56 protein-coding genes and 1 pseudogene (1 of these 57 running past the window's edge) are annotated in these 56834 nt (G+C 70.6%); 30 read left to right on the top strand and 27 right to left on the bottom strand.

Features of this window, described 5'->3' with window-relative positions:
- Nucleotides 1-120 precede the first annotated feature (120 nt).
- The 5 genes from galE to ABZ374_RS35450 form a co-directional block, all read right to left on the bottom strand.
- A complete protein-coding gene (galE, locus tag ABZ374_RS35430) occupies nucleotides 121-1089 on the bottom strand; it encodes a UDP-glucose 4-epimerase GalE (RefSeq protein ID WP_360319238.1) in 969 nt (322 codons plus the stop codon).
- Nucleotides 1090-1159: 70 nt separating this feature from the next.
- A complete protein-coding gene (locus ABZ374_RS35435; protein WP_360319240.1) occupies nucleotides 1160-1570 on the bottom strand; it encodes a GtrA family protein in 411 nt (136 codons plus the stop codon).
- Nucleotides 1570-2565 (bottom strand): glycosyltransferase family 2 protein, encoded by a 996-nt coding sequence (locus ABZ374_RS35440; protein WP_360319242.1) that lies wholly within the window; start codon nucleotides 2563-2565, stop codon nucleotides 1570-1572. The genes ABZ374_RS35435 and ABZ374_RS35440 overlap by 1 nt, the downstream gene beginning before the upstream one ends.
- Nucleotides 2566-2915: 350 nt before the next feature.
- Complete coding sequence (locus ABZ374_RS35445) at nucleotides 2916-4508, bottom strand: glycosyltransferase family 2 protein (protein ID WP_360319244.1); 1593 nt, start codon at nucleotides 4506-4508, stop codon at nucleotides 2916-2918.
- A gap of 196 nt (nucleotides 4509-4704) precedes the next feature.
- On the bottom strand, nucleotides 4705-6810 hold the full coding sequence (locus ABZ374_RS35450; protein WP_360319246.1) for a PIG-L family deacetylase: 2106 nt from the start codon (nucleotides 6808-6810) through the stop codon (nucleotides 4705-4707).
- 337 nt (nucleotides 6811-7147) lie between these two features.
- On the opposite strand from ABZ374_RS35450, the gene ABZ374_RS35455 reads away from it, so the two are divergent.
- Nucleotides 7148-8581: a DUF6056 family protein gene (locus ABZ374_RS35455; protein ID WP_360319248.1), complete on the top strand. Its 1434-nt coding sequence runs from the start codon at nucleotides 7148-7150 to the stop codon at nucleotides 8579-8581.
- Nucleotides 8582-8612: 31 nt separating this feature from the next.
- On the opposite strand, the gene ABZ374_RS35460 is transcribed toward ABZ374_RS35455, so the two are convergent.
- Together ABZ374_RS35460 and ABZ374_RS35465 are read right to left on the bottom strand one after the other, a co-directional pair.
- Complete coding sequence (locus ABZ374_RS35460) at nucleotides 8613-9767, bottom strand: glycosyltransferase (RefSeq protein ID WP_360319250.1); 1155 nt, start codon at nucleotides 9765-9767, stop codon at nucleotides 8613-8615.
- A complete protein-coding gene (locus tag ABZ374_RS35465; protein WP_360319252.1) occupies nucleotides 9764-12532 on the bottom strand; it encodes a CDP-glycerol glycerophosphotransferase family protein in 2769 nt (922 codons plus the stop codon). The genes ABZ374_RS35460 and ABZ374_RS35465 overlap by 4 nt, the downstream gene beginning before the upstream one ends.
- Before the next feature lie 560 nt (nucleotides 12533-13092).
- Here ABZ374_RS35465 and ABZ374_RS35470 point away from each other — a divergent pair.
- The 10 genes from ABZ374_RS35470 (at nucleotide 13093) to ABZ374_RS35515 (ending at nucleotide 22652) form a co-directional block, all read left to right on the top strand.
- Nucleotides 13093-14877: a DUF5941 domain-containing protein gene (locus tag ABZ374_RS35470; protein ID WP_360319352.1), complete on the top strand. Its 1785-nt coding sequence runs from the start codon at nucleotides 13093-13095 to the stop codon at nucleotides 14875-14877.
- Nucleotides 14874-15653 (top strand): phosphocholine cytidylyltransferase family protein, encoded by a 780-nt coding sequence (locus tag ABZ374_RS35475; protein WP_360319254.1) that lies wholly within the window; start codon nucleotides 14874-14876, stop codon nucleotides 15651-15653. Before ABZ374_RS35470 ends, ABZ374_RS35475 begins: the two co-directional genes overlap by 4 nt.
- Nucleotides 15641-16711 (top strand): iron-containing alcohol dehydrogenase family protein, encoded by a 1071-nt coding sequence (locus ABZ374_RS35480; RefSeq protein ID WP_360319256.1) that lies wholly within the window; start codon nucleotides 15641-15643, stop codon nucleotides 16709-16711. The genes ABZ374_RS35475 and ABZ374_RS35480 overlap by 13 nt, the downstream gene beginning before the upstream one ends.
- Nucleotides 16689-17471 (top strand): CDP-alcohol phosphatidyltransferase family protein, encoded by a 783-nt coding sequence (locus ABZ374_RS35485; protein ID WP_360319258.1) that lies wholly within the window; start codon nucleotides 16689-16691, stop codon nucleotides 17469-17471. The genes ABZ374_RS35480 and ABZ374_RS35485 overlap by 23 nt, the downstream gene beginning before the upstream one ends.
- A gap of 80 nt (nucleotides 17472-17551) precedes the next feature.
- Nucleotides 17552-18388 (top strand): glycosyltransferase family 2 protein, encoded by an 837-nt coding sequence (locus ABZ374_RS35490; RefSeq protein WP_360319354.1) that lies wholly within the window; start codon nucleotides 17552-17554, stop codon nucleotides 18386-18388.
- Between the two features lie 57 nt (nucleotides 18389-18445).
- Entirely contained in the window at nucleotides 18446-19366 is a 921-nt protein-coding gene (locus ABZ374_RS35495) for an ABC transporter permease (RefSeq protein WP_360319260.1), read from the top strand.
- A gap of 13 nt (nucleotides 19367-19379) precedes the next feature.
- Entirely contained in the window at nucleotides 19380-20225 is an 846-nt protein-coding gene (locus tag ABZ374_RS35500; protein WP_360319356.1) for an ABC transporter ATP-binding protein, read from the top strand.
- A gap of 84 nt (nucleotides 20226-20309) precedes the next feature.
- Nucleotides 20310-20945, top strand: coding sequence for a phosphatase PAP2 family protein (locus tag ABZ374_RS35505; protein WP_360319262.1), 636 nt, complete (start codon nucleotides 20310-20312; stop codon nucleotides 20943-20945).
- 28 nt (nucleotides 20946-20973) lie between these two features.
- Entirely contained in the window at nucleotides 20974-21693 is a 720-nt protein-coding gene (locus tag ABZ374_RS35510) for a GntR family transcriptional regulator (RefSeq protein WP_360319264.1), read from the top strand.
- Between the two features lie 89 nt (nucleotides 21694-21782).
- Entirely contained in the window at nucleotides 21783-22652 is an 870-nt protein-coding gene (locus ABZ374_RS35515; protein ID WP_360319266.1) for a hypothetical protein, read from the top strand.
- A gap of 320 nt (nucleotides 22653-22972) precedes the next feature.
- Here ABZ374_RS35515 and ABZ374_RS35520 read toward each other — a convergent pair whose 3' ends face one another.
- Nucleotides 22973-23359: a metal-sensitive transcriptional regulator gene (locus tag ABZ374_RS35520; RefSeq protein WP_360319268.1), complete on the bottom strand. Its 387-nt coding sequence runs from the start codon at nucleotides 23357-23359 to the stop codon at nucleotides 22973-22975.
- 395 nt (nucleotides 23360-23754) lie between these two features.
- On the opposite strand from ABZ374_RS35520, the gene ABZ374_RS35525 reads away from it, so the two are divergent.
- Together ABZ374_RS35525 and ABZ374_RS35530 are read left to right on the top strand one after the other, a co-directional pair.
- Nucleotides 23755-24375 (top strand): DUF47 family protein, encoded by a 621-nt coding sequence (locus tag ABZ374_RS35525; RefSeq protein ID WP_020552276.1) that lies wholly within the window; start codon nucleotides 23755-23757, stop codon nucleotides 24373-24375.
- Nucleotides 24376-24379: 4 nt separating this feature from the next.
- Nucleotides 24380-25375: an inorganic phosphate transporter gene (locus ABZ374_RS35530; protein WP_360319270.1), complete on the top strand. Its 996-nt coding sequence runs from the start codon at nucleotides 24380-24382 to the stop codon at nucleotides 25373-25375.
- 144 nt (nucleotides 25376-25519) lie between these two features.
- Here ABZ374_RS35530 and pstB read toward each other — a convergent pair whose 3' ends face one another.
- The 10 genes and pseudogenes from pstB to ABZ374_RS35580 all read right to left on the bottom strand — a co-directional run.
- A complete protein-coding gene (gene pstB / locus ABZ374_RS35535) occupies nucleotides 25520-26296 on the bottom strand; it encodes a phosphate ABC transporter ATP-binding protein PstB (RefSeq protein ID WP_360319358.1) in 777 nt (258 codons plus the stop codon).
- A 68-nt stretch (nucleotides 26297-26364) separates the two neighbouring features.
- Nucleotides 26365-27471, bottom strand: a complete 1107-nt coding sequence (gene pstA, locus ABZ374_RS35540; protein WP_360319272.1) for a phosphate ABC transporter permease PstA — start codon at nucleotides 27469-27471, stop codon at nucleotides 26365-26367.
- Nucleotides 27468-28463, bottom strand: coding sequence for a phosphate ABC transporter permease subunit PstC (gene pstC / locus ABZ374_RS35545; protein ID WP_360319274.1), 996 nt, complete (start codon nucleotides 28461-28463; stop codon nucleotides 27468-27470). The genes pstA and pstC overlap by 4 nt, the downstream gene beginning before the upstream one ends.
- A 37-nt stretch (nucleotides 28464-28500) precedes the next feature.
- Nucleotides 28501-29646 (bottom strand): phosphate ABC transporter substrate-binding protein PstS, encoded by a 1146-nt coding sequence (gene pstS / locus ABZ374_RS35550; RefSeq protein ID WP_360319276.1) that lies wholly within the window; start codon nucleotides 29644-29646, stop codon nucleotides 28501-28503.
- Nucleotides 29647-29934: 288 nt separating this feature from the next.
- Nucleotides 29935-30747, bottom strand: coding sequence for an NUDIX hydrolase (locus ABZ374_RS35555; protein WP_360319278.1), 813 nt, complete (start codon nucleotides 30745-30747; stop codon nucleotides 29935-29937).
- On the bottom strand, nucleotides 30740-31723 hold the full coding sequence (locus ABZ374_RS35560) for a CHAD domain-containing protein (RefSeq protein ID WP_360319280.1): 984 nt from the start codon (nucleotides 31721-31723) through the stop codon (nucleotides 30740-30742). Before ABZ374_RS35560 ends, ABZ374_RS35555 begins: the two co-directional genes overlap by 8 nt.
- A complete protein-coding gene (locus tag ABZ374_RS35565) occupies nucleotides 31710-33887 on the bottom strand; it encodes an RNA degradosome polyphosphate kinase (protein WP_360319282.1) in 2178 nt (725 codons plus the stop codon). The genes ABZ374_RS35560 and ABZ374_RS35565 overlap by 14 nt, the downstream gene beginning before the upstream one ends.
- Before the next feature lie 84 nt (nucleotides 33888-33971).
- Nucleotides 33972-34910: a mycothiol synthase gene (mshD, locus tag ABZ374_RS35570; RefSeq protein ID WP_360319284.1), complete on the bottom strand. Its 939-nt coding sequence runs from the start codon at nucleotides 34908-34910 to the stop codon at nucleotides 33972-33974.
- A 43-nt stretch (nucleotides 34911-34953) separates the two neighbouring features.
- A complete protein-coding gene (locus ABZ374_RS35575) occupies nucleotides 34954-35973 on the bottom strand; it encodes a LacI family DNA-binding transcriptional regulator (RefSeq protein ID WP_360319286.1) in 1020 nt (339 codons plus the stop codon).
- A 202-nt stretch (nucleotides 35974-36175) separates the two neighbouring features.
- Nucleotides 36176-36853 (bottom strand): annotated as a pseudogene (locus tag ABZ374_RS35580) (response regulator transcription factor); the annotation flags it as partial.
- A gap of 449 nt (nucleotides 36854-37302) precedes the next feature.
- On the opposite strand from ABZ374_RS35580, the gene ABZ374_RS35585 reads away from it, so the two are divergent.
- The 8 genes from ABZ374_RS35585 to ABZ374_RS35620 all read left to right on the top strand — a co-directional run bounded on the left by ABZ374_RS35585 (nucleotide 37303) and on the right by ABZ374_RS35620 (nucleotide 42916).
- Complete coding sequence (locus ABZ374_RS35585) at nucleotides 37303-37563, top strand: MoaD/ThiS family protein (RefSeq protein WP_360319288.1); 261 nt, start codon at nucleotides 37303-37305, stop codon at nucleotides 37561-37563.
- Nucleotides 37560-39152: a hypothetical protein gene (locus tag ABZ374_RS35590; protein WP_360319290.1), complete on the top strand. Its 1593-nt coding sequence runs from the start codon at nucleotides 37560-37562 to the stop codon at nucleotides 39150-39152. Before ABZ374_RS35585 ends, ABZ374_RS35590 begins: the two co-directional genes overlap by 4 nt.
- 116 nt (nucleotides 39153-39268) lie before the next feature.
- On the top strand, nucleotides 39269-39919 hold the full coding sequence (locus tag ABZ374_RS35595; protein WP_360319292.1) for a sigma-70 family RNA polymerase sigma factor: 651 nt from the start codon (nucleotides 39269-39271) through the stop codon (nucleotides 39917-39919).
- A complete protein-coding gene (locus ABZ374_RS35600; RefSeq protein WP_360319294.1) occupies nucleotides 39916-40761 on the top strand; it encodes a zf-HC2 domain-containing protein in 846 nt (281 codons plus the stop codon). Before ABZ374_RS35595 ends, ABZ374_RS35600 begins: the two co-directional genes overlap by 4 nt.
- A gap of 104 nt (nucleotides 40762-40865) precedes the next feature.
- Nucleotides 40866-40949: a putative leader peptide gene (locus ABZ374_RS35605; protein ID WP_360319360.1), complete on the top strand. Its 84-nt coding sequence runs from the start codon at nucleotides 40866-40868 to the stop codon at nucleotides 40947-40949.
- A 234-nt stretch (nucleotides 40950-41183) separates the two neighbouring features.
- Entirely contained in the window at nucleotides 41184-42023 is an 840-nt protein-coding gene (locus ABZ374_RS35610; protein WP_360319296.1) for a sulfurtransferase, read from the top strand.
- 42 nt (nucleotides 42024-42065) lie between these two features.
- Nucleotides 42066-42359 carry a DUF1416 domain-containing protein gene (locus ABZ374_RS35615; protein WP_020552259.1) on the top strand — a complete coding sequence of 98 codons (294 nt, stop codon included), beginning with the start codon at nucleotides 42066-42068 and terminating at the stop codon, nucleotides 42357-42359.
- 233 nt (nucleotides 42360-42592) lie between these two features.
- Complete coding sequence (locus ABZ374_RS35620; RefSeq protein ID WP_360319298.1) at nucleotides 42593-42916, top strand: multidrug efflux SMR transporter; 324 nt, start codon at nucleotides 42593-42595, stop codon at nucleotides 42914-42916.
- A gap of 24 nt (nucleotides 42917-42940) precedes the next feature.
- On the opposite strand, the gene ABZ374_RS35625 is transcribed toward ABZ374_RS35620, so the two are convergent.
- Nucleotides 42941-43303, bottom strand: coding sequence for a DsrE family protein (locus tag ABZ374_RS35625; protein ID WP_360319300.1), 363 nt, complete (start codon nucleotides 43301-43303; stop codon nucleotides 42941-42943).
- 242 nt (nucleotides 43304-43545) lie between these two features.
- Here ABZ374_RS35625 and ABZ374_RS35630 point away from each other — a divergent pair, with 242 nt between their 5' ends.
- From ABZ374_RS35630 to ABZ374_RS35640, 3 genes are all read left to right on the top strand, one after another.
- Entirely contained in the window at nucleotides 43546-44061 is a 516-nt protein-coding gene (locus ABZ374_RS35630; RefSeq protein ID WP_360319302.1) for an FABP family protein, read from the top strand.
- Between the two features lie 75 nt (nucleotides 44062-44136).
- Entirely contained in the window at nucleotides 44137-44562 is a 426-nt protein-coding gene (locus tag ABZ374_RS35635; RefSeq protein WP_360319304.1) for a Fur family transcriptional regulator, read from the top strand.
- Between the two features lie 45 nt (nucleotides 44563-44607).
- Nucleotides 44608-45558, top strand: coding sequence for a glycine cleavage T C-terminal barrel domain-containing protein (locus ABZ374_RS35640; protein ID WP_360319306.1), 951 nt, complete (start codon nucleotides 44608-44610; stop codon nucleotides 45556-45558).
- Nucleotides 45559-45613: 55 nt separating this feature from the next.
- Here the strand turns inward: ABZ374_RS35640 and ABZ374_RS35645 are convergent, their stop codons facing one another.
- Together ABZ374_RS35645 and dtd are read right to left on the bottom strand one after the other, a co-directional pair.
- On the bottom strand, nucleotides 45614-45802 hold the full coding sequence (locus tag ABZ374_RS35645; RefSeq protein ID WP_360319308.1) for a hypothetical protein: 189 nt from the start codon (nucleotides 45800-45802) through the stop codon (nucleotides 45614-45616).
- 125 nt (nucleotides 45803-45927) lie between these two features.
- Nucleotides 45928-46353, bottom strand: a complete 426-nt coding sequence (dtd, locus tag ABZ374_RS35650) for a D-aminoacyl-tRNA deacylase (protein ID WP_360319310.1) — start codon at nucleotides 46351-46353, stop codon at nucleotides 45928-45930.
- Between the two features lie 82 nt (nucleotides 46354-46435).
- On the opposite strand from dtd, the gene ABZ374_RS35655 reads away from it, so the two are divergent.
- The 4 genes from ABZ374_RS35655 to ABZ374_RS35670 all read left to right on the top strand — a co-directional run bounded on the left by ABZ374_RS35655 (nucleotide 46436) and on the right by ABZ374_RS35670 (nucleotide 48460).
- Nucleotides 46436-46957: an ABC transporter substrate-binding protein gene (locus ABZ374_RS35655; protein WP_360319312.1), complete on the top strand. Its 522-nt coding sequence runs from the start codon at nucleotides 46436-46438 to the stop codon at nucleotides 46955-46957.
- An 89-nt stretch (nucleotides 46958-47046) separates the two neighbouring features.
- Nucleotides 47047-47487, top strand: a complete 441-nt coding sequence (locus ABZ374_RS35660) for a helix-turn-helix transcriptional regulator (protein WP_360319314.1) — start codon at nucleotides 47047-47049, stop codon at nucleotides 47485-47487.
- A 12-nt stretch (nucleotides 47488-47499) separates the two neighbouring features.
- Nucleotides 47500-47997, top strand: coding sequence for a hypothetical protein (locus tag ABZ374_RS35665; protein ID WP_360319316.1), 498 nt, complete (start codon nucleotides 47500-47502; stop codon nucleotides 47995-47997).
- A 142-nt stretch (nucleotides 47998-48139) separates the two neighbouring features.
- Nucleotides 48140-48460 carry a DUF2516 family protein gene (locus tag ABZ374_RS35670; RefSeq protein WP_360319362.1) on the top strand — a complete coding sequence of 107 codons (321 nt, stop codon included), beginning with the start codon at nucleotides 48140-48142 and terminating at the stop codon, nucleotides 48458-48460.
- Nucleotides 48461-48475: 15 nt separating this feature from the next.
- Here ABZ374_RS35670 and ABZ374_RS35675 read toward each other — a convergent pair whose 3' ends face one another.
- The 4 genes from ABZ374_RS35675 to ABZ374_RS35690 form a co-directional block, all read right to left on the bottom strand.
- Nucleotides 48476-48919: a response regulator gene (locus ABZ374_RS35675; protein WP_360319318.1), complete on the bottom strand. Its 444-nt coding sequence runs from the start codon at nucleotides 48917-48919 to the stop codon at nucleotides 48476-48478.
- On the bottom strand, nucleotides 48916-50586 hold the full coding sequence (locus ABZ374_RS35680; protein ID WP_360319320.1) for an ATP-binding protein: 1671 nt from the start codon (nucleotides 50584-50586) through the stop codon (nucleotides 48916-48918). The genes ABZ374_RS35675 and ABZ374_RS35680 overlap by 4 nt, the downstream gene beginning before the upstream one ends.
- Entirely contained in the window at nucleotides 50583-51902 is a 1320-nt protein-coding gene (locus tag ABZ374_RS35685) for a SpoIIE family protein phosphatase (protein WP_360319322.1), read from the bottom strand. Before ABZ374_RS35685 ends, ABZ374_RS35680 begins: the two co-directional genes overlap by 4 nt.
- A gap of 132 nt (nucleotides 51903-52034) precedes the next feature.
- Nucleotides 52035-52499, bottom strand: coding sequence for a MarR family transcriptional regulator (locus ABZ374_RS35690; protein WP_360319324.1), 465 nt, complete (start codon nucleotides 52497-52499; stop codon nucleotides 52035-52037).
- 61 nt (nucleotides 52500-52560) lie between these two features.
- Here ABZ374_RS35690 and ABZ374_RS35695 point away from each other — a divergent pair, with 61 nt between their 5' ends.
- Complete coding sequence (locus ABZ374_RS35695) at nucleotides 52561-53076, top strand: O-acetyl-ADP-ribose deacetylase (protein ID WP_360319326.1); 516 nt, start codon at nucleotides 52561-52563, stop codon at nucleotides 53074-53076.
- A 61-nt stretch (nucleotides 53077-53137) separates the two neighbouring features.
- On the opposite strand, the gene ABZ374_RS35700 is transcribed toward ABZ374_RS35695, so the two are convergent.
- Nucleotides 53138-54505, bottom strand: a complete 1368-nt coding sequence (locus ABZ374_RS35700) for an NlpC/P60 family protein (protein WP_360319328.1) — start codon at nucleotides 54503-54505, stop codon at nucleotides 53138-53140.
- 288 nt (nucleotides 54506-54793) lie between these two features.
- Nucleotides 54794-55678 (bottom strand): class I SAM-dependent methyltransferase, encoded by an 885-nt coding sequence (locus ABZ374_RS35705; RefSeq protein WP_360319330.1) that lies wholly within the window; start codon nucleotides 55676-55678, stop codon nucleotides 54794-54796.
- A 231-nt stretch (nucleotides 55679-55909) separates the two neighbouring features.
- On the opposite strand from ABZ374_RS35705, the gene mshA reads away from it, so the two are divergent.
- Nucleotides 55910-56834, top strand: the 5' portion of a protein-coding gene (mshA, locus tag ABZ374_RS35710) for a D-inositol-3-phosphate glycosyltransferase (RefSeq protein WP_360319332.1). It continues 395 nt past the right edge of the window; the window shows 925 of its 1320 coding nt (coding positions 1-925); it begins with the start codon at nucleotides 55910-55912; the stop codon falls past the right edge of the window.

Here is a 56834-nt window from a genome sequence, read left to right on the forward strand (position 1 = left end):
CCGGGCCCCGGCACGGCATCACCACCGTCGTCTCCCAGCGCAGCGGCGAGACCGCGAGCGCGTTCACCACCCACCTCCCGGCGGCCGACGGCCCCGGCGCGACGCCACCCGTCCCGCGGCTCAGCCGCGGGGCGTCCGCCAACCGGCCCACGCGCTGCGCACCATGTCCGACGTGTCGTGCCGGGCCTTCCAGCCCAACTCGGTGGTGATCAGGTCGGCGCTCGCCACCACCCGGGCCGGGTCGCCCGCACGCCGCGGCCGGACCTCCGGAGCCAAGTCGCGCAAACCGGTGACCTCGCCGATGAGTTCCACCATCTCGCGCACCGACGTGCCCTCGCCGCGACCCACGTTCAGCACCAGGCGCGCGTCCGGATCGCTCGCGAGCCGACGGGTGGCGGCCACGTGCGCCTCGGCCAGGTCCACCACGTGGATGAAGTCGCGCACGCAGGTGCCGTCCGGGGTGTCGTAGTCGTCCCCGAAGATCATCGGCGCCTGATCCGCCGTCAACTTCTCCAGCACCATCGGCACCAGGTTGAACACGCCCTTGTCCGCGAGCTCCGGCGCGCCCGCGCCCGCGACGTTGAAGTAGCGCAACGAGGCGTACGAGATCTTGTGCGCGCGCGCCGTGGCCTTGATCATCCACTCGCCGACGAGCTTGCTCTCGCCGTACGGGTTGATCGGCACGCACGGGGTGTCCTCGTCGACGAGGTCGACGTCGGGCATGCCGTAGACGGCGGCGCTGGAGGAGAACACGATCCGGGTGACCTCGGCCTCGACCATGGCCGCCAGCAGGGTGCGCAGACCCTCGACGTTCTCCTCGTAGTAGTAGAGGGGGCGCGCGACCGATTCGGGCACCTGCTTGCGGCCCGCGATGTGCACCACACCGTCCACGGCGTGCGCCCGGAAGACCCCGTCGAGCAGTGCCCGATCCAGCACCGAGCCGACCACCAGTGGCACCTTCTCCGGGACCAACTCGCGGGTGCCCGAGGACAGGTCGTCGACCACGACCACGTCCTCGCCGACCGCGAGCAGCGCCCGCACGACATGTGTCCCGATGTATCCGGCACCGCCGGTGACAAGCCACTTCATGACTTCAGCGTAACCGCCGAGCCGTTCGCCCCGGCTCAGGCCGGGCCGGGGCGACGCGGGCCGGTCCGCTTCACGACACCGGCGTCGAGTCCGACTCGGTGACGCGGTGCTGCGGTTCGGTTCCGGGGATCATCACCTTGCGCGAGACCACGAACGTCACCGGGATCGCGGCGGCGGCGGCGACGAGCGGCGCGATCCGCTCGTCCATCGACGCCCACGACACCAGCGCGTAGACGCCCACCGTGGTGATCACGAAGTTCGTCACGTTGGTCAGCGGGAACAGCAGGAACTTCTTCCACGTGGGCCGCACCTTGTAGGTGAAGTACGTGTTCATGAAGAACGAGCCGATCATGCTCAGGATGAAGGCGGTGACGTGGGCCGCCAGATACGGCACCACATGACGCAACCCGAGGTAGAGCAGGTAGTAGGTGCCGGTGTTCACCACACCCACGAGCGCGAAGCGAATGGCCTGACGCAGCATCAGCGGCCGACCCCTCGGGGCGCGGCGTTCGCCGAGGTCTCCCGGATGGCGGCGGCCATCTGCGGCGCGGGCACCCGCGTCTCCGTGCTCTCGCGGACCAGGTAGTGCGGGCGGTTCTTGGTCTCGTAGTAGATACGGCCGATGTACTCGCCGATCAGACCGAGCATCGTCATCTGGAGCCCGCCCAGACCGGTCACCGCCGCGATGATGGTGATGTAACCGGGCGTCTGGATGCCCTGGAAGATCGCGATGCCGATCAGAATCATGGTGTACGCGAGCGACAGCGCGGACAACACGAGGCCGAAGTAGATGGCCACCCGCAACGGCCGGTTGTTGAACGAGATCAAACCGTCCAGGCCGTAATTGAGGAGCTTGCCGAAACTCCACTTGGTCTGTCCGAGTTCGCGGGTGACATTCTTGTATTCGAAGAGAACCGAGTCGTATCCGATCCACGAATACAGGCCCTTGGAAAACCTGTTGTATTCGCGCATCGACAGCAGCGCATTCAGTGCCTGCCGCGACAACAATCGGAAGTCGCCGACACCGTCGACGAGTTCGACGTCGACCCACTTGTTGACGAGCTTGTAGTACGAGCTGCTGAGGAAACTGCGGAACCGCTTGTCGCCCTCACGGCTGCGCCGCGCGATCACCTGATCGTGGCCCTTGAGGTGGAGATCCAGCATGCGCGGGATCAACTCCGGCGGATGCTGGAGGTCCGCGTCCATGATCACCACGGCGTCGCCGGTGGCCTGCTCCAGGCCGGCCAACATGGCGGCCTCCTTGCCGAAGTTGCGGCTGAAGGAGGTGTACTTGGCGGCCGGGTCCTTGGCCGCCAGCTCGCGCAGGATCCGCAGCGTTCCGTCGGAGCTGCCGTCGTCGACGTAGCAGATCTCGACGTCGGCCCCGATGTCCTTGAGCTCCGCGCGGATCGTCTCGTGGAAGGTGGACAGTACGGCTTCTTCGTTGAAGCACGGCACCACGAGAGACAAGAGCATCGACTTCACCGGTTTCTCGTCTGAAGACAGGACCAGGCCCAAGGCCACAGCCGCGTTGGCAGGCGTTCTGTCCGACCCGCGTCGCCGAAGAGGTTCCACAGACCTGGTCGAAGACGGTCGGCAGCCCGAGCGCCGATCATTCTTGCACGAAAAGCCTGTCCCGAATCACTGCGCCGACCCGGATCCACAGCCCGGAGAGCGACCGCGCGGGCCTCGGACGGGGCTCCTGGAAGGTTCGTTGGGAGGGACGCGGCCGGCTCCGCAGCGGTTCCACGGCCGGCCCCGGCGCCCGGCGTCGTCGACGACGGGTGCGACCGTCGACCCGGTCGCACCCGAGAGCACTCGACGGGTCAGGTCTTGGAGCCGGACCGGCGGCGGAATCGGGCGGTGGCCACGGCCGCCGCACCGCGCGGGCCGTCCGCGACCCGCACGCCGAGCGAGTGGTTGGCCGTGCGGTAGGGCTGCACGAGCAGCAGAGCCCGACGCAGGTCCGGGACCATGTGCCGGGTCAGCCCCGAGCCACCGGCGGCGCGAACTCGCACATGGGTGGCCGACCCGTCCCAAAAGCTCACCTGCGCCCAGATGTCCCACGTCGCGAACGCGCCGAGGCCGCGCAGCGCGCCGCCGTCCAGCACCGCGCGCCCGTGCAGGAACCCGTCCTCGGCGGTGGCGGTCACCGTCGCGGGCCGGGACCGATTGGTGGTGCCGAGTCGATCGCGCAGTTCGATCTCGACGTGCGCGATCCCGGAGGCGCTGATCCGGCCGTACAGATCGGCGATCCGCAGGTCCAGCGCGAGCCGGGCCCCGGTGACCGACACCGACGCCTCGACGTCGATCGGCAGCCCGGCGGTGGGCACCGAGCGGAAACCGCTGAGCGGGACCGCCGGGCGCTCGTCGTCCCAGGTCGGGGTCTCGGGACCGCCGAAGTACGGCGGCACCAGCCGCGGCGGATCCGCGGCCAGCTCGGCGAGCCGGGCGGCGGCGGTCGGCCGCTCCCGGGTGCGCACCACGTCGGCGGCCCAGCGCGCGGACGGCGTCGCGTCCACGAAGGCCCGCACGCCGAACGTGGACAGATGTTGCCGGGCGATCTCCCACCACTCGTTGCGGTACTCCTCCTCCTGCCGGTGCAGGTCACGCAGGTAGAGCGAGAGATCGTGCTCCAGGAATTTGCGCTCGGCCGCGTCCACCAGGTGCTCGTCACCGGTGTCGCGCATGATCTCTACGACATCGGCGTGCGCCCGGACCCGGTCCTGCCAGTTGCGGATGCGGTCGCGACGCAGCGAGATGGACGGCTTGGAGGTGCGGCGCCGCACGTTCCAGGTGTAGACGGGCGCGTCGATCACCGCGAAGCGACGGGCCGCCGCGTAGACCTTCGCGGTGAACGGGAAGTCCTCGTAGTGGGCCGCGCCGTCGGGGAACTGGATGTGATTCTCGGTCAGGAACGAGCGGCGGTAGAGCTTGTTCACCGCGAGCGTGTCCCACAACGATTCCGGGCGTTCGGCGATCGAGTACACGCCCGGCTTCGCGAACAGGTGCGGATGCCAGGCCACATCGCGTTCCTCGGGCAACTCGCGGCGCACGCACCGCCCGGCCACGAAGTCCACGTCGTTGTCGACCGCGGCCCGATACATCGCCTCGACCGCGCCGGGCGGGAGCACGTCGTCGCTGTCGAGGTAACAGATCCAGCCGGACTGCGCGAAGGCGGTGCCGTCGTTGCGCGGCTCGCCGCAACCACCGCTGTTGGTGGTACGCCGCACCACCCGGACCCGATCGCGCGGCCAGCGGGACAACACCTGGCCGGTCTCGTCCGTCGACGCGTCGTCCACCACCACGATCTCCGAGACCACATCACCCTGGGCCAGGGCCGACTCGATGGCGGCCGGCAGGTGAGTCGCGTCGTTGTACGTGATGACGACGACGCTCACCCCGTCAGTGCGAGTCATCTCTTCACCCATTCTCGTTGCGGCGGCGCCGACCGGTGCGGCGGCAATCAGCCTATGCTCCGGCACTTCGGCTTCGGGTACCCGATGGCGCCCACGGTGAAAAGCTCCGTCCACCGGCGATTCCACATGGGTGGTTCGCGGGTCGGTCGGTGTCGTGCGCACGGGCCTTTCCGTGCGCACGACACCGACCGCGCCGCTAGTTGCCGATCGGCAGCCAATTGCCGAACGGTGCGGCGGCGACGGGGTCCTGCTGCCTGGTGACCAGCATGCGCCCGTCCTGACCCAGGGCCAGCAATACGGTGCGACCGGTCGAGTCCGTCGCGGCCAGCGGGGTGTACGGAACGTAGCGACCGTCGTCGTTCCAGCGCAGCGGCAGCGCGTCCCGGTCCGGCGCGGCCACCGCGCTGCTCACCCCGCCGCCGTTGTTGCGCACGACCAGGGCCACCTTGCCGTCGGCGCGCGGTGTCACCGCGACCGTCCCGGTGCCGCCCGGCACACCGAGGTCGCGCGGCTCGGCCGCCCACCCGCCCTCGGGCGCGGTCTGGCGCAGCGCGATCACCGCCCCGTCGGGCGACCTGCGGACGTAGACGCCGATCCGGCCGTCGGCCTCGATCACCGCGGTCGGGGCGGAGGAGACCGCCGGACCCCGGAACCTCGGGTCGGCCACGAGCGCCGTGTTGGGCTTGGGCTGGGCCCAGCGCGCCATGCCGGCCCTGGTCGACGCGAAGACCTCGATCCGGCCGGCGCGGGTGGTCACGGTGGCCAGGCCGTCCTGGAGGTCGGCGCCGCCCAGGTTGGCCCACGGGCCCCAGGTGCCGTTGGCCAGTTCGGTGCTGCTGCTCAAACCGCGGCCGCCGTTGCGTACGAACACCGACATGCGGCCGTCCTGGTTCACCGCCACGGCGGGCACCCCGACGTTGCGGGCGAGCTGCGGGTCGGCCGCGTCCGGGTTGCCGATCACCGACCACGGGCCGAACTTGCCGCCCGGCTCGGTCTGCGTCGCGGTCACGATCTCACGCTTCTGGGTCGGCGCGGTGGGGCCGAAGGTGGTCCGCAGACCCACCAGCCGCAGCTTGCCGTCGGGTGTCTTGGCCACGCTCAGCGTGGGCGCCAGCCAGCCGCCGCCGACATAGGCCGGGCTGCCCCAGGTGCCGCTGCCCGCCTTCTTCTCGGTCCACTGGCTGACCTGCCCGTCCAGCACCGCGAACGCGGTCAGCCGGCCGTCCGGCAGGGTGCCCGCCCAGGTCGGCGTGACCGGGTAGCGCGCGTAGGTGGTCTGCGGCCACAGCGACTTCTCGGCGGTCGTGCCCACGTTCCGGTCCCCACACCCGAATTCGAGCGAACAGCGGTCGGGGTTGCCGCCGCCGTAGATGTCCAGGATCGACTTCTTGCGCTTGAACTCGTCGGCGGCCAGGTTGCTCGGCCAGAAGGCGTTGCCGTAGCCGCGGAAGCTGGTGACCACGATGCGGCGCGAGTTGCCCGGGCCCTGATAGTCGGCCAGGGACGCCTGGGCGAAGAGCGCCGCGGCGGTGTGGTCCGGGTGGTCCACGTAACCCTTGCCGGGTTCGGGCGAGTAGACGTGCGGCTCGGGATCCGGGTCCAGGGTGCGGACACTGGTCGGCGCGAACTGGGCGTACAGGTCGGTGAGCGTGCCGACCAGGGCGTCCTTCGTATAGGCGTAGGTGTTCTTGACCGGGCCGCCGGCCGGGATCAAGGTGGGCATGCTCGGGATCGAGCCCTCCCACAGTTGCCGCAGACCGACCTGCTTCTCCTTCGCGACATGCCCGCCGCCGTCGAGCATGTTCAGGAACACCAGGCGCACGCGCGGCTTGGCCACGAGCGTGTCCACCTCGGCGAGGCCGACCCGGGTCTTCAGGGTCGAGCGCTCCCACTTGGCGTTGCGGTTGCCGGCCGCCATCTCCGCGTACGCCTGGCGCAGGCCGTTCTGCCGGGCCGTCGCGTACTGCGAGCGGTCCAACGACTTCTGCTTCGAACCCGACGGCGCCCGCCAGCCGTCGGCCTCGCCGGCGGTCAGATAGATGGTCGTGGACGCGCTGCCGTGGTCTATCGACTTCTCGATCTCCGGGTTGATGAAGTACAGGTCGTCATCGGGATGGGCCACCACCTGCACGTACGCACCCGGGAAGTCCGGCGAGTAGACCTCGGGGAAGGGCGCGGCCGCAGCGTCCTTCGACGGGGTCGACGATCCGGGCGAACGGACCAGGAACACGATGCCGATCAGGACGGCCAGGGCTATCGGGACCAACGTCCATCCGCGGCTCAGACGACGTGGGAGAGACACGTACCGGCGCCTTCCAGTGGAGGTAGAGACCGCAGGCGGATCGGCGTGCGGAGCAGGTATGGCGATCGAGGCATGGTTATATGACCAGATTCGAAATCTGCGTTCGTGGTTCCACAGGGTCCGAAGGTCCAGCGCCTGGCGGCGATGGCTAGTCTGGCACGAGCCGAGCCGTGGCCCGCTTCGCCGCAGCCGGCGCAGCGGCCCCCGTCGAATCGGCCGGGCCCCCGGACCGCCCGTATCCTGGGCCCGCTCTCGATCATCGTAGTTCGCCTCGGAAGGGTCGCTGGTGCGCCGTCTCGGTCTATCCTCGTCGGGAACCCACGTCCCAACCGCCACGTTGATTCGGGCCGGGGCTCTGACGGGGGCGGCGGTCGCCGGGATCCTGTTGTCGGTCGGCGCGTTCCTGGGACTCTTCGTGCGGCCCAGCTCGGACGACTGGTGCGTCCTGTGGAAGGCCCGGGACATGGGCACCTGGGGCCTGATGGACGACTTCTGGAACACCCAGAACGGCCGCGTCTCCAACGCCTTCGTCTCCGGCCTGGTCTACGGCGACGGTCTCGCCGGCGTCAAGGTGCTGCCACTGCTGCTGTTGGTGTTCCTGGCAGCGGGTCTGTTCCTGCTCTACCGCACCCTGTGGGCGCGGCTCGGCTGGGAGGCGCCCGCGTCGGTGTACCTGCTGCTCGCGCTGATCACCACGTGCGCGGTCTTCCTGTCCATGCCGATCCCGTACCAGGCCCTGCTGTGGGCGCCGGCCACCATCTCGCACACCCTGCCGTTCGTGATCGGTGTCTGGAGCCTGTTCTGGTGCCTGACCGCCACGACGCCCAAGCGCCGGCAGGTGGCCGTGATCGGGATCGGGGTCGTCGGTCTGTTCATCGGCATGCTCAGTGAGCCGTTCACCGTCGTCTCGCTGGCCATGTGTGGTGTGGCCGCGCTGGTGGCACTGCCCGCCGCGATCCGCCGCAAGGAACGCTTCGCACTGCTGTGGAACGTGTCCGCCCTGGTCGGTCTCGTGGTCGGGCTGGGTCTGCTCTACACCTCCCCCGGGGCCAAGCTGCGCCGGGCCGCGACCGGCACGGGGGAGTCGGCGCTCGACCCGAAGGTGCTCAAGTCCGGGTATCACGAGTGGCTCAAGGTGCTGGACACGATCACCTCGACGTGGACGTATCTGGCCGTGGTCGCGATCGGCGTCCTGCTGGGCCTGGTGACGCGACGGCTGGTCGCGGACGGGCCCCTGCTGCCGGGGCCGACCTGGCTCAAGGCCGTGGTCCTGGTGCTGCCGGCGCCGATGTTCCTGGTGATCAGCTTCGGCGTCACCCTGTCGCTGCGCCTGGGCTACGGCCCCGGCGGGTGGTCCTACAGCCGTACGTGGCTCAACTTCCTCGGCCCCACCCTGGTCGTGCTCGGCCTGTGGGGCGTGTGCCTGGGCGTGGCGCTGCGGGCGTTGGCGGCCCGACGGGGCAACGCCGGACGCGCCGGCCTGGCGGTGATCGCCCTGGCGGCGGCGGTCTTCAGCGCCGTGTCCCTGGTCGAGTGGGCCGGGGTCATGCGGGACCTGACCAGGACCACGGTCACCCGGGCACAACAGTGGGACGCCGAGGACGCGCGCACTCGGGCCCAGGTGCGGGGCGGGGCGACGGTGGTGACCTACGATCCGCATCGGATCGGTGGCCTGGCCGAAGCCTTCATGGTGCCTCGGGCCAAGGACTGGGCCGCGGGATGCGTGGCCCGCTACTACCGGGTGGACGAGGTCGTGCGGCCCCGGAAGTGACTCCGGGACCGCACGAGCGGGCGTCGATCCGTCAGCGGTCGATCTCGTCGAAGAGGTCTTCCCAGCGGTCCAGCACCGCTTCCAGGGCATAGGGCCGCACGTGTTCGCGTGCGGCCTTGCCGTAGGTGCAGCGCAGTTCGGGATCCGCGATCAGCCGTTCGAGCGCCCTGGCCAGCGCCGGCATGTCCCCGGACGGGACGAGCACGCCGGTCACACCGTCGTCGACGAGTTCGCGGACACCGGCCGAGAGGTCGAAGCTGACCACCGGCACCCCGCACGCGGCGGCCTCGGCCAGCGCCATCGGGCGCCCCTCCTTCTCGCTGCTGAGGGCGACGATGTCGACCTCGCGCAGCGCCCGGCTCATGTCCGAGACCCGGCCGCGGAAGATCACCCGATCGGCGATGCCCAGCTCGACGGCGGTTTCCCGCAGGTAGTCCTCCTGCGGCCCGTCGCCCATCAGATGCAGTTCCCAGTCCTGGTGCGCATCACGGGTGGCCTCGGCGAAGGCCCACAGCAGCCGTTCCAGGCGCTTGATGCCCTCCAGCCGGCCGACCGCGGCCACCCGCCGGGTCCCCGCCGGTGCCACCGCGTCCGGGTAGAACGACAGCGGGTTCGGCATCACGCCCGCGTTGGGCAGCCGTAGCCGGGTGAACTCGTCGGCGTCGCCCTGGCTGAGGAACAGTGCCTTGCTCATCAGCGGGTAGTGCCGCAGGATCAGGTCCTTGTTCTCCGAGGTGCGGGCCTGGAGGAAGGACTCGTGGTACTGGCCGATGCCCTTGAGCTGCGGCCAGTGCAGCGGCAGGACCCAGTCCGCGGCCCACGGCGAGCCGAAGACGACGAAGCCCTCGGGCACGGCGTCGAAGCGTGCCTGGAGCTTGGCCCGGGCCTCGGTGCGCGCCGCCTTGTTGCGCCGGGCGCTCAGGTTCCGGGTCGGGCTGAGCCGCTCGGTCAGCGACTTGGCGTGCCAGGCCGCCGCCGGAGTGTCCGGATAGAGCGTGGTGTGCTCGTAGGTGGGCTCGTCGTGATAGCGGAAGGGCTCCGGGGCGGTACGGATGCCGACCACCTCGACGCGATGTCCGCGTCCGCCCAGACCCTGCGCCAGGGTGTGGATGACCCGCTGGGACCCTCCGAGCGAGTCGACGTCGATGCCCACGAAGAAGACGTGGCGTGTCCGGGTGGTCCTCACTGCTGTTCCTCACCGAAGAAGGCGTCCACGACGGTCCGACTGGCATGACCGGTCTCATAAGAACAGAACATCGTGTGGAATTTCTCGTAACGCTCCGCGTATTCCTCGACCACAGGGTCGAGATCACGCAATACGTCGACCAGCTCCGACGTCTCGCGGAGCATCGGGCCCGGAGCGATCTCCTCCAGGTCGTAGTACGTGCCCCGCTCGCCGTGCTTGTAGTTCTCGTAGTCGTCGACGAAGAGCAGGATCGGGCGGCGCAGGTTGGCGTAGTCGAACATCAGCGACGAGTAGTCGGTGAGGAGCGCGTCCGAGGCCAGCAGCAGGTCGTTGACATCCGGGAAATTGGAACCGTTGCGCACCACGTGCGCCAGTTCCGCCGGGACGGTGAATCGGTCGTAGTAGTGCGCGCGCACCACGATGATCCAGTCGTCGTCCAGGTTGTCGACCAGTTCGCGCAGGTCGACGCGGATGGAGGAGCCGGTGTTGCGTCCGCCGTCGCGGAAGGTGGGCGCGTACAGCAGCACCCGCGCGCCGTCCGGGACGCCGAGCCGGTTCCGGGCCTCCTGGGCCCGCTCCAACTGCTCCGGTTCCTCCCAGCGCACCAGCACGTCGTTCCGGGGGTATCCGGTGCGCAGCAGGTCGCCGGTGTACTTGTTGGCCGGCACGAAGGTGCGCTCGAACTCCTCGCTGGGCGAGACCAACAGGTCCCAGCGATCCACCATCGCCTGGTGCTTGGACTGCGCGTCGTCCGCCGCGTTGCGCAGCGAGGGGACGTCGAAGCCCATCGTCTTCATGGTCTGGCCGTGCCAGGTCTGCAGGTAGTGCGTCTCGGGCCGCTTGGCGTAGATCGACGGGAGATTGTGGCTGTCGACCCAGAACTGCGCGCGCGCCATCGTGTGCACGTACTGCCAGCTTCCGCGCCGCACGAGCTTGACGCCCTCGGGGAAGGTCGAGGTGTCGCCCGCGTACGACCACACCACGTCGACCGGGCGCCCCTGGCGCACCAGCTCCTCGTGGATGTAGCGCGGGTTGTCCAAGTAGCCCTTGCCCTCGACCGATTCGAAGAGCACGAGCCCTTTGCGCACGGGCAGCCGCGTCAGCGCCCGGTAGATCGTGGCCTTGTTCTCGTGGCTGTTGAGCTTCTTGCGCGCGGCCTTGACCTTGCGCTTGATCCGACGCTGGATCGGACCCAGCCGCTTGACCTCCTTGAAGGCCCCCGTCCGGTCCCAGGTGATCTGGAAGCGCCCCGCACCGGCCGGCTCGCACTCGATCCGGACCGAATGCCGCTCGATCCGGCGGTAGGTGATCCGGCGGGCGAGCGGCGTGAACCCGAGCTGCCCGAGCAGGATGTTCGTGTTCGTCAGGTCGCCCTGGCGAAGGGTGACGGTGGGGTGGCGCCGGCCCACGAAACCGTTGATGCCCAGCGGCACATCGGCCAGTTCGAGGGTGACCTCGCCGGCGAACTCGCCGGGACCGTCCGGGAGCAACCGGAACGGAGTGCGCATGATGCGCCCGGTGGTCCCGAGGTTCACCCGGGCTTCCACCGGTTCATCGCCCAGGAGCAGGCCCGGGTCGTAGGTGCGCAGGCGCAGGACGAGAGCCGTGCCCTCGGTGCGGAACGATTCGACCTCGTGCCGGAGAATCGCGGTCTCGAAGACCTGGTTCTCGTAGTGGCGTTCCGTCACGTCCAGGTTTTCCCGGGCCTCGGCCGTCTCCGGCACGACGCGACCCCAGTACGCGCGGTCGTCCGCCCGGGTCACATAGCGGGGGGCGACCTTGGGGCGACCCAGGATGCGGGCCTGCTCGACGGTCTCCTCCAGGCGCCCGGCCCGCAGCAGATACAGGCAGATCCGCTCGTCGGGCGGCAGCAGCGCGTACGCCTCGTCGTTGAGCGTGGCCAGGTAGGGCACCGTGGCCTCGGCGAACCCGGCCACCCACTCCTTGGGCCGATGCGGGAGGTCGCCCAGGTAGAGCCGGAAATCGTGGCGCAGGAACTTGTGGTCCTTGGCGGTCTTCAGCGCCCGGCTCTGCCCGGCCTGCACGAAGAACTCGTCCACCAGCCGGGCCACCGTCATCCGGTCGACGACGTTCTGCATCTTGTGTCGACTGCTGGAGATCGAGAGCTTCTCGTTCGCCGCGGCCAGGTACCAGCGATAGACGACCCAGGGGACCACGACGAAGCTCTTGGCGAGGGAGAACGCCTGCGCGGAGAAGAGCTGGTCCTCGTAGTGGATTCCCACCGGGAATCGAAGGCCGTGCTCTTCGATGAATTCCCGGCGATACATCTTGTTCGTGGAGAGGTGGTCGAAGAGCATCTCGGGCTTTTCCTGGAGCCCGTGCACCACCTCTTCCTCGAGGAAGAGATCGGGATACCAGAGGGCGGTCCGCCCGGTCGCCTCGAAGTAACGTTCGACATCGCCGGTCGCGAAATCCGCGCCGCTCTTCTCCAGGGTGAGCAGCAGGCTCTTGCACGCGTGCGGAGGCAGTTCGTCGTCGCTGTCCAAAAACATCACGTACGGCGCGCGGGAAACCTCGATGCCCCGGTTGCGCGGCGCGCTGCAGCCACCACTGTTGTGCTCCAGGCGGACGTAGCGCACGCGCGGGTCGGCCGCCTCGAGCTCCCGGGCCACATCCGGTGTCGTGTCCGTGGAGCAGTCGTCCGCAATGATCACCTCCAGGCTGTTCAACGTCTGCGCGAGCACGGAACGCACTGCGCGGGGCAGCCGTTCTGCGTCGTTGTAAACGATGACGACCACGCTCACGTCTGGCGTGGAGGGTGATGACATTGCGGCTGCCTCCGGGTTGTGCGAACGACTCGAGCTGTGCCTTGAGGGCGCTTCGTCGACCGACCGGTGCGGTGGTCGATCGTGACGAAGTGGGGGGAAGTACCTGAAAAATGTACGCACGAGTTGCCTGGATCCTAGCCAACGGGCGGATCACCGGGCGAATGTCGCCCACCGGCGGGTAGCGCTGCGCCTCGTGGTGGAGACGCGTCGAACTCGCATTCCGGTTCCATCGGCGCGGCCGCTTTTCCCGGGCCCGGCGCCGGGCCCGGCGGGCGAGCCTGCCAGGATGGAGCGGGGCGGATCGGACGGTATCGAGGCTCCCCGTGATCGGCTAGCCTGTCTCGTTGTTTCGACCGGGGCTGCGCCCCGTCGACCTCTTTGACATCAAAGTTGCTCCGGCGACCGCTCGTAAGGAGTGATGGCGCCTGTCCACGGCACTGGTCATCACGGCGTCAACATCGTTGCCCTCCCCGGCCGGAATCGATCCGGCCGCGCTGCTCGCCGAACTCGCCGCGCTGACCCGGGCGGTGCCCGACGTGCAGGTCGTGCCCGCGGCCGGGCTCGACCCGCGGATCGCGGCCGACACCGACCGCATCGCGCTGGTCGATCAGCGCTTCGTCGGGCATCGGCACGCACTGCGACTGGCGATCGCGGACACCCGCTTCCCGGCCACGCACGTGCCCGGCGTGCTCGTCGTCGAGGGCGACGCGCGGGCCGAGGCCGGCCGCGTGCTCGCCGAACTCGGCCGACTGCCCGCCGACATCAGCGTGCCGGACGCGATCGCCGAACGCATGATCGCGGACGGCCGCGTGTCGGTACGGGTCGTGCCGCTGGGCGACCTGGTCGCCGCCGTCCCGCACGGGCCCGTCGAACGCGAGCAGGCCCTGGCCGCGGTGGCGGCCGTGGACGAGGAACGCATCCGGCTGAACTCGGCGGTCAAGGCCCGCGACGGCTTCTTCACCACCTTCGCGGTGAGCACCTGGTCGCGCTACCTCGCGCGTTGGTGCGCCGGCCGGGGGCTGACGCCCAACCAGGTCACCGTCGCCTCGCTGTTCGTCGCGCTGGCCGCCGCGGCCGGTGCCGCCACCGGCACCCGCGCCGGCTACATCGGTGCCGCGCTCGGCCTGTACCTGTCCTTCGTGTTGGACTGCACCGACGGCCAACTCGCCCGCTACGCGGTGAGTTACTCGCGGATCGGCTCCTGGCTGGACGCCACCTTCGACCGGGCCAAGGAGTACGCGGTCTACGCGGGCCTGGCCATGGGCGCGGCCCGGCACGACGACGACGTGTGGACTCTCGCGCTGGTCGCCATGGTCGTGATGACCACCCGACACATCGTCGACTTCGCCTTCAACGAGACCCGGCGCGGCATCGGCGGCGGGGACGACGACAGCGCCGACGGCGGCGCCGGCGCCAAGCTCTCCGGCAAGTTGAACTCGGTCGGCTGGACCGTGTGGGCCCGGCGGATGATCATCCTGCCGATCGGCGAGCGCTGGGCGCTGATCGCCGTGCTCACCGCGACCACCACGCCGCGGATCACCTTCGTCGTGCTGATCGTCGGCTGCGTGCTGGCCGCCTGCTACACCTCGCTGGGCCGGATCCTGCGCTCGCTGCCGCGCCGCGCCGCGTTCGTCCCGCAGGTGGGCGAACACCTCGCCGCGCTCGCCGACAGCGGCCCGCTCGCCGAGGCGGTGGCCCGACTGCGACTGCGCGTGCCCGCCCCCGCCGCCGCGCTGCTGGGTACCGCGGCACTGCTCGCCGTCCTGCTCGCGGGCGGTGCGGGCGAGTGGTGGGGCCTGGCCGGTGCCGGGGTGTACGCCCTGTGCGCCGGGGTGGCGATCGGCCGACCGCTGGTGCGTCGGCTCGACTGGGTGGTGCCGCCGGTGTTCCGCGCCGCGGAGTACGCCGCGATCACCATCCTCGCTGCCAAGGTGGCGCCCACCGCGGTGGGCGCGGCATTCGGCCTGGTCGCGGCCACGGCCTACCATCACTACGACACGGTGTACCGCCTGCGTGGCGGCTACGGGGCCCCGCCCCGGGCACTGGTGTGGCTGGTCCTGGGTCACGAGGGGCGTGTGCTCCTGGTGACCGTGCTGGCCGCGCTGGGCTCGGGGACCCTGCGCACCGGCCTGATCGTGACGGCCGTCGTGCTCGCGGCGATCGTGCTCACCGAGAGCGTCACGTTCTGGGTGCGCGGTGCGCGCCCGGACATCGAGGACGCCACTCCGGTGGGACCGGCTCCCACGGCCCCGACGCCGTCGTACCGCCCCCTGGAGGCCGCCGCCGCGGCTGCCTCCGATCGAACTGGAGACCTCTCATGATCGGCCTCGTTCTCGCCGCCGGCGCCGGCCGCCGGCTGCGCCCGCATACCGACACGCTGCCCAAGGCCCTGGTGCCGGTGGGCGCGCCCGGTGCGCCGGACAGCGAACGGTCGATCCTGGAGGTCACGCTGTCGCACTACGCCTCGGTCGGACTGACCGAGGCCGCGATCGTGGTCGGCTACTGCGGCGACGCGATCCGCGACCGGCAGAGCGTGCTGGAGAGCCGGTACGGCCTGAAGCTGCACATGGTCGACAACGACAAGGCCGAGGAGTGGAACAACGCCTACTCCCTGTGGTGCGCGCGGGACTACCTCGCGGACGGCGTGCTGCTGGCCAACGGCGACACGCTGCACCCGGTCTCGGTGCAGGAGACGATGCTCGCCGCGCGCGACACCTCCGGGTCCGGCGCCAAGGGCATCATCCTGGCCCTGGACACCGCCAAGCCGCTCGCCGACGAGGAAATGAAGGTCACCCTCGGCGAGGACGGCCGGATGCGCCGGATCACCAAGCTGATGGACCCGGCCGAAGCGGCCGGCGAGTACATCGGCGTCACGCTGATCGAGGGCCACGCGGCGCCCGCGCTGATCGAGTCGCTCCAGGCGACCTTCGAGCGCGACCCGCAGCTCTACTACGAGGACGGCTACCAGGAGCTGGTGAACCGGGGCGGCCGGGTCGACGTGCAGCCGATCAGCGCGCCGGACACCCGGGTGCCGTGGACCGAGATCGACACCACCGAGGACCTCACGGTCGCGCGGGAGATCGCGTGCCGGTACTGACCCGACTGGTTCCCACCCCGCTCACCGTCGACATCCGCGCGGGCGCGGTCGACGACCTGGCGGCCATCCTGGCCGACCGCCGGGTCTCGACCTCCGGCCGGATAGCGGTGGTGGTCAGCGAGGGCTCCGGCACGCGACTGCGCGAACGCTTCGCGCCGCAACTGCCGGGCGCCGAGTGGTACAGCGTCGCCGGCGGCACCCTGACCGCCGCCGTCGACCTGGCCGACCGGATGCGCGGCGGGGCCTACGACGCGGTGGTCGGCCTCGGCGGCGGCCGGGTCCTGGACGCGACCAAGTACGCCGCCGCGCGCGTGGGCCTGCCCATGGTCGCGGTCGCCACCAACCTCGCCCACGACGGCATCGCGTCGCCGGTGAGCATCCTGGACAACGACGCCGGCCGCGGCTCCTACGGCGTGCCCACCCCGATCGCGCTGGTGGTGGACCTGGACCTGGTCCGCGCCGCACCGCAGCGCTTCGTGCGCTCGGGCATCGGCGAGTCGTTGTCCAACCTGTGCGCGGTCGCCGACTGGGAGCTCTCCCAGCGCGAGACCGGCGAGCCGGTGGACGGCCTGGCGGTCGCGCTGGCCCGCACCTCCGGCGACTCGATACTGCACCGCCCGGGCGGGATCGAGGACGACGACTTTCTCGTGGCCCTGGCCGAGGGCCTCGTACTCTCCGGCATCGCGATGTCCGTGGCCGGCACCACACGTCCCTGCAGTGGGGCCTGCCACGAGATCTCGCACGCGATCGACCTGCTCTACGGCGAGCGCGACGGTCACGACGGGCTGCACGGCGAACAGGTCGGCCTGGGTGCCGCGTTCGCCACGTACCTGCGCGGCGACGTCGAGCTGACCAAGCTCTTGACGAGCACTCTCGATCGGCACAAGCTGCCGGTCGTGCCGGAGCATCTCGGCTTGACCATCGACGAATTCGTGGCGGCGGTGAGTCACGCGCCCCAGACCCGTCCGGGACGCTTCACCATCCTCGAACATCTCGACCTCGACAATGACGCCATCCGGGATTCGGTGACCGAATATGTCCACACCTACGGCGGCTGAGCTTCGCTCGGTCGTACACCCCGAGGGCCTGCTGGACCGGCGCAGTGGCGAACACTGGGCCGGGCGCATCTACATGCGGCAGATCTCCCTCCAGGTCACCCGACGCATCGTCGGGACCCGGGTGACGCCCAACGGGCTCACCTACATGATGATCCTCGCGGGCATCGCCGCGGGCGCCGCGCTGATCCTGCCCGGGATCGCCGGCCCGCTCGCGGCGCTGATCCTGGTGCAGCTCTACCTCCTGCTCGACTGCGTCGACGGCGAGGTGGCCCGCTGGCGCCGGCAGACCTCGGTCACCGGTGTCTACCTCGACCGGGTCGGCCACTACCTCTCCGAGGCGGCGCTGCTCTCCGGCGCCGGCCTGCACGCCGCCGGCGTCCTGGACGGCGGTGGCTTCAACGGCTACGCGACGCTGGGCGTGGTCGCCGCGCTGGGCGCGATCCTGATCAAGTCGGAGACCGACCTGGTCGACGGCGCCCGGGCCAAGAGCGGCCTGCCGCCCGTGCAGGACGCGGCCGCCGTGCCGCGTTCCTCGGGGGCCGCCTCGGCCCGCAAGCTGGTCGCCTCGCTCAAGTTCCACCGCCTGGTCGGCGCCGTCGAGGCGTCGATCTTCCTGCTTCTGGCGGGTCTGCTCGACCTGGTGCTCGACGACGGCGGCCTGCTGTACAGCAGGATCGCGGTCGGCGCGCTCGCCGCCATCGCGCTCCTGCAGACCGTGCTGCACCTGATCAGCGTGCTCATGTCGAGCAGGCTCCGGTGACCGCCGCGGCTGCCCAGGGGCAGCGCACCGGCGACGGCACCGCGGCGGATCGCATCACGCTCGGCGCGGTCGTGCTGACCATGGGCGACCGCCCGGTCGAGCTGGACCGGCTGCTGCGCTCGGTCGCCGACCAGGTCGGCGACCCGATGGCGGTGGTCGTGGTGGCCAACGGCGGCCCGCTGCCGGAGCTGCCCGAGGGCACGGTGGGCATCCCGCTGCCGAAGAACGTCGGCATCCCCGCCGGCCGCAACGTGGGCACCGCGGGGCTGCCGGCCGGCACCGACGTGGTGCTCTTCCTCGACGACGACGGCCGCCTCGGCGGCACCGACGCCGGTCGGTTGTTGCGCGAGGCGTTCGCGGCGAACCCGCGCCTGGGCATCGTCAGCTTCCGGATCGTGGACCCGGAGAGCGGCGAGACCCAGCGCCGGCACGTGCCCCGGATCCGGGTCGGCGATCCGCTGCGCTCGGGGCCGGTGACCACCTTCCTCGGCGGCGCCAGCGCGGTGCGCGCGGCCGTGCTGGAGGAGGTCGGCGGACTGCCCGACGACTTCTTCTACGCACACGAGGAGACCGACCTCGCGTGGCGCGCGCTCGACGCCGACTGGGAGATCGAGTACCGCGCGGACATCGTGCTGGAGCACCCCAAGACCAGCCCGGCGCGGCACGCGGCGTTCTTCCGGATGAACGCGCGCAACCGGGTCTACCTGGCCCGCCGCAACCTGCCGTGGCCGATCGTGCCCGCCTACCTGGGCACCTGGGTCGTGCTCACCGCCGCCCGCCGGCCGTCCAAGGAGAACGCCCAGGCCTGGCTGGCCGGCTTCCGCGAGGGCTGGAAGACCCCGAGCGGCCCGCGCAAGCCGATGGCCTGGCGGACCGTCTGGCGAATGACCAGGCTCGGCCGTCCGCCCGTCATCTGACAGGCTGGAATTCTCGTACCGTTTCGATTTCGATCCGACGCAGACGAAAGTGTCAACGTGGCCAACAGCGCGCAGGCCGACACCCTGAGCCCACAGGGGACATCGGCGCCCCCCGGTTCGTCCGAACCTCTGGCGGATCTCGCCGCCCGCTACAAGCTGACGGTCAGCGGCGCCCGACCGGGGCTGTTCTCGTACACGAAGCAGCTCTGGGCCCGGCGCCACTTCGTGGTCGCCTTCGCCAACGCCAAGACCCGGGCGACCTACAGCACCGCCAAGCTCGGCCAGGTGTGGCAGGTGCTCACCCCGCTGCTGAACGCGGCCGTGTACTACCTGATCTTCGGCTACCTGGTGAAAACCAAGGGCGGCATCGAAAACTACGTCGCCTTCCTGGTGACCGGCGTCTTCGTGTTCACGTTCACGCAGAGCGCGGTCCTCGCCGGCAGCCGGGCGATCAGCGACCAACTCAACCTGATCCGCGCGCTGCACTTCCCGCGCGCGTGCCTGCCGATCTCGTTCACCATCGTGCAGCTCCAGCAGCTCTTGTTCTCCATGGTCGTGCTGTGCGCGATCGTGCTGGGCACCGGTGAGCCGCTCAGCCTGAAGTGGCTGCTGATAGTGCCCGCGTTGCTGCTGCAGTTCGTCTTCAACGTCGGCCTGAGCCTGGTGCTGGCCCGCATCGGCGCCGTGATGGTGGACATCAAGCAGTTGCTGCCGTTCATCCTGCGCACCTGGCTGTACGTCAGCGGCGTCTTCTACAGCCTGGACAACTACACCAAGGACGCACCGTCCTGGGTGGCCCGGGTGCTGGAGGCCAACCCCGGCGCGGTCTACATCGAGCTGGTGCGTGACGCGCTGATCGACAGCCACACCGACATCCCCCTGCACACCTGGGGCTACGCGGTCGGCTGGGCGATCCTGATGGGCTTCGGCGGTTACGTGTACTTCTGGAAGGCGGAAGAGAGGTACGGCCGTGGCTGAGCAGCCGGCAATCATGAGTTGGAGCGAGGTCACCGAACAGTCCGAGGTCGAGGTGCCCGAACAGAGCCAACCGCAGGAACCGAAGCAGGCCCCCGAGCCGGCGGAGATCCCGCCCACCGTCGTGGTCGACGACGTGCACCTGATCTACCGGGTGCACGGGGCCTCCTCGGGCAAGGGCAGCGCGACCTCCGCGCTGTCCCGGCTGGCGCTGCGCAAGAAGGCCACCGGCGTCACCGAGGTGCACGCGGTGCGCGGCGTCAGCTTCGTCGCGTACAAGGGCCAGGCGATCGGCCTGATCGGCCGCAACGGCTCCGGCAAGAGCACGCTGCTCAAGTGCATCGCCGGCCTGCTGCCGCCGACCACGGGCAAGATCTACAGCGACGGCCAGCCGTCGTTGCTCGGCGTCAACGCGGCGATGATGAACGACCTCACCGGTGAGCGGAACATCATCCTGGGTTGCCTGGCGATGGGCATGACCCAGCAGGAGGCCGAGGCCAACTACGACGAGATCGCCACGTTCTCCGGCCTCAACGCCTACAACGGCAAGGACTTCACCAAGCTGCCGATGCGCACCTACTCGTCCGGCATGGCGGCCCGCCTGCGGTTCTCCATCGCCGCCGCGCGGACGCACGACGTGCTGATGATCGACGAGGCGCTGGCCACCGGCGACCGCGAGTTCCAGCTCAAGAGCGAGGCCCGGATCCGCGAGCTGCGCAAGGAGGCCGGCACGGTCTTCCTGGTCAGCCACAGCATGAAGTCGATCCGGGACACCTGCGACCGGGTGATCTGGCTCGACCAGGGCGTGATCAAGATGGACGGGCCGATGGAGCAGGTCGTCAACGCCTACGAGGGCAAGTAGCGACATCGCGCCACCCGCACGTCCGCACCACCAGTACGACCAGCACCACCCGCACCACAATGCACCACGCGAAGGGGTTCACCGGTGTCCTTGCAGGTCCTGGCGGAGAGTACCGACGACAACCTCGACATCGAGATCCTGCGGGACGTCAACGGACTCACCGAACACACCTCATGGGCACACGGGGGCATGGAGTTCATGGGCGAGTACGGCATGTTCGCCGTACTCGCCGTACTCGCCCTGCTCGCGTGGTGGCGGGCCCGCTCCCGCCCCGACCACACCGCGGCCATGGCCGGCCTCGTCTGGGCCCCGCTCGCGGCCCTGGTGGCGGAGCTGGCGAACGCGCCGCTGCGCGAGTGGGTGAACCGGCCGCGTCCGTTCCTGAGCCACGACGGGCTGCACGTGCTCGTCGCAGGCAAGACCGACCCGTCCTTCGCCTCCGACCACGCGCTGACCACGATGGCGTTGGCGGTCGGGATCCTGGTGGTGGACCGCCGGATCGGGATCCTGGCGGTGCTCGCCTCGGTGTTCACCGGTTTCTCCCGGCTGTACGTGGGCGTGCACTATCCGACCGACGTGCTCGCCGGGTTCGCGCTCGGCGCGCTGGTCGCGCTGGTCGGGTCGATGTTCATGGGTCGGGTCCTGGAACCGGTGGTGCGGCTGGTCGAACGCGGGCCGCTGCGTCCGCTGGTGGCGGCCGAGCCGCGCCCGGCCGGATGACGGCGACGCGGCCGAGGGGGCGGACACGATGGGCACGGACACCGAGGACGGCCGCGACGCCGGACGCCTGGGCGAGCGACTGAGCCTGCGCGAACAGGTCGCGCGCGCGATCCGGGCCGCCCTGCTGGCGGGCCGGATGCAGCCCGGAGTGGTCTACTCCGCGCCCGCCCTGGCCACCCGATTCGGGGTGTCCGCGACGCCGGTTCGCGAGGCGCTGCTCGATCTGGCCAAGGACGGCCTGGTCGAGCCGGTACGCAACAAGGGATTTCGGGTTCGCGGCCTGTCCGCCGCCGACCTGGACGACATCCACGACCTGCGCGAGCTCCTGGAGATACCGATCGTCGGGCGGCTCGCCGAGGACGGTTGCGTCGCCGCGCTGCCCGCCCTGCGGGCGTTGGTCGACGAACTCGCCGACGCGGTCGCCCGGGTCGACGCGCCGGCCTACGTGGAGGCCGAGGATCGTTTCCACGCCCACCTGCTCGGCCTGGCGGGCAACGCGCGCCTGGTCCGGATGGCCGCCGAACTACGGGCCCAGGCACGGTTGTACGGCCCACGTCCGTTGGCCGATCCGGCCGACCGGAACCTGATCGCCGCCGAGCATCACCGGTTGCTCGACCTGATCGAGGCCGGCGATCGGGCCGGCGCCGAGGCGTCGACCCGGCGGCACCTGGCCCGCTCGCGCCGCCCGGCCCCCGACCTGCCGCCCGCGGCGGCACCGGCCGACCCGCCGTCCCCCGAACGGCCGTAACCCGGGCTCGCCTCGCTCGTTGTCCCGTCGAGCCGCCGCCGCGTGGCCGGCCGTCACGCGAGGATTCCGAGCATCCGGGAGAACCCCACATGTTGGTCCGCACCGCGCTCACGGGTGCCTGCTGCGCCCTCCTCCTGGCCGGGGCCACCGGTTGTCAGGGTGACGACGTGCAACCTCAGGGAGCGCAGGCCAAGGGCAGTGCCGGGCCCGCGAACGGCCCGTCCGAGGCGGTCCTGGCGGTCCGCAAGGCGGCCGATGTCACGACCGGCGCGAAGAGTTCGCGCACCCGCACCACGATGACGATGCAAAACGCCGACCGGGTGGTCAAACTCACCGGGCAGGGCATGTTCGACTACGTCCGGCACATCGGTTCGCTCACGGTCGACGCGCCCAAGGACTCCGGCATCGTCGGACCGCTCCAGGAGATCCTCACCCCGGACGCGCTCTACATGAAGAACGGGTCGCCGGGTGTGCCCAAGGACAAGTGGGTGCGGTTGGCGATCGACGGGCTGGCCGACGGCAACCTGGTCAGCGGCGGTGCCACCGACCCCGGGACGTCCTTCGAGATACTGCGCGGGGTCAACGACGACGTGGTGCTCGTGGGCAGCGAGAAGCTCGGCGCGGACACGGTACGGCACTATCGGGGCACGCTGGACATCCGCAAGGCGCACGACCTGACCGCGCCGGAGGTGCGCGGCCCGCTGGCCGCCGCGCTCAAGACCTTCGACGGCGCGCCGATCCCGTTCGACGCCTACCTCGACGACGCCGGCCGACTGCGCAGGGTCGAGGAGTCGTTCGCGTTCGTGATGGGCCCGGACCAGGCCAAGACGGCGACCGCGAAGGTGCTCTCGGCGGCGGAACTGTACGACTTCGGCGTCGTGGTCGACGTCAAGCCGCCCGAGGCCAAGGATCTCTACGTCGCGCCGAACCCGTCCGGCACCCCGGCGGGGCGCGGCTGAGTCACTCCCGCGGCGTCGTTCCGGGCGGTCCCCAAATGACCCAGGCGTGCCATGTCGGCGCTGCGGAGCCGCCCCTACGCTGGATGGGCCGAGGCCCGTCCGGGGTGCGCACGAGGAGGTGATGTGGGTGTCACGGTTCTCCGATCGCCGTGTACACGACCACGTCGTCCTCGACGAGATCGAGCTCTACAGTGACCTGATGATCGCGGCGTCGGCCAGCGAGGGCCCGCTCACGCAGGCCCAGATCGACGCCGTGCTCGGACTCGTCGGCGGCTGGGGGACAGGGGCCCACACCCGGGCCGGCCCCCGTCGCCGCGGCCTCAGGAGCGCACCAGGCGTGCGATCGCCTGGGACGCCTCCTTGACCTTTTCCTCCGCTTCCGGGCCACCCTTTTCCACCGCGTTGGCGACACAGTGCCCGAGATGTTCCTCCAGCAGGCTGAGCGCGAACGATTGCAGCGCCTTGGTCGCCGCCGAGACCTGCGTAAGGATGTCGATGCAGTATTCGTCCTCGGAGACCATCCGCTGCAGCCCGCGGATCTGCCCCTCGACCCGGCGCAGCCGCTTCAGGTGCTCGTCCTTGCGCCCGCTGTAGCCGTGTCCGTGCCCCGACGCCTCGTGCGTCGCGGTTGCCGTCGCGTCCGGAGTCTGCGAGTCCTGTTCCACCGTCGTCTCCCGTATCTCTGCGGCCGTTCCCCACGTGTCCATGGCTCGATCGGGCGACCGTCCATTACCCGAATTTACCCCCGGGGGGTATATCCGGCAAGCATTCCGATCATGCGCCGGCGGCGTCGGTCACCCCGATCCGCTCCTTCGCGGACAACCGCCGGCCATCCGCCGGATCCGTCCATGTGATGTGGGCGACATGGATCGAGCGTAGGCCGCACTGTCACCCGAATGCCGCCCTGGCCCATACTCTGGCCGTGTGACGGGCGTCCTAGGCGGCGGAACGGGTGCTTCCGCATGCCCGTTCGTCGCTGTGAGCGCGCGTCTCATTACCGCCGGGTACGGTCGCGGTCCGCGTCGACTCCCCGGTTTGCATGCCGGACCGCCGGAGCGCCTAGCATCGACGCCGACCACTTTCATTATCCCGGAGACCTCCAGTGCGATTGCGTCTGACCCCCAGGGAGACGAGCTTCTACGACATGTTCGCCGCAGCGGCGAGCAACCTGGTCACCGCATCCAAGCTCCTGACGGAGTTGCTCGGCGCAGAGGTCTCCGCTCGTCCGGAGATCGCCGAACGGATGCGCGCGGCCGAGCATGCGGGTGACGACACCACGCATGCGATCATGCGCCAGCTCAACGCCTCGTTCATCACCCCGTTCGACCGCGAGGACATCTACGCCCTCGCGTCGCAACTGGACGATGTCATGGACTACATGGAAGAGGCCGTCGACCTGGTCGTGCTGTATCAGCTCGACGAACTCCCGCCGCAGGTCGCGGACCAGATCGAGGTGCTGGTCCGGGCCTCGGAACTGACCGCCGAGGCGATGCCCCGGCTGCGCACGATGAAGGACCTGACCGAGTACTGGATCGAGATCAACCGACTCGAGAACCAGGCCGACCAGATCCACCGCAAGCTCTTGGCCCACCTGTTCAGTGGTGCCTACGACGCGCTGACCGTGCTCAAGCTCAAGGGCATCGTCGACGTGCTCGAAGAGGCCGCCGACGGGTTCGAGCACGTGGCGAACACGGTCGAGACGATCGCCGTCAAGGAGTCCTGACCCAGTGGAACTCACTGGTCTGATCATCGTCATCGGCGTCGCGCTCTTCTTCACCTACACCAACGGCTTCCACGACTCGGCCAACGCGATCGCGACCTCGGTGTCCACCCGGGCGCTGACCCCGCGGGCGGCGCTGGCCATGGCCGCGGTGATGAACCTCGCGGGCGCCTTCCTCGGCGAAGGTGTCGCGAAGACCGTCAGCGAAGGGCTGATCTCCACCCCCGAAGGCCATCAAGGTCTGGTCATCCTGTTCGCGGCGCTGGTCGGCGCGATCTTCTGGAATCTGCTGACCTGGTACTTCGGACTGCCCTCGTCCTCGTCGCACGCGCTGTTCGGTGGCCTCGTCGGCGCCGCGCTCGCGGGTTCCAGCACCGTCTACTGGGACGGTGTGATCGAAAAAGTCGTCATCCCGATGTTCCTGTCGCCGGTGGTCGGCCTGGTCGCCGGCTACCTGGTGATGGTCGGGATCATCTGGCTGTTCCGTAAGTCCAACCCGCACAAGGCCAAGCGCGGATTCCGCCTGGCGCAGACCGTCTCGGCGGCCGGCATGGCGCTCGGGCACGGCATCCAGGACGCCCAGAAGACCATGGGCATCGTGGTGATGGCGCTGGTGATCAGCGGTCATCACGAGGGCGACGGCATTCCGGTGTGGGTCAAGCTCGCGTGCGCGACGGCCCTGTCGCTGGGCACGTATGCGGGTGGGTGGCGGATCATGCGCACGCTCGGCCGCAAGATCATCGAGCTGGACCCGCCGCAGGGCTTCGCGGCCGAGACCACGGCCGCCTCGATCCTGTACACCACGGCCTACGTCTTCAAGGCGCCGATCTCGACCACGCACATCATCACCTCGGCGATCATGGGCGTGGGCGCGACCAAGCGGGTCAAGGCGGTGCGCTGGGGTGTCGCCAAGAACATCCTGATCGGTTGGTTCACCACGATGCCGGCCGCCGGTCTGGTCGCGGCGGGCACCTACGGGATCACCCATCTGATCGTGGGCTGATCCGCGGACCGCACCCCGCGTACGTAATGCAGGACGTACGGGGCACCCGGTTCGTAACCGACATATCGCACGAGAGGGCCCACACCTGTCCCGGTGTGGGCCCTCTCGTATGTCCATCCCGACCGTCCGTCGACGCTTCGACCGTCAGCCGAACCGGCCGGCGATGTAGTCCGCCGTCGATTCCTCGGTGGGCGCCGAGAAGATCGTCTCGGTGTCGCCGATCTCCACCAGCCGACCGGGCTGGCCCGGACCGGCGAGGTTGAAGAACGCGGTCTTGTCCGAGACGCGCGCGGCCTGCTGCATGTTGTGGGTCACGATGACGATCGTGTACCGCTCCTTGAGCAGCGCGATCAGGTCCTCGATCGCGAGCGTGGAGATCGGGTCGAGCGCCGAGCACGGCTCGTCCATCAGCAGCACCTGCGGCTCGACCGCGATCGCCCGTGCGATGCACAGTCGTTGCTGCTGGCCGCCGGACAGGCCCGCGCCGGGCTTGTTCAGCCGGTCCTTGACCTCGGTCCACAGGTTCGCGCCGCGCAGCGAGCGCTCGACGATCGCGTCCAGGTCGCCCTTGCGCTTGATCCCGGCGAGCTTGAGCCCGGCCGCGACGTTGTCGTAGATCGACATGGTCGGGAACGGGTTGGGCCGCTGGAAGACCATGCCGACCGTGCGGCGGACCGCGACCGGGTCGATCTCGTTGCCGTACAGGTCCTGCCCGTCCAGCGAGACCGAGCCGTCCACCGAGGCGCCCGGGATCAGCTCGTGCATGCGGTTCAGCGTGCGGATGAAGGTGGACTTGCCACAGCCGGAAGGACCGATGAAGGCCGTGACCGAACGCGGCTCCATGGTCATCGAGATGTCCTCGACGGCCTTGTGCGAGCCGTAGTAGGCGTTGAGTCCCGAAACTTCGATGCGCTTGGTCATTCCTGCCTCTGGATCGGTGCGGATGTCGGTGCCGCGGTCGGCCGTTCGGGTCGTCGTCGTGGCCTTCATCAGCCCGCCTTCGGTGCCTTCCAGCGGGCGATCAGCCGCGCCGCCAGGTTGAGGATCATGACGATGACGATCAGCGTGAGCGCCGCGGCCCAGGCCCGCTCCTCGGCGAACTGATTGCCCGCGTGGTTCTGGTCGAACACGTACAGCGGCAACGCCGACTGCCAGCCGGAGAACGGGTCGGTGTTGATCGACTGGGTGAGTCCGACGAGCAGCAGCAGCGGGGCGGTCTCGCCGATCACGCGGGCGATGGAGAGCATCACGCCGGTGACGATGCCGCCGAACGCGGTGGGCAGCACCACCTTGAGCACGGTACGCCACTTCGGGATGCCCAGCGCCAGGCTGGCCTCGCGCAGCTCGTTCGGGACCAGCTTGAGCATCTCCTCGGCGGAGCGCACCACGGTGGGCAACATCAGGATCATCAGCGCGAGCGACCCGGCGAAGCCGGAGGCCTCGAAGCCGAGCATCATGATCCAGAAGGCGTAGATGAACAGACCCGCGACGATCGACGGCAGGCCCGTCATCACGTCGACGAAGAAGGTCACCGTCTTGGCCAGGCGACCGCGGCCGTACTCGACCAGGTAGATCGCGGTGAGCAGACCGATCGGGACCGCGATCAGGGCGGCCAGGCCGACCTGCTCCAGGGTGCCGATGATCGCGTGGTAGACGCCGCCGGTGTCGTCCCGGGCGCCCACGCCGCGCATCGAGTGGGAGAGGAAGTACGGGGTGAGCTTGTCCGCGCCGCGCTGGATCGTGTAGCCGAGCAGCGAGATCAGCGGCAGCACGGCGAGCACGAACGTGGTGGTGATCAGGCTGGTGGCGAACCGGTCCCGGGCCCGGCGGCTGTCCTCGAAACGCCACGAGACGGCGGACAGCGTCAGGATGAAGACGAGCCCGCCGAGGAAGACCGCGAGGGCCCAGTTGTCCAAGGTCAGCTTGAACACGATCGTCAGCAGCACACCGCCGCCGGCGATCGCCCACGGCACCTGACGCGGCAGGGTGCGTCGGGTCAGCGACGCCGCCCGCGGATCCGGCAGACCCGCGCGCCCGGTCTCGACCGCGTCCGTACCGATGCCCGGGCGCTTGTCGCCCGTGTCCAGGACGGTCATGAGTTCGCTCCAGAGAACGCCTTGCGCCGGTTGATGACGACGCGCGCGGCGCCGTTGACGAGCAGCGTCATGATGAACAGGACCAGGCCCGAGGCGATCAGCGCGCCGCGGCCGATCTCGCCGGACTCGCCGAACTGGTTCGCGATGTTCGCCGCGATCGTGTTGTTGCCCGGGTCCAGGATGTGGATCGAGACGTCGAAGCTGGGCGAGAGCACCATCGCGACCGCGATGGTCTCGCCGACCGCGCGGCCCAGGCCGAGCATCGACGCGCTGATCATGCCGGGCTTGCCGTAGGGCAGCACCGCCATCCGGATCATTTCCCAGCGGGTCGCGCCGAGCGCGAGCGCGGCCTCCTCGTGGGCGCGGGGCACCTGGAGGAAGACCTCACGGGTGACCGCCGCGATGATCGGCAGGATCATGATGGCCAGCACGATGCCGACGGTGAACAACGTGCGGGCGGTGACGCCCGCCTGCTCCTTGTCGAACAGCGGGATCCAACCGAGGTAGTCGGACAACCACGAGTGCAGGCCGAGCAGTTTGGGGGCCAGGAAGATGTAGCCCCACAGGCCGTAGACCACGCTGGGCACCGCGGCCAGCAGGTCGACGATGTAGCCGAGTGTCTGGGCGATCCGCCGGGGGGCGTAGTGCGTGATGAACAGCGCCACCCCCACCGCGACCGGCACCGCGATGAGCATCGCGATGGTGGCGCTGACAACCGTGCCGAACACCAGGGTGACGACACCGAAGGCGGGCTTCGCCGCGTTCGGGTCCCAACCCTGGTCGGTCAGGAAGCTGCCCTGGTTCTTCGACAGTGCGTCCGTCGCCTTGACCACGAGGAAGATCGCGATCGCGGCCATGATGGCAAGCAGGCTGATGCCGGCGCCGCGGGCGGCACCGGAGAAGATCCGGTCGCCTGGTCGGACCTTGGTGCGCTTGGCCGCGGGGGCCTTGCGTTCGGGGTCCGCCGGTGCGGTGGGAGTGGTCGTGGACATCTCTCTCCGTACGAGTCGGTCGCTCAGCGGGCTCGGACTAGGACAGACCGGCCACGGCGGCGCGGACCTTGTCCGCGACCGTCGTCGGGAGCGGCGCGTAGCCGATGCCCGCGAGGACCTTCTGGCCTTCGGCGCTGGAGGTGTAGTTGAGGAAGGACTTCAGCAGCGGGAGCTTGTCCGCGGCGGTGCCCTTCTCGCAGACGATCTCGTAGGTGACCAGGATGATCGGGTAGGCACCCTCGGCCTTGGTCGCGTAGTCGACCGACAGCTTCAGGTCGTTGCCGGTGCCGACGATCTTGGCGGCCTCGACGGCCTTGCCCGCGGCCTCGGGGGTGAGCTTGACCGGTGCCGCCGCGCCCGTGTTGATCTGCGCGATGCCCAGGCCGGAGTTCTCCGCGTAGGACTGCTCCATGTAGCTGATGCCGCCCTGCGTCGACTTCACGATGGAGGCGACACCCTCGCTGCCCTTGGCACCCTGACCGCCCGGGGCCTTCCAGTCCTGGGCCGCGTCGAAGGTCCAGTCGGCACCGGCCGCGGCCTTGAGGTACTTGGTGAAGTTCTCGGTGGTGCCCGAGGCCTCGGAGCGGTGCACGGTCTGGATCGCGGTGCCGGGGAGCTGCGCGTTCGGGTTCAGCGCCTTGATCTCGGCGGCGTCCCACTTGGTGATCTTGCCGGCGAAGATGCCCGCGATCGTCTTCGCGTCCAGGACCAGGTCCTTGACGCCGGAGACGTTGTACGCGATCGCGATCGGACCGGTCACCATCGGCAGGTTGATCGCCTGGCCGGGGGCGCACGCGGCGCCGGCCTTGGCGACCTCTTCCGGCTTGAGCGCCGAGTCGGAGCCGGCGAAGGTGACCTGCTTGTCGAAGAACGACTGACGGCCGGTGCCCGAGCCCGAGGACGCGTAGTCGATCGAGGCACCGGAGCACTTGGCCTGGTACGCCTTGATCCACTCGTCCATCGCGTTCTTCTGGGCGCTGGAGCCGGCGGCGGCGAGCTTGCCGGTACCGCAGTCACCCTTGGGCGCCTCGGCGCCGGGGGCGGACGCGGCCTTCGTCGACGACTTCTTGTCGTCACCCGAGCTGTTGTCGTCGGAGCCACACGCGGCCAGCGTGAGCGCGCCGGCGAGTGCCAGGCCGGTGAAGCCGATACCGCGACGGACACTGCGGGGCCGAATGGTCACGGCGCTCCCTTTCGATCGAACTCAACTCGTGGTGCGACGACCCGAACGGTCGCCGTCATGGACGAAGTTAGGCCGTGAGAATGAAGCGATCCGCCGCGCAAAGTGAACCGAGGGTGAACTCGAACGGTCGAGTCAGATAAGCCGACCGCTGGATGAATTGTCCGTTCATGTGGCCATTTACTACCCGTGAACTGGGGCTTTGTCGGGACAGCCGAATCTTGTTCACGCGATGTTCAGACGGGTGCAGTGTGACGTTGGGTAAACCGTGATCACGGCTTGACCAAGTGCTCAGCTTCCCGTCGGGTAGGGAGCGTAACGGCCCATGGCCACGACTCGACCCGCCCACGCGTGCAATATCGCGAACTCCCCGGGCAACAACGGCTCGGCGGCCAGCCGGGTGCCGGCCACCCCGGGGGCGACGCCGGGCAGGTCCGGAACAGGTGCGCAGAGCAGCGTCGGCCGCCCGCCGCGCAGCGCTCGGGCGACCGAATACGCACCCGCCCGCACCCGCGCCCCCACCGCCGCCACATAGGGCGCGACCGTCGCGGCGGCGGCCGGCTCCGCGCAGCCGTACACCTCCACCGGTCCGAACGCGGCCAGCATCGGCACCAATTGCCGGGCGAACGCGGGGCCCGCGCGCAACACCAGGACCGGCACCGTCGCGGGCGGCGGCCCGGTGCGAAACGCGTCGGTCAGCGACGCGGTGTAGTCCGGCGTCCCGGCCAGCGTCGCGGCCTCCGCCGGCGGACCCCACCACATGCGATCCACCTCGGCATTGGCCACGAAGTCGCCCGCGACCGCCTCGGCGACCCAGTAGCGGTTGATCTTGAGTCGACGGCGCGAGTGCATCGGATAGCTGCGCACGCCCAACTCGCGCCCCAGGATGGCCCGATACCCGGTCTCCTCGGCGATCTCGCGGACCGCGGCCACCACCGAGGGCTCGCCCGGCTCCAGCTTGCCCTTGGGGAAGGACCAGTCGTCGTAGCGCGGCCGATGCACCAACCCGACCTGTACCGCGTCTCCCATCCGACGCCACAACACCGCGCCGGCGGCGAGTACCGGGTCGTGTTCGGCGGGCGCGGCTCCGGGTGGGTCATCCATCGAGCCACGCCCGCACTTCCGGGGAGCCCGCCTTGGGCCACACCCGCGTGAACGCGTACCGCCGTTCCGTGGCCACCCGCCGCTCGTACGCGTGCAACTCGCCCAGCACGAAGGCGGCGGGCCCGCCGATCCGGGGAGCGGCGGCGAGTTCGGCCACCGCGTCGGCGGCGATGGTGGCGTCCTGGTGCACCCCGAGCACCTCGGTCACCGCCTTGAGCCGCCGGGCCAGCCGCGCGGCCGGCGGGCCGAACGCGGGCACGCACATGTCGGCGGCGTAGCGGGCCCGCTTGGCCAGGATCCGCACCCGGTGCCAGGACTCGTCGTCGGTGCCCGCGTACGGGGTGAACCCGACCCGGTCGGCCGGATGGGGCACGCCCGCCGCCGCCAGCGGCAGCGCGTCGGCAGCCCGGTCCAGCTTGCGCAGCGTCCGGCCGACCAGCGCGGGCAGGACCTCGGCGCCCGATGCCCCGGCCCGCTCGGTGAAGGTCAGCCCCAGAGCCGGCTCCACCAGGTCCGCGGAAAGCGTGGTGAACAGCCCCGAACCGAGCGCGGACAGCGCCCGGGCCCGCCCCGTGCCCAGATCGCCACGCAGCCGGCGGGTGACGATCGCCCGGGCCCGGGCCGAGCCGGGACGCTCCGGCAGCGTGTCCAGGTCGGCCAGCAGGCGCTCCAGCAGCACCTCGGCGTCCCGCTCGCCCGCGAGGGCGTCCGCCGCCTCGCGCAACCGGGCGCGCAGGCGGGTAGCCGGCTCCGGCTCCAGGAGCGGACCGCACGTGGCCAACGCGCTGCGGATCCGCCGGGCGGCCACCCGCGCGTTGTGCGCGGCCTCCTCCTCGCCCGCGTCGAGCCGGGGCAGTTCGTCGATGAACGCGCCGGCCTCGCCGACCAGATGGGCGAGCAGGATCGCGCCCGCCGAGGTGTCCTCGGCCGCCGCGCGCTGCCGAGGAATGGTGGTCGCCTGCTTACTCCGGGCCACGTCTGCGCCTCCGGGTCTCGATGAGGTGCTCCTGCACGTCACGAAGCCGGCTGCCGTCGGCCGCGGTCGCGTGCCTGGTCCAGGTGCCGTCCCGGTCCAGATGCCAGGACGCGGTCTCCGCGCTCATCCCCAGGTCCATGAAGGACGTCATCTCGTCGCGGTGTCGATCGCCGCGCAGCCGCACCGCCGCCTCGACCCTGCGGTCCAGGTTGCGGTGCATCAGGTCGGCACTGCCGATCCACACCTCCGGTTCGCCGGCGCCGGCGAACACCCACACCCTGGAGTGTTCCAAAAATCGCCCGAGAATGCTGCGCACTCGGATGGTTTCGGACAGACCGGGGACGCCCGGGCGCAGCGCGCAGATGCCCCGGATCCACAAATCGATCGGTACGCCGGCCTGCGAGGCGCGGTAGAGCGCGTCGATCACCAGCTCGTCGACCAGCGAGTTCGACTTGAGCCGGACGTATGCTGGCAGCCCCTGCTCGTGGTTGGTCACCTCGCGCTCGATCCGCTCGACCAGCCCGTTGCGCAACGAGTGCGGGGCTACCAGCAGGCGTCGAAACGATTGCGCGCGCGAGTAGCCGGAGAGCCGGTTGAACAGGTTCGACATGTCCTCGCCGACCTGCGGGTCGGCGGTCAGCAGGCCCAGGTCCTCGTAGAGCCGGGCGGTCTTCGGGTTGTAGTTGCCGGTGCCGATGTGGCAGTAGCGGCGCAGCGCGTCCCCCTCCTGGCGGACCACCAGGCTCAGCTTGGAGTGTGTCTTGAGTCCCACCACGCCGTGCACGACATGGCAACCGGCCTGCTCCAGCTTGCGTGCCCAGGTGATGTTGGCGTGTTCGTCGAAGCGGGCCTTGAGCTCGACCAGGACCAGCACCTGCTTGCCGGACTCGGCCGCGTCCACCAGGGCGTCCACGATCGGCGAGTCGCCCGAGGTGCGGTACAGGGTCTGCTTGATCGCGAGCACGTCGGGGTCGGCCGCGGCCTGCTCCAGGAACGCCTGGACCGAGGTGGCGAACGAGTCGTAGGGGTGGTGCACCAGGATGTCGCGCTTGCGCATCGCGGCGAACACATCGGCGGCCTGCGCGGTCTCCACCTCGGCCAGGTCGCGATGGGTGCCGGCGACGAAGCGGCGGAACTTGAGCTCGGGCTTGTCCAGGTCGGCGATCGCGTGCAGACCGGTCAGGTCGAGCGGACCGGGCAGCGGGTAGACCTCCTTCTCGCCCACGCCCAGCTCGCGCACCAACAGGTCGAGCACGTGCGGGTCGATGGTCTCCTCGACCTCCAGCCGGACCGGCGGGCCGAACCGGCGGCGCATCAGCTCCCGCTCCAGTGCCTGGAGCAGGTTCTCCGCGTCGTCCTCCTCGACCTCCAGGTCCTCGTTGCGGGTGACCCGGAAGGCGTGGTGGCCGAGCACGTCCATGCCCGGGAACAGATCACCGAGGAATTCCGCGATCACCTCCTCCAGCGGCACGAAGCGGGCCGGCGAGGTCTCCACGAAGCGCGGCAGCAGCGGGGGCACCTTGACCCGGGCGAAGTGCTCGTTGCCCGAGCGCGGGTTGCGCACGATCACGGCCAGGTTCAGCGACAGGCCGGAGATGTACGGGAACGGATGTGCCGGGTCCACCGCCAGCGGGGTGAGCACCGGGAAGACCCGCTCGCGAAAGAGCGCGTACAACGACTGCCGCTCGCCGTCGGTCAGGTCGTCGAAGCGCAGCAGTTGGATGTCGGCCTCGCCGAGCGCGGGCAGCACGTCGTGGTGGAAGCACGTGGAGTGCCGGGCCATCAGCGCGCGACTGCGCGACCAGATGTTCTCCAGCACCTCGCGCGGCTGCAACCCGCTGGCCGCGCGCACCGCGAGGCCGGTGGCGATCCGGCGCTTGAGACCGGCCACCCGGACCATGAAGAACTCGTCCAGGTTGGACGCGAAGATGGCCAGGTAGCGGGCCCGCTCCAGCAGCGGGGTGTTCGGGTCCTCGGCGAGTTCGAGCACCCGTTCGTTGAACGCCAGCCAGCTTCCCTCCCGGTCCAGGAACCGGTCCGGCGGCAACTCGACCTCCGCGTGCGGCGAGGTCGCGGCGACCGCGGCCGTGCCGCCGGCCTTCACGGGCGGCACCGCCACGGTCAGGTGGCGGGAGGATCGAGCGGCGGGAGTCTCGGCGTTCATCAGACCATTGTCTTTTCGCGGCGGTCTATGTGCACCTGCGTGGCCCCGACCCGAAACAGATGTTCGCCAGGTTTCACACCGTGTTCAGCGCCGGTACATCACGTCGACAGTGTGTACGCGAAAGCCCAAACGGGTGTACACCTTGACGGCCGCCTCGTTGTCCGCGTCCACATACAGCAGTGTTTCGGCGAGCGGACGGCCCTCGACGGTGCGCTCGGCCAGGTGCCGCAGCCCCACCGCGGTCAGCAGCGCGCCGAGCCCGCGACCCTGCGCGGCCGGGTCGACCCCGACCACGTACACCTCGCCCAGCGGGCCCGAGTCCGCGGTCGCGGGGTGGGTCTTGGTCCAGTGGAAGCCGAGCAACTCGCCGGTGCCGGTGTCCTCGGCGAGGAAGAAACCGGCCGGGTCGAACCACGGTTCGGCGAACCGGCGGCCCAGGTCGTCCGCCGTCCACGCGCCCTGCTCGGGGTGGTGCGCGAAGGCCTTGGCGTTGAGCGCGAGCCAGGCCGCGTCGTCCACGCCCGGGCGGAAGGTGCGCAGCCGCACGCCGGTCGGCAGGTCCGGGGCGGGGACCGGGGTGCCCGCGCGGCGCATCTGCCACAACTCGCGGAACGCGGTGAAGCCCAGCGCCGCGGCCAGCCGCTCGGCCGCGGGCAGCTTGCCGTGCGCCCACACCCGCAACCGGCCGTCCGCGTCGATTCGGGCCGCCTCGGCCGCCAGCGCCTCCAGCAGCGCCCGGCCCAGGCCCGCGCCGCGCGCGTGCGGCGCGACGAACAGTTCGGCCGACGGGCCGTCCACCGGGTCCGAGCCGTCCAGGTGCGCGAAGCCGACGATCGTGCCGCCGTCGCGGGCGAGCACCTCGCGCGCGGCCGGCGCGCCGTGCCGCAGCTCCAGTCGGGACTGCTCGGACAGCGGCGAGGCGCCGTCGACGCCGGCCGCGGCCTCCGCGAGGGCCGACACGGCCGAGGCGTCTTCCGCCGAGGCCCGATTCACCGTCTCGATCGACACATCCGCGAGGTCCATGGCCCCACGGTACTGAGCGACGTCGCGGGCCGTCGCGCCGCCGTCAGCCGCAGCCGCAGCTACGGCGGACCACCAGCGTGGAGGGGAAGGTACGCACCCGGGGGTCGCCCGCGGCGGCCGGTTCGCGCTCCAACGCCAGCTCCACCGCGGCGCGGGCCATGCCCGGCCGGTCGGAGGTCACCGTGGTCAGCGGCGGATCGGCGATCGCCGCCTCGGCGATGTCGTCGAAGCCGACCACGGCGAGGTCGTCCGGCACCCGCACACCCGCCTCGCGGGCCGCGTGCAGGACACCCATCGCCTGGTCGTCGGTCGAGCAGAACAGCGCCCGGGGCCGATCCGGGCCGGTCAGCAGCGCCAGCGCGACCTGATAGGCGCCGAACCGGCCGAAGGGGGCCTCGTGCAGCAGACCCTCGGTGGGCAAGCCGCGCTCGGTCATCGCCCGCCGCCAGCCGGTGACGTGGTCGGTCACCGGGTCGCCCGAGTCCGGCGTGCTGGGCGGACCGCCCAGGCAGTCCACCCGGGTGAAGCCGTGGGTGTCGAGCAGGTGGCGGACCGCGGTGTAGGCGCCCTCGACGTCGTCCAGGATGACCGCGTCACCGCCGAGTGCATCGGGCTGACGGTGCATCAGTACCACCCGCACGTCCCGGGTGGCGATCTCGCGCGCGGCGCGCTCCGAGGGGCCCTGGCTGACCAGTACGAGCCCGGACACCTGCATGCCGAGGAACGCGCGCACGTAGTGCAGTTCGCGGTCGTCCTCGTAGTCGGAGTTGCCGATCAACACCAGCCGACCCTGCTCGAACGCCGCCTGTTCGACGGTGTGCGCGAGTTCGGCGAAGAAGGCCTGCCGGGCGTCGGGCAGCACCAGGCCGATCAGGTTGGTGCGCCGGCTGGCCATCGCCTGGGCCACGCTGTCGGGCCGGTAACCCAGCTTGTCTATCGCGGCGAGCACACGCTCGCGCGTGGCCGGCGCGACCGGGCGCGGGCCGTTGTTGACGACGTAGGAGACCACCGCGGTGGAGGTCCCCGCGAGGCGGGCGACGTCGTCGCGGGTCACTTTGGGCACGCGGTCATTGTAGGGACGGGGACCGGCGCCACTCACGGGAGTTCACAACCTGGACGCGGGACGGGATGCTCCTCCGCGTTCTTCCGGATAAGTCTGCTTTGTGCCGTACTGCACCGGAACCGACGCCCCGTCGGCCCCGCCGACCGGGCCGGCGCCGAGCGACGAATCACGTACGTTCGGCGAGCGCGGGCTCGCCGACGCCGCGATCGGGCACCACGAACCGATAGCCGACGTTGCGCACCGTACCGATCAACGACTCGTGCTCGGGCCCGAGTTTCGCCCGCAGTCGGCGCACGTGCACATCGACCGTGCGGGTGCCGCCGAAGTAGTCGTAACCCCATACCTCCTGCAACAACTGGGCCCGGGTGAACACCCGGCCCGGGTGCTGCGCGAGGTACTTGATCAGTTCGAACTCCTTGAAGGTCAGGTCCAGCACCCGCCCGCGCAGCTTCGCGCTGTAGGTGGCCTCGTCGATGCTCAGGTCGCCGTTGCGGATCTCGGTGGGTTCGTCCTCGCCCCCCTGCGCCGCCTGGAGCCGGCCGATCGCCAGCCGCAGTCGGGCCTCGACCTCGGCGGGCCCGGCGGTGTCCAGCAGCACGTCGTCCACGCCCCAGTCCGCGGTCAGCGCGGCCAGCCCACCCTCGGTGGCCACCAGTACCAGCGGGGCCCCGACCCCGGTGGTCCGCAACACCCGACACAGACTGCGCACCTGGGGGAGGTCACGCCGACCGTCGACCAGGATGACGTCCGCGGCCGGCGCGTCGACCAGCGCGGACGCCTCGGCCGGGGCCACGCGTACCTGGTGCAGCAGCAGACCGAGCGCGGGCAGCACCTCGGCCGACGGCTGGAGCGCGTTCGTGAGCAGCAGCAGTGCACTCAACGGGACACCTCCCAAAAGCAGGCACAAAACACGAAAGGACCCGGGGCATCGTCGCCCGGATCCTTCATTGGTCGCCGGCTCGTCCGATTCCGTAACCCGTCGGGAACCACTTCTGGGGTCCGTGGGGTGTGCCCGTCATCGGAGGTGAACCTGCGGGGCCAGGATAGCGAACATGTCTCGTAGGAACCGACCTACCCGGGAATCTTCCCGCACTGCGGACACCCGCGACCCCACCTTTCACCGGAATGCCACACCCCACTCGACCCGCGGATCGGCGCGCGACAAGCCCGGGGACCCGATTTCCGGCACTCGCGGGTTCACCGGTTCGTGGCGCGGGCGGAGCGCGGCGTGGGTGTCGTTGCGAAGGCGTCATCATGGATGCTGCACAACTTCGGGGCCGTCGGCGTCGGAGGTTGCGACGCGGACACGGACACACGGGAGGGCGCGCGATGGCGGTCGGCACCATGCGGTACTGGGCCGCGGCGAAGGAAGCCGCAGGCACGGCCGAGGAGCCGTACGACGCGGCCACCCTCGCCGAGGCGCTGCGACGCGCCCGTGAGCGGCACGGCGAGTCGGTCCGCTTCGGCGCGGTCGTTGCGAACTGCTCGTTCGTCGTGGACGGCGACCCGGTCGGGCGGCGCGACCACACGGCGATCACCCTGACCGAGGGCGGCACCGTCGAGGTCCTGCCCCCCTTCGCCGGCGGATGAGCGGCCGGCGCGGGCGCCCGACCGGCGACCGATACGAGGAACCGGGCGGCTACGACCCCGCCGCGCACCCCGGCGAGCCCGCGTTCGACCCGGGCCTGCCGGGCCCGGGCCACGGCGGCGAGCAGGCGTTCGCGGCGCCCGGCGAGTACTACGGCCAGTCGTACGGCACACCCGCCCCCGAGGCGTACGACGGGCAGCTCGGCGGCTACGTCGAGCCCGGGCAGTACGCGCAGCCGGGCGAGCACGGCTCGTACGGCTATCCGGCGGCCTACCCGGCGCAAGGCTCTCCGCACGAGGGCTACCCCCGGGACGGCCACCCACAGGACGGCTACACACAGGACGGCTACACACAGGACGGTTACGGCGGGCAGTCCTATCCGCACGAGGGCTATCCGCAGGACTCCTACGCGCAGGCCCCGCAGGAGTACGCCGAACCCGTCTCGAGCACGCCCCCCGGCGGGTACGGCTATCCGGACGCCACCGCGATGTCGCCCGCGCTCGTCGAGCCCGGGCCGGACGGTTACGGCTCGGCCTACCCGGACCACGCGGACCAGGGCGGTGCGACGAGTGTGCTGCCGGCCATCGTCGAGCCGATTCCCGGGACCGGGCCGGATTCGTACGGCGGGTATCGAGCCGAGGACGACCACCTGCGCGACGAGGCGGTCGAGCACACCGCGTTCGACCACGAGCGCGACCATCCCGACTTCGACCCCGACTTCGATCCCGACCACCCGATCGACGCGCCCGCCGGGTACGACGCTCCCGCCGCCTCCGGGCGCCGCCTCGCGCGGGTGCCGGCCCAGCGCACCGGCGAGGCGCCCGCGCGCTCGGCCCGGACGCCGATCTGGGATCCGCCGGGCCTGTTGCCCGGACTGTGCACGGTCGGCCTGGCCGGCGTCCTGGCGGTGACCGCGATCGCCGGCAAGCCGGCCCTCGCGCTGGGCGTCGTGTTCCTACAGGTGATCACCGCCGCCGGGTGGTTCCGGCTCAACGGCATGTGGCCCGCGCGGCAGGGCATCGCGCTGGTGCTGCTCGCCGCCCTGGCCACCGACGTCGCGGTCTACGCCAAGGGTGAGCAGGGCCTGGCGAGCGTGCCCGCCGTGCTCGCCGGGACGTTGCTGGTGATGCTCGCGCTCCAGGCGCGCGGCGGCGCCCGGCCGGGCGAGTTGTTGCCCGCACTCACGGTGACCACGTCCGCCGCGTTGATCACCGCGTTCGACGTCGCCTACCTGGTCGCGGGCGAACTGCACGGCGGGCCGATCGACGCGGGCACGGCCGTGGTGGCCGCGGTGTTCGCCGCCGGTGTCGCCACACTGGTGCGGGCGATGCCACTGCCGCCGGCCGTCGCACCGATCCCGTCCTGGCTGCTCGGCACCGGGGCCGGCGCGATCGTGGCGATCAAGCTCGGCGGCGACACGCAGTACGCCGTACTGCTCGGTGCCGCGGCCGCGGCGCTCGGGCTGCTCGGCCGGCGGGTCGCCGGCTACGACCATCCGTCCAGGTTCGTTCACTTCACCGCCGGAGTGTCCCTGCCCCTCGCACTCGCCGCTCCGGCCGCGTATTTGCTGGGCAGGGTCATGATCGGCTGATTATCCGTACGGCGGCGGCTCCGCCACGGGAGGATGCGGCCATGCCGTGGATACACCGCCGGTCCCGTCCCGGGAGCCGGGATGAACCGCCGGACCCGCCCACCCGTGCAGAGGGTGTGCAACAACGTTCGGAACTGCTCGGCGTCCAGGCCCAGGCGGATCCGGCGGCGGCCCGGGCCTTCCTGGCCCGGCCCCCCGCCGGGGACGAGCGGCCCGCCGCCGATCCACTGCACTCCGCCTCGCGAATATCGACCGCCGACGAAGCGGTCATCCGCACGCTCTACCTCGAGCACGGCGGCCCGCTGCTGGGTTTCGCGTTGCGCCTGACCGGCGGCGACCGGGCCTGGGCCGAGGACGTGGTCCAGGAGACGCTGCTGCGGGCCTGGCGGCACCCCGAGGCGCTGGACCCCACCAGGGGCTCGGTGCGGGGCTGGTTGTGCACCGTGGCCCGCAACGTGGTGATCGACGTCGGCCGCGCCCGACGGGCCCGACCGCCCGAGACCGGCGACGCGGTGCTGGCGACGGTGGCGGACGAGGGCGCCGAGGCCGAGTTCGACCGGGCCGTGCTCGCGTGGGACGTCGCCGACGCGATGGCCGCGCTGAGCCCCGAGCATCGTGCCGTGCTGCTGGAGACCTACTACCGGGGCAGTTCGGTGGCCGACGCGGCCAAGACGCTGGGCGTGCCCGAGGGCACGGTCAAATCGCGGACGTACTACGCGCTGCGAGCGCTGCGCGTGGCTCTGGAGGAAAGGGGGTTGGTCCCGTGACGGACACCGGGGACGAGAACGCGACGGCGAACGGCACCGCTCCCGACGCGCGGCCCGCGGGCCCGCCCGCCCGGCTGGGCTGTGCGGTGGCCCGCCTGGACCTCGGCGCGTTCGTGGTCGGCGCCCTCGCCGAGAACGAGGCCGCCCGGGTCCGCCAACACGTGGCCACCTGCCCGCGCTGCCGGGCCGAATACGAGGAACTCGCGGGCCTGCCCGCCCTGCTCGCCCGACTGACCGAGGCCGAGGCGCAGGCCAGCGGCGTGGCCGCGAACGGCGCCGCACCCGCACACGTGTTGTCCGCCGCGGCCCGGCAGGCGGATCGGCGCCGCCGGTCGCGCCATCTGGTGGCCGCCGCGGCGGCCGTGCTGATGGTGCTCGCCGGGTTCACCGGTTGGGCCCTCGGCGACACCTCGGACACCGGCGACCCGGTGGCCGCACCGCCGACCGCGTCCCCGGGTCGCCCGTCCGGGACGGCCGGCCCGGCCGGCACCGCGACGCCGCCGGGACAACCGCCCGGACAGCCGGGCGGCCGGATCGCCCGCGGCGGCGACCCGCGCTCGGGCATGGGCGCCGAGCTGCGCTACGCCGCGACCGCGTGGGGCAGCAGTGTGGATCTGTCCCTGTCCGGCATCCGGCCGGGGACCCGCTGCCAGTTGGACGTCTACGGCACCCGGGGCCGAGTGGAGACCGCGTCCTCGTGGGTGGTCCCGACCGGCGACTACGGACCCGGCGACCCGATTCGGGGCGCGACCAGCATCCCGGTCGGCGAGATCACCCGGTTCGCCGTCAAAACCGTCGGCGACGGCGAGCAACTGCTGGAGATTCCACCCGCGCAACCCTGACAAATCGGCATTAATTGTCCGCCCATCTCAATGGGCGGACAATTTTGTCTCACATCCTGAGCCATGCATGACACGAGTGGCCTACCGTCCCTACGATCGATGGTGTGAAGCGACAGGCGGACGACCTCACCAAGCGGCGCGCAGTGGACCTGTGCCGCACGCAGACCTGCCTGTGTTGCGCTGACTGACTTGCCGACAGTCGTCGATCGGCGATCCGCCCGAGGCGGATCGCGACCGGCCGTCGGACCCGGGGCCCGAACCGCGTGACGACGCGGTGGAACGGGCACTCGGCCCTCGCGTAGCAACCACGGACACACCCCACCCCCGCCTGCCGCGGCGCCGCGGCACGCCCGGGTGTACCCCGAGACCGCGTACCGCCACATCCGCGGCAATCCCGCGCACTCTGCACCGGAGGTATCCCCATGAGCCGCTCCGACGTTCTGGTAGACGCCGACTGGGTCCAGGCCCGCCTGGACGACCCGAAGGTCGTCCTCGTCGAGGTCGACGAGGACACCAGCGCCTACGTCAAGAACCACATCCGCGGCGCGGTGCGCATCGACTGGCGCGACGACCTGCAGGACCCGGTCAAGCGCGACTTCGTCGACGAGGCCGGCTTCTCCGCGCTGCTGTCCGCCAAGGGCATCTCCAACGACGACACCGTCGTGCTCTACGGCGGCAACAACAACTGGTTCGCGTCCTACGCCTACTGGTACTTCAAGCTCTACGGCCACGGCGACGTCAAGCTGCTCGACGGCGGTCGCAAGAAGTGGGAGCTCGACTCGCGCGAGCTGGTCGTCGAGGTGCCCGAGCGCGCCGCGACGAACTACGTGGCCAAGGAGCAGGACACCTCGATCCGCGCCTGGCGCGACGACGTGCTCGCCGCGATCGGTTCGCTGAACCTGGTCGACGTGCGTTCGCCCGACGAGTTCTCCGGCAAGCTGCTCGCCCCGGCGCACCTGCCGCAGGAGCAGTCGCAGAAGGCCGGCCACGTGCCGACCGCGAAGAACATCCCGTGGTCGAAGGCCGCCAACGACGACGGCACCTTCAAGACCAACGAGGAACTCACCGCGCTGTACGAGGGCGAGGGCGTGGACCTGGCGAAGGACACCATCGCCTACTGCCGGATCGGCGAGCGCTCCGCGCACACCTGGTTCGTCCTGCACGAGCTGCTGGAGCAGGGCAACGTCCGCAACTACGACGGCTCGTGGACCGAGTACGGCGCGCTGGTCGGCGTGCCGATCGAGCTCGGCGACGGCAAGTGAGCGTCGGCTACCCCACCTACCCGACTTCAGGGAGCAAGAACGATGTGCGGTGCGAAGGCCGGCGGCCCGGATCTGGCAGGAGTTGACGTGGCGAAGGAAACCATCATCCAGGGGGCGGTGACCAAGGGCGGGCAGCCGATCAACGGCTACGTGCGCCTGCTCGACGCGGGCGGCGACTTCACCGCCGAGGTGCCCACGTCCGCGACCGGCCAGTTCCGGTTCTTCGCGGCGCCGGGCAACTGGACCGTGCGGGCACTCGTGCCCGGCGCGACCGTGGACCGCAGCGTCGTGGTGTCCGAGAAGGGCACCGTCGCCGAGGTCGAGATCGCGGTCTGACCCCGACCGGGCGGGACTCCTTCGGACGTACACCCATGGATCCCGTGGCCGATCGGCGGAAAAACGGCTCCACCCCTCCCCACGTGCTCGGGGGAGGGGTGGAGTCCGTTCGGGGTGTGTGCCCGGGGTCGCAAGGGCAGAAAGGTTTCCGTATCTTCGGTGGATCTGCCGGGGGGCAGAACCTTCGGAGTGCGGGGACACCGACGGCAACGCGCGACGCCGGGAGGCAACACGTGGCATGGGTGATCGTGATCATCGCGGGAGTCCTGGAGACCGGCTTCGCCATCATGCTCAAACAAAGCCACGGATTCACCCGGTTGTGGCCCACGATCGGCTTCGCGGTCTGTGCGCTGGGCAGCTTCGGGCTGCTCACCTACGCGCTCAAGTCGCTGGAGGTCGGCCCCGCGTACGCGGTGTGGACCGGAATCGGCGCGGCGGGCACCGCGCTCGTGGGCATCTGGCTCCTGAACGAGGGCTCCTCGCCGCTCAAGCTGATCTCGATCGGCCTGGTCCTGCTCGGCGTGATCGGCCTGAACATCTCCGGGATTAGCCACTGACCCCCGGTCCGCCCCGGCGAACGCTCAGTAGACCAGCGCCTGGGCGCCGTCCGCGAGCGCTTCCTGGACGAACACCTGGGCACCGGCGATCCGGATCCCGGGCAGTACGTCGTCGCCGGTGATCTCCCGGCGTGCCGCGCACTGCGTGCACAGAGTCACCCGCCCGCCCGCGATCAGCGCGTCGAGCAGATCCGGCAGCGGCGCGGCATGCGGCAGTTCGAACTCGGCGGCGCGCCCGGGCAGCGCGAACCAGGACGACTCGCCGGTGAGCCACAGCGATACGTCCACGCCCGACGCGAGCGCCACCGACGCCACCGTGAACGCCTGGGAGCAACGCTCCGGCGCGTCCTGACCTGCGGTGACCTTGACCACGAGAGATCGCTTCACGGCCCGCAGCCTATACACTGAGGCCGTTTGGCACCCGGCCAGGTCGACCTGGCCCACCGCGTACGAAGCATGAGGAGCACCCGGGCGATGCACATCTTCTTCATTGCCATGATGGCCTTGGTCGGCGTCCTCGTCGCGTGGTTCGCCGCGCTGACCGTGTCCAAGCTGTACAAGGGCCAGAACTGAGCGCGGGCCCGGTAGGCTGATCCGCCGTACCCGACCCCGGAAGCGGCTGCCCCACCATGATCGAAATCCCGGACGACCTGCACTTCGACGCCGTCCCGCTCGCGTTCCTGCTCGGCACCTGGGAAGGCGCCGGTGTCGGCGACTACCCGACCATCGAGGCGTTCCGCTTCGGCCAGCAGGTCACCTTCGGCTACATCGCGAACAAGCCGTTCCTCACCTACACGTCGCGCACCTGGCTGCTCGACGACGCGGGTGAGCGGGTGCGTCCGCTGGCCACCGAGACCGGCTTCTGGCGCTCGAAGCTGGACGGCTCGATCGACGTGACGCTCGCCCACCCCACCGGGATCGTGGAGATCTGGCTCGGCAAGGTGGACGGCCCGCGGCTGGAGATGCGCACCGACGTGGTCGCGCGCACCGCAGACGCGAAGGAGTACACCGCCGGACACCGGCTGTACGGCCTGGTCAAGGGCGAGTTGATGTACGCGTACGACATGGCCGCCATGGGCCGGCCGCTCCAGGCCCACGTCTCCGCCCAGCTCAAGCGCGTCGACGCGGACCTCGCGGCCGAATAGCGCACGAGCGCGCCGAACCGGACGCGACCGCGCGCGGTCGCCCGGAGGCCGGTCCACACTCGTAAACTTCCGTGCGTGAGCACTGACTGGAAGCACGAACTTCGGGAGAAGGGCTACCGGCTCACGCCGCAGCGCCAACTCGTCCTCGAAGCGGTGAACACCCTGGGCCACGCGACGCCGGACGAGATCCTGGTCGAGGTGCACAAGACCGCCGGCGGGATCAACATCTCGACGGTCTACCGCACCCTCGAACTGCTCGAACAGCTCGACCTCGTCACCCACACCCACCTGGGCCACGGCGCGCCGACCTACCATCCGGCGGACGTCGGCGGCCATCTGCACCTGGTCTGTCGGGACTGTCGGCGGGTGATCGAGGTGGGCACCGAGGTCGCCGCCGCGATGGGCGAGCGGCTGCGCGCCGAGCACGGGTTCGACATCGACCTCGCGCACTTCGCGATCTTCGGCCGCTGTGCCGAGTGCACCGCCGCCCGGGTTCCCTGAGGCTGCGGCAACCGCGCCGGCCGGCCGGTCTCGTACTGTGGGGGTATGCCCACGAGTCCTTTGTTGTCCCTGCCCGGCGCGGTCGCCGCGGAAGCCCCCGACGCCGGCGTCGCCGCGCACTACGGCGACCCCCTGCGCGAACAACGTCGGCTGGAGGCCGGCGAGGGTTTCGTCGACCTCTCGCACCGTGACGTGATCAGGGTGAGCGGTCCGGACCGGCTGAGCTGGTTGCACTCGCTGACCACGCAGCACCTGACCGGGCTGAAGCCGCACGAGGCGACGCTGACGCTCGTGCTGAGCCCGCACGGACACATCGAGCACGCGCTGTACGGCGTGGACGACGGCGAGGCGTTCCTGGCCCACCTGGAGCCCGGCGAGGCACCGGCCCTGGTCGAGTTCCTGGACCGGATGCGCTTCATGTTGCGGGTCGAGGTCGCGGACGTGTCCGCCGATTTCGCGATCGTGCACGAGGCGGGCGACGGCGGCGACCCGCCCAAGGACGTGCCGGTGCGCGACACCGGGTACGGGCGCGAGCTGTTCCTGCCGCGCGAGCGACTGGAGCGGTACGGGCGCGAGCACCCGAACCCGGCCGGCATGTGGGCCTACGAGGCGCTGCGGATCGCCGCGCACCGGCCTCGGCTGGGCCTGGAGACCGACCACCGCACGATCGTGCACGAGCTGGGCCTGATCGACACCGCGGTGCACCTGGACAAGGGCTGCTACCGCGGCCAGGAAACGGTCGCGCGGGTGCACAACCTGGGTCGACCGCCGCGCCGGCTGGTCTTCCTGCACCTGGACGGCACCCCGGAGAAGCTGCCCGAGCACGGCGCACCGGTCGAACTGGCGGGCCGGCAGGTCGGCTTCGTCACCAGCGCGGTGCGCCATCACGAACTCGGCCCGATCGCGCTGGCGCTGATCAAGCGCAACACCGCGGTGGACGCCGAACTCCTGGCCGGCGGGGTGCCGGCGACCCAGGAGATCGTGGTCCCCGCGTGACCCCGGGGCTCGCGGGTCGGTTCGTCCCGGCCCCGGGCCGAATCCCGGACCCGCTCTAGCGGATCTCGCGGCGGCGGACGCGGTGCAGGCGCCGCCGCTGCGAGCGGTCCAGGGTGAAGTAGGCGACGACCGGCAGGCCGATCGCGACCGCCACGATGGTCCAGGCGATCCACGAAGGCAGCACGATCAGCGCGATGATGGCGACGACGATCCCGGCCGCGATGTACGGCCCGCGGTGCGACATGGTCCAACCCCTTCGGTCGGTGTACCCGACGCCCATTCTCCTTCCCCGTTCGCCCGGGGAACATGGGGAGAACCCCCGGAACCGGTGAATCCCGGCGTGTCGGGGCGTGTTCTCGAACCCACGCGTCACATGTCCACGACGAGGGTCATCGGGCCGTCGTTGACGAGGGCGACCTTCATGTCGGCGCCGAACACGCCGGTGGCCACGTCGGCACCGAGCGCGCGCAGCGCGGCGACCACCTCGGCCACCAGGGGTTCGGCGACCGGCCCCGGCGCGGCCTCGTTCCAGGTGGGTCGGCGACCCTTGCGGGCGTCGCCGTACAGGGTGAACTGGCTGATCACCAGCAGCGGCGCGGACAGGTCCGAGCAGGACTTCTCGCCGTCCAGGACGCGCAGGCTCCACAACTTGGCGGCCAGCCGGCGGGCGATCTCGGGGGTGTCGGTGTGCGTGACGCCGACCAGGACACACAGCCCGGGGCCCACGATCGAGCCGACCACCTCCCCCTCGACGGTCACGGATGCTTCGGTCACGACCTGCAGGACGGCACGCATGGCCCCATTCTGCACACCCGTCCGGACCCCCTTCCCCCGCATTGGCACGCGGTGGTCTGTCCGACATGACACGATGCGTCTCATGGTGGATCTTCCCGACGGAGTGGCCCCGGAGGCCATCCGCGCACTCACGCTGAGTCGGGTTCGCGAACTCATGCGGGACGCCCAGCGCGAGGAGAACGATCTGTCCTATCTGCGGAGACTGCTCCAGGGCCGGATCGACATCCTGCGTGCGGAGCTGGCCCGTCGGTCCGGCCGGGACGGCGCCGAGCCGACCTCGCCGGTGGTGGGCAGGCTGCCCGAGATCCTGTCCGAGTCCAGACCGCCCACCCGCGGCGCGCGACACGTCAACGTCCAGCCGCCGCGCACCGATCGCTACCGGAGCTGGATCGAGCAACTGCTCGCCGACGTGGGCCTGTCCGACCTGGCCGCGCACACCGACGCGGAGCTGGGCGAGGCGTTGGACAAGCTCGGCACCCACGAGCAGGAGGTGTCCTCGCGTCGGCATCGCCTGCAGCGCACCGCCGACGACTGTGCCGCCGAGATCACCCGTCGCTACCGCGAGGGCGAGGCGAAGGTGGAAGACCTGCTGTCGGGCCGATGAGCCCTTCGGCGCGGGACACGCCTCCGTGAGGCATACGACTGCAAGCAGGGTGCTTGCAATAGCAAGCACGGTGTGTGCATGCTGGGGCCATGGCTGGTCTGAACGTCGGCTCGCTGGGTGAGTACATCCGGGAGCAACGCCGCAACGCGCAATATTCGCTTCGGCAACTCGCCGAGGCGGCCGGGGTTTCGAACCCCTATCTGAGTCAGATCGAGCGTGGTTTGCGGCGGCCGAGCGCGGAGATTCTGCAACAGATCGCCAAGGCGCTTCGGATCTCGGCCGAGACGCTCTACGTACAGGCGGGCATCCTCGACGAACGCGAGGAGGGTGACCGTGAGGTGCGCACCGCGATCATGGCGGACCCGGCGATCAACGACCGGCAGAAGCGGGTCCTCATCGAGATCTACGAGGCATTCCGCAAGGAGAACGCACAGGACGGCGCCGTGCGGGACGAACCGGGCGCCGCCGACGAAACCGAGAACGGCAGGGCCGGCCGGGCCACCACCGACACCTCGATCTCCAGCAGTTAGGAACCGAACACCATGGCAATCGCCACGGATCTGAAGAAGACCTTGACCGACAGCACCCCGCTGTACGCCGTCGCCGGTGCCGGCGACCTGATGGTGGAGAAGCTGCGGGAGCTGCCCGACCGCTTCCGAGCCGAGGTCACCACCGACCCCAAGGTGCTGCGCGAGCGCCTCCAGACGCTGCCCGACCGCACCCAGACCTTCGCCAAGTCCCAGGTGGACCGGGCCAAGGAGCTCTACGGCGACCTGGCGGCCCGCGGCGAGAAACTGGTCAAGCGGGTCGACCGGCAGGAGAGCACCAAGCAGGCCAAGGCGGCCGTGCGCACCACCGAGAGCAAGGCCAAGGGCACCACGACCGCGGCCAAGCGCGGCGTCGCCAACGCCCGGACCCAGGCGAAGTCCGCCGCCACCGCCGCCGGCAAGGCCGCGGGCGCCGCGGCGGACGCCGTCGAGCAGGCCGCCCGCAAGGTCGGCGACTCCGCCGGCAAGCCGGCCGCCGGCGCGAACGCCTGACCCCGGGCACACCGATCCACCGGGTGCCGCCTCGGCAACCCCCGAGGTGGCACCCGACGTGCCAGACTGGAATCCCGCACGACGTGGCGGCACCCGGCGGCCGCGCAGAGGAGGACCGATGGAACTGGCCATGGCCGATGGTCTGCTGACGGCCAAGTTCGACCAGGTGCTCACCTGGCTCTTCCTCGGCATCCTGCTGCTCAAGGTGTTCTGCCTGTTCGACGCCGCCTTCCGGCGCGAGGACGCGTACCGCGCCGCGGACAAGAAGAAGAAGTCCTTCTGGCTGATCGTGCTCGGCATCGCGGTCGTGGTCGACGTGCTGCCCATCGGTCTGGGGCTGATCCTGATGCTCGCCGGCCTGGTCGCGGCGATCGTCTACCTCGTCGACGTGCGGCCCGCGCTCAAGGACGTCGCCGGCCGTCGCGGTGGCGGGCGCAACATGGGACCGTACGGCCCCTGGTGACCCGCCTCGGCGCGCTCAGCGGGTCGGCAGCTTGACCACCGAGACGAAGAACTCGTCGATGTGCCGCACCACGTTGATGAACTGCTCGAAGTCCACCGGCTTGGTGACATAGGCGTTCGCGTGCAGGTGGTAGCTGCGCAGCACGTCCTCCTCGGCCTCGGACGTGGTCAACACGACCACCGGGATCCGGCGCAGGTCCTCGTCCGCCTTGATCTCCTCCAGCACCTCCCGGCCGTCCTTGCGCGGCAGGTTGAGGTCCAACAGGATCAGGTCCGGGCGCGGCGCGTCGGCGTACTCGCCCTCGCGTCGCAGGAACGCCACCGCCTCGACCCCGTCGCTGACCACGTGCAGCGAATTGCGGACCTTGTTGTCCTCGAACGCCTCGCGCGTCATCAGCACGTCGCCCGGGTCGTCCTCGACCAACAAGACCTCGATGGCTCCCGCGACGGGGTGGGTCATGCGTTGCTCCCTCGTACCGCTTCTTCTTCCGCCGGTCCCTGGGACTGCGGTTCGGACGTGTTCGGTTGCGAATCCCGGCTGCGCTCCGGTACCTCCGGGGCCGGGGCCAATACGCGCGGCCCCGGGGGTGCATCGGGCGGCGGGCCGGGCAGGGTCCAGCGGATCGTGGTGCCGTCGGTGCCCTCGGCGTCCAGCCAGATTCGGCCACCGTGATACTCGACGATCTTCTTGCACATCGCCAGGCCGATGCCGGTGCCACCGTAGGCGTCCTTGGGGTGCAACCGCTGGAAGATCACGAAGATGCGCTCGGCGTACTGCGGTTCGATCCCGATGCCGTTGTCGACGCAGGAGAACTCCCACTGCTCGCCGTCCCAACGGGCGCCCAGATGTACGCGCGGCGCGTCCTCGGCGTGGAACTTGATCGCGTTGCCGACCAGGTTCTGGACCAACTGGCCCAGCAGCAGCCCGTCGCCCGGCACCGTGGGCAGCGGGTCCGCGGTGATCCGCGCGTCGCTCTCCTCGCGTGCGACGGCCAGCGCCTGCAACGCGTGCTCCAGGCACTCCCGCAGGTCGACGTCGCCCTGCTCGGTGTCCAACCGGCCCACCCGGGAGAACGCGAGCAGGTCGTTGATCAGCGTCTGCATGCGCTTGGCGCCGTCCACCGCGAAGGCGATGTACTGGTCGGCGCGCTCGTCCAGTTGGCCTCGGTAGCGCTTCTCCAGGAGCTGGCAGAAGCTGGCCACCTTGCGCAGCGGCTCCTGCAGGTCGTGCGAGGCGACATAGGCGAACTGTTCCAACTCCGCGTTGGAGCGGCGCAGATCCTCCGCCTGCTCGTCGATCAGCACCCGGGCCGCCTCGGTGCTGTGCAACTCCTCCACGATGCGTTCGCGCATCGAGTTCACGTCGTGGGCCAGGTCGATGATCTCGGCCGGGCCCCGGCCGGTCAGCGCCTGGCCGTACCGACCCTCGGTGACCTGGCGGACCTGCTCGCCCAGATGTTCCAGCGGCCGGGTGACCATGCGCCGGAACAGCAGCGCTATCAGCACCACCAGCCCGGCGAACAGCGTCGCCACAGTGATCAGCGTCGCGGTCAACATGGTCGCGTCGTCGGAGAGTTCGTCCCGGGCCTGGGCCCGCTCGCGGCCCAGGTCGGCCTGCTGGGCGGCGGTCGCCTCGCGCACCGCGTCGAACAGGGCCTTGCCCTGATCCGGCGACGAGCCCGCGGCGGTGGCGGTGCGGTTGGCGATGACCGGTTCCGCGTAGGCCGCGCGCCAGGCCCCGGCCCGGGCCTTGACCTCGGCCAGGTCGGCGCGCAACCGCTCTCCCTCGGCCGAGTTCGGCAGCAGCCGCTCCAGTCTCGCGTACGCCCGGTCCTCCTCGACCCGGGCCTGCGTGTACGGCTCGCGGAAGCTCGGGTCGCCGCTGATGATCCAGCCCCGGACGCCGGTCTCCTGGTCGATCAGCGCGTTCTCCAGCCGCAGCGCGGCGTTGGCGGCCGGTTCCAGGCGGTCGAGCACGGTGTGCCGCGAGTCGTTCAACCGGGATATCGCCAGCGCGCCGACCACCGCGGAGATCACGATCACCAGCGCGAGCAGGCCCAGGCCCAGGCCGACGACCTGGCGCATGCGTGGTCCGCCCTGGCGCCCCCGCGTCCGGTGCTCGCTCACGCCGTACCGTCCTCACCCGTCGTCTGGCCCGGCAACACCGGCTGTCCACCCGGCACGCCGCACAGCGGGCGATCCGGGTCGTGCCGCAGCAGCAACACCGCCACGTCGTCGTTGAGACTGCCCCCGTGCAGGTCTTCCACCGCGGCGACCGCCGAATCGATCAGGTCGTAGCCGAAACGACCGGCCGCCAGCAGCCGGCCGATCAGCGGCAACAGGCCGTCGGTGCCCAGCCGCTCCGGGCCCGGGCCGATCCGGCCCTCGATCAACCCGTCGGTGTACAGGAGCAGCGACCAGTCCGTGCCCAGCTCTATCGACTCGTAGCTCCACCGGCCGTCCGGGAACAGGCCCAGTGCGGGGCCGGTGGCGCTCTCCGACAGCGGCGCGATGCCCTTGGGCGTGAGCAGGAGCGGGGCCGGATGGCCCGCGAGGTAGACCTGGCCGCGCCGCCGGTCGGGCTCGATGATGGTCATGCACAACGTGGCGAACATCTCGTCCGAACGTCGCTCGTGCTCGAAGATCCGCTCCAGCGTGCTGAGCAGCTCGCCGCCGGTGAGGCCGGCGAAGATCAGCGAGCGCCAGGCGATCCGCAGGTTGACCCCCAGGGCGGCCTCGTCCGGGCCGTGGCCGCAGACGTCGCCGATCATCACGTGCACGCGCCCGTCGGCGGTCTGCACCGCGTCGTAGAGGTCTCCGCCGAGCAGCGCGCGTTGTCGCCCGGGGCGATAGCGCGCCCGGAAGTCCAGCGAGGGGTCGCGCAGGATCGGGGCGGGCAGCAGCCCGCGCTCCAGGCGCGCGTTCTCCTGCGCGCGCAGCTCCGACTCGACCAGCCGGCGCTGTGACTCGTCGGCTCGCTTGCGCTCCAGGGCGTAGCGGATCGCCCGGGACAACAACGAGCCGTCGATCTCCTGCTTGACCAGGTAGTCCTGGGCGCCGGCGGCCACCGCGGCCGAGCCGCGATGGGCGTCGGACAGGCCGGTGAGCACGATCACCGCGGTGCGCGGCGCGAACAGCAGCAGCCGGTGCAGCCCGTTGAGGCCCTCGGCGTCGGGCAGGCCCAGATCCAGCAGGACACAGCCGATGTCCTCGCCGAGCTTGACCATGGCCTCGGCCATCGACCGGGCCCAGACGATCTCCATCGGATCCGGCGAGTCGGCGAGCAGTTCCTCGACCAGGAAGGCGTCCCCCGCGTCGTCCTCGATGAGCAGGACACGCAGCGGATGCGCGGCGGCCTGGTCCGGTACCGGGGCGGCGGGCATCGGTACCGCGCGGTAGCCGGTCCGTTCGACCGCTCCGCCCTCGCCGTACGCGGGGCGCACGCCACCACCTCCGGGATTGATGTCGCCGCACGAATCGTTGTCGTTAGGCAATCGAAAAAGGACGATAGCGTGGCCGGGCGCGAGCGGGTAACCGTACGCCGCGCGTCCCCACCCCGATCCGCCGAACAGGGCCTAGTCCCGGCCGCGGGCTCGGTGCGCCGCGTCGCGCAGTACGGCCAGGGATCGCACGAGCGAGTCCAACTCGTCCGCCTCCAGATGTATCAGGACTTTGGCCAGGGCCTGTCGTCGAGCCGAGCGCAGCTCCGCCACGAACTCGACCCCGTCGGGCGCCAGCCGCAGCACCACCTCGCGGCGGTCGGTCGCGCTCAGTTCGCGCACCAGCAGTCCGGCCCCCTCCAAGCGGTCGCACAACCGGCTCGCCGAGGACGGGATGGCCCGCAGTCGGGCGGCCAACATGTTCAGGTTGATGCCGTCGTGGCCGGCGATCACGAGCAGGGCCCGCAGTTGGGACGGGGACACTCGGCCGATCAGTTCGCCGTGTGCGTGGGTGCGTACCGCGGCCATCCACTCGCACAGTGCGTCCACACGATCGAGCAGCTCCGCGGATAGGTCCCCTTCTCCTCGGGCCACGGACATCCGGCCACTGTGCCGGCAAATGCGGTGGGCGCGCCACGTCCGGGCCGGCAGGCTGCCGTCCATGACACGCATGACGTTGGTCCGCGGCGACATCACCGAACAGCACGTGGACGCGATCGTGAACGCGGCGAATTCGTCCCTGATGGGCGGTGGCGGGGTCGACGGCGCGATCCACCGCAAGGGTGGTCCGGAGATCCTGGCCGAGTGTCGGGCGCTGCGCGCGGCCGAACTGGGCCGCGGCCTGAAGACGGGCGCCGCGGTGGCCACCACCGCGGGCCGGCTCCCGGCACGGTGGGTCGTGCACACGGTGGGTCCGGTGTACAGCCACACCGAGGACCGGTCGGCGCTGTTGACGTCCTGCTACCGCGAGGCGCTGCGGGTGGCGGACGACCTCGGGGCGACCTCGGTGGCGTTTCCGGCGATCTCGGCGGGTGCCTACGGCTGGCCGCTGGAGGACGCGGCGCGGATCGCGGTCGAGACCGTGCGGGCGACGCCGTCCGGGGCGGCGGAGGTGCGGTTCGTGTTGTTCGAGGCGCGGGCATACGTCGCGTTCGAGCAGGCGGTCGCGGCGCCGTAGGTCCCGGGCGTACGGGTGGGCCGGACCCGAAGGCCCGGCCCACCCGTGCGTCCGGATCTCGTCAGGTGCCGGTCGAGCTCGCCTTGGCACTGCCCGAGGGGGAGCCCGACGTCGAGTTGTTCGGCGTGCCGGTCGACGGCGGCGTCGAGGTGGGCGGCTTCGAACTCGGCGGCGGCGTGCTGGGCGGCTCGGTGGTCGGCGCCGTGGTCACCGGCGGGGTCGTCACGGGCGGCGTGGTCACCGGTGGCGTGGTGACCGGGGGCTTGGTCACCGGCGGCTTGGGAGTCACCGGCGGGGTCGGGACGTTGGGGATCGCCGGGGCGTTCACCGTGCCCGCTCCCGCGTCGGGACGCACCACGCCCAGGATCGGCATCGAGCCGGCGTTGGCCACGGTGATCGTGCGGCCCGGCCGCGGCGCGTGCACGATCTTGCCGTTGCCCAGGTACATGCCGATGTGGCTGGCGTCGGAGTAGTAGACGATCAGGTCGCCCGGGCGCATGTCGGCGACCGCCACGCGCGGCAGTGAGGCCCACTGCTCCTGGGAGGTGCGGCGGATCGGCACGCCCGCGAACGCCCACGCCTTCGAGGTCAGACCGGAGCAGTCGTAGCCCACGGGCCCCACGCCGCCCCAGATGTAGGGCTTGCCGATCTTGTCGATCGCGAACGCGATGGCCAACGCGGCCTTGGCGGTGGTCTGTTGGTCCGGCTTGCCGATCAGGGTGTTGAGCTGGGCCTGGCCGGCCTCCGCGGACAGGGCCTCCATCCGGGCCAGTTCGGCGAGTTGCTCGGGGGTCAGGCCCGCCAGGATCTTCTCGGCCTCGGTGATCCGGTTCTGGATGTCGGTCCGGGTGGCGGCGGCCTCCTGCTCCAGCCGACGGCTCTCGGCGAGCTGGGTGTCCGCGCTCTTTTGCATCGCGGTGAGCTGGAGTTCGGCCTGCTTGGCCCGGGTGATGGTGTCCAACTGCGTCTGCGAGATGTGCTCGTACGCGGGCGCGTCGCGCAGGAAGTTCTGCGGGTCCGCGGACAACATCAGGGTGAGCAGCGGGTCCATGCCGCGGGTGGTGTACTGCAGCCGGGCCAGCCGGCCCAGGTCGTCCTTGGCCTTCTCGACGTTCTGCCGGGCCCACACCACGCCCGCGTTCACGTCGTTGACCTTGACCTGGGTGCGACCGAGTTGTTCGGTGGTGGCGTTGAAGCGCTCGGTGGCCTGCTCGGCCTGGCGGTACAACTCCTGCACCCGGGCCTGGGCGGCCAACAGGTCCTGCACGGACGTGATCGCGGTGTTGGCGGCCGGCGGCACGGGCGGTACGGGCGGGACGCCCGGGTCCGCCCACGCGTTGCCGGCGAACAGGGCCGCACACAACAGGGCCACGCCGCAGGCGGTCACAGCCCGGGTTCGCAGACCGATTCGGCCCCCGAGTTTCACCATGCTTTCGCCCTTTCGGAACTCGATGCTCGCCTGCGACGTATGGGCCGATTCCATCCGACGACGTCGATTCGAACCGGAACCGGTGTTCTCGGGACGGCAGTTCCCAAGGACCGACTCAGCGTCGGATCCTTGCATGTTCCGGCGACGATGGGCAGGGGAGAATTCGTGATCGTCCGGTTATCGGAACGGACGAATCAAGCTATTAACGGACGACACGCCGAGCCGAACCGCGGTCAAGTGAACGCGGTGTGCTCAAGATTTCATGTGCCGTTCCGGATCGGACACGAGTCACCGGAATGTATCAACAGCGCCGATTGATATGTCGGCCCGCCGCGGAGCCACCGCGGACCACGCCACGGTCACCTCGCCCTGCCGCCGCCGCCCCGGCCGGTCGCACACCGGCCAGTCCCGGGCCAGGGTCTCGATCGCCGCGAGCCAGCGCTGCCGGGCGCCGAACGCGGCCAGCGGCGCGTGCAGATCCCAGGCCCGGTCGAACGCGGCCAGGAACGCGTGCACCGGCTCGCCCGGCACGTTGCGGTGGATCAACGCCTTGGGCAGCCGCTCGGCCAGCTCGGACGGCCGTTCGAAGCCGGCCAGCCGGGTGGCGAAGGTGACCGTGCGCGGGCGCGCGTCCGACCCGATGCCCAGCCACACCGCGCGCCGACCCAACTCGTCACAGGTGCCCTCGACGAGCACCCCCGCCGGGGCCAGCCGCGCACACATCCGGGCCCAGGCCGCCGGCACCGCGTCCTCGTCGTACTGCCGGAGCACGTTGAACGCCCGGATCGCGGTCGCCGAACGGCCGGCCGGCAGCGGCACCTCGAAGCCGCCGCGAGCGAAGCGCAACCCGTCCTCGGCATGCGGCAGCGCCGCGGCCACCCGCTCCGGATCGATCTCGAACCCCACCACCGCGACGTCGGCGCGCACCGTGCGCAACCGGCGGAACATTTCGAGCGTGGTCACCGGCGACGCGCCGTAGCCGACGTCGACCACCAGCGGATCGGCCGCGTCGCGCAACAACCCCCCGTGCACCCCGGTCAACCACCGATCCACCCGGCGCAGCCGATTCGCGTTGGTGGTGCCTCGGGTGATCACCCCGCTGGGCCGCGTCCGGGATGCGGCTCGGACGCCCGCACCCGGGGTGCCCGATTCCGACGTGCCGCGCGTACCCATGCCCGCAGGGTAGAGGAAGGCCCCCGCGCGCCCCCGCGAGCGGTCCGGATCACACTTTGCCGGGGAATCCCCTCCGACCCCGATGGGTTGGTTCTTGAGTTGGGCCGCGAGGAAGGCGACGGGCGGTCCACGATCGGTAATAGCTCTGCACGACTAGTAGCTCTGTGTACACGTGGTAGCTCTGTACACCGGACGACAACACGACACGGGGCCGGCCTGGGAGGTCAACGAGTGAGCCACCACGTCCAGCGCGCGATCACATTGGGAGCGCGCCGGGGGGCACCTCGTCGAATCGCGACGCTGAGCGTTCACACCTCCCCGCTGCACCAACCCGGCACCGGCGACGCCGGTGGCATGAACGTCTACATCGTCGAACTGAGCAAGCGGCTGGCCGCGCTCGGCATCGAGGTGGAGATATTCACCCGAGCCACCGGCAGCGACCTGCCGCCGGTGGTCGAGATGGCACCGGGAGTCCTGGTCCGACACGTGACCGCCGGGCCGTACGAGGGTCTGTCCAAGGAGGACCTGCCGGCCCAGCTCTGCGCGTTCACCTCCGGGGTGCTGCGCACCGAGGCGATGCGCGACCCGGGGCACTACGACCTGGTGCACTCGCACTACTGGCTTTCCGGCCAGGTCGGCTGGCTGGCCAAGGAACGCTGGGGCGTGCCGCTCGTGCACACCATGCACACGATGGCCAAGGTCAAGAACGCCTCGCTGGCCGGCGGCGACGCCCCCGAGCCGCGGGCTCGGGTGATCGGCGAGTCCCAGGTGGTCGAGGCGGCCGACCGGCTGGTGGCCAACACGATCGAGGAGGCCGATCAACTGATCGACCTCTACGACGCGGCCCCCGAACAGGTCGCGGTGGTCAACCCCGGGGTGGACCTGGAGACCTTCCGTCCCGGTGACATGGCCGACGCGCGCCGCCGGCTGGGCGTGCCGGTGGACGCCACGGTGATCCTGTTCGCCGGACGCATCCAGCCGCTCAAGGCCCCCGACGTGCTGCTGTACGCGATCGCCCACCTGTTGCAGGCCGACCCCACGCTGCGCGACTCGCTCGTGGTCGCGGTGGTCGGCGGGCCCAGCGGCAACGGCATGGCGGCGCCGGAGCACCTGCACAAGCTGGCCGCGACGCTGGGCATCCACGACGTGGTCCGAT

The sequence above is a fragment of the Embleya sp. NPDC005971 genome (genome assembly GCF_040629175.1).
Classification (GTDB): Bacteria; Actinomycetota; Actinomycetes; order Streptomycetales; family Streptomycetaceae; genus Embleya.

Coding starts and splice junctions, on each gene's coding strand:
- ABZ374_RS35665 (WP_360319316.1), top strand. CDS start 47,500: ATGGCAATCGCCACGGATCTGAAGAAGACCTTGACCGACAGCACCCCG.
- ABZ374_RS35610 (WP_360319296.1), top strand. CDS start 41,184: ATGAGCCGCTCCGACGTTCTGGTAGACGCCGACTGGGTCCAGGCCCGC.
- ABZ374_RS35490 (WP_360319354.1), top strand. CDS start 17,552: ATGGGCGACCGCCCGGTCGAGCTGGACCGGCTGCTGCGCTCGGTCGCC.
- ABZ374_RS35445 (WP_360319244.1), bottom strand. CDS start 4,508: ATGACTCGCACTGACGGGGTGAGCGTCGTCGTCATCACGTACAACGAC.
- ABZ374_RS35515 (WP_360319266.1), top strand. CDS start 21,783: ATGTTGGTCCGCACCGCGCTCACGGGTGCCTGCTGCGCCCTCCTCCTG.
- pstC (WP_360319274.1), bottom strand. CDS start 28,463: ATGTCCACGACCACTCCCACCGCACCGGCGGACCCCGAACGCAAGGCC.
- pstB (WP_360319358.1), bottom strand. CDS start 26,296: ATGACCAAGCGCATCGAAGTTTCGGGACTCAACGCCTACTACGGCTCG.
- ABZ374_RS35555 (WP_360319278.1), bottom strand. CDS start 30,747: ATGGATGACCCACCCGGAGCCGCGCCCGCCGAACACGACCCGGTACTC.
- dtd (WP_360319310.1), bottom strand. CDS start 46,353: ATGCGTGCCGTCCTGCAGGTCGTGACCGAAGCATCCGTGACCGTCGAG.
- ABZ374_RS35475 (WP_360319254.1), top strand. CDS start 14,874: ATGATCGGCCTCGTTCTCGCCGCCGGCGCCGGCCGCCGGCTGCGCCCG.
- ABZ374_RS35690 (WP_360319324.1), bottom strand. CDS start 52,499: ATGTCCGTGGCCCGAGGAGAAGGGGACCTATCCGCGGAGCTGCTCGAT.
- ABZ374_RS35660 (WP_360319314.1), top strand. CDS start 47,047: ATGGCTGGTCTGAACGTCGGCTCGCTGGGTGAGTACATCCGGGAGCAA.
- ABZ374_RS35590 (WP_360319290.1), top strand. CDS start 37,560: ATGAGCGGCCGGCGCGGGCGCCCGACCGGCGACCGATACGAGGAACCG.
- ABZ374_RS35615 (WP_020552259.1), top strand. CDS start 42,066: ATGTGCGGTGCGAAGGCCGGCGGCCCGGATCTGGCAGGAGTTGACGTG.
- ABZ374_RS35500 (WP_360319356.1), top strand. CDS start 19,380: ATGAGTTGGAGCGAGGTCACCGAACAGTCCGAGGTCGAGGTGCCCGAA.
- ABZ374_RS35640 (WP_360319306.1), top strand. CDS start 44,608: ATGCCCACGAGTCCTTTGTTGTCCCTGCCCGGCGCGGTCGCCGCGGAA.
- ABZ374_RS35435 (WP_360319240.1), bottom strand. CDS start 1,570: ATGCTGCGTCAGGCCATTCGCTTCGCGCTCGTGGGTGTGGTGAACACC.
- mshD (WP_360319284.1), bottom strand. CDS start 34,910: ATGGACCTCGCGGATGTGTCGATCGAGACGGTGAATCGGGCCTCGGCG.
- ABZ374_RS35565 (WP_360319282.1), bottom strand. CDS start 33,887: ATGAACGCCGAGACTCCCGCCGCTCGATCCTCCCGCCACCTGACCGTG.
- ABZ374_RS35695 (WP_360319326.1), top strand. CDS start 52,561: ATGACACGCATGACGTTGGTCCGCGGCGACATCACCGAACAGCACGTG.
- ABZ374_RS35440 (WP_360319242.1), bottom strand. CDS start 2,565: ATGCTCTTGTCTCTCGTGGTGCCGTGCTTCAACGAAGAAGCCGTACTG.
- ABZ374_RS35520 (WP_360319268.1), bottom strand. CDS start 23,359: ATGGACACGTGGGGAACGGCCGCAGAGATACGGGAGACGACGGTGGAA.
- galE (WP_360319238.1), bottom strand. CDS start 1,089: ATGAAGTGGCTTGTCACCGGCGGTGCCGGATACATCGGGACACATGTC.
- ABZ374_RS35645 (WP_360319308.1), bottom strand. CDS start 45,802: ATGTCGCACCGCGGGCCGTACATCGCGGCCGGGATCGTCGTCGCCATC.
- ABZ374_RS35655 (WP_360319312.1), top strand. CDS start 46,436: ATGGTGGATCTTCCCGACGGAGTGGCCCCGGAGGCCATCCGCGCACTC.
- ABZ374_RS35630 (WP_360319302.1), top strand. CDS start 43,546: ATGATCGAAATCCCGGACGACCTGCACTTCGACGCCGTCCCGCTCGCG.
- ABZ374_RS35705 (WP_360319330.1), bottom strand. CDS start 55,678: ATGGGTACGCGCGGCACGTCGGAATCGGGCACCCCGGGTGCGGGCGTC.
- ABZ374_RS35700 (WP_360319328.1), bottom strand. CDS start 54,505: ATGGTGAAACTCGGGGGCCGAATCGGTCTGCGAACCCGGGCTGTGACC.
- ABZ374_RS35585 (WP_360319288.1), top strand. CDS start 37,303: ATGGCGGTCGGCACCATGCGGTACTGGGCCGCGGCGAAGGAAGCCGCA.
- ABZ374_RS35675 (WP_360319318.1), bottom strand. CDS start 48,919: ATGACCCACCCCGTCGCGGGAGCCATCGAGGTCTTGTTGGTCGAGGAC.
- ABZ374_RS35510 (WP_360319264.1), top strand. CDS start 20,974: ATGGGCACGGACACCGAGGACGGCCGCGACGCCGGACGCCTGGGCGAG.
- ABZ374_RS35485 (WP_360319258.1), top strand. CDS start 16,689: ATGTCCACACCTACGGCGGCTGAGCTTCGCTCGGTCGTACACCCCGAG.
- pstA (WP_360319272.1), bottom strand. CDS start 27,471: ATGACCGTCCTGGACACGGGCGACAAGCGCCCGGGCATCGGTACGGAC.